Origin of the sequence: Serratia rhizosphaerae, assembly GCF_009817885.1 — a bacterium.
In the GTDB taxonomy this organism is placed as follows: Bacteria; Pseudomonadota; Gammaproteobacteria; order Enterobacterales; family Enterobacteriaceae; genus Serratia_B; species Serratia_B rhizosphaerae.
On record NZ_CP041764.1, the window covers coordinates 1,259,168 to 1,316,838 of the forward strand.

48 protein-coding genes and 1 pseudogene (2 of these 49 running past the window's edge) are annotated in these 57,671 nt (G+C 60.2%); 14 read left to right on the forward strand and 35 right to left on the reverse strand.

Annotated elements, in window-relative coordinates:
* The 4 genes from pyrG to rlmD form a co-directional block, all read right to left on the reverse strand.
* Positions 1-993, reverse strand: partial view of a glutamine hydrolyzing CTP synthase gene (gene pyrG / locus FO014_RS06025; protein ID WP_160028313.1) — the 5' portion only. The gene continues 645 nt to the left of window position 1, outside the view; the window shows 993 of its 1,638 coding nt (coding positions 1-993); its start codon is at positions 991-993; its stop codon lies beyond the left edge, outside the window.
* 380 nt (positions 994-1,373) lie between these two features.
* Positions 1,374-2,168, reverse strand: coding sequence for a nucleoside triphosphate pyrophosphohydrolase (gene mazG, locus FO014_RS06030; protein WP_160028315.1), 795 nt, complete (start codon positions 2,166-2,168; stop codon positions 1,374-1,376).
* Positions 2,169-2,348: 180 nt separating this feature from the next.
* Positions 2,349-4,580, reverse strand: a complete 2,232-nt coding sequence (relA, locus tag FO014_RS06035; RefSeq protein WP_160028317.1) for a GTP diphosphokinase — start codon at positions 4,578-4,580, stop codon at positions 2,349-2,351.
* 36 nt (positions 4,581-4,616) lie between these two features.
* Complete coding sequence (rlmD, locus tag FO014_RS06040; protein ID WP_160028319.1) at positions 4,617-5,945, reverse strand: 23S rRNA (uracil(1939)-C(5))-methyltransferase RlmD; 1,329 nt, start codon at positions 5,943-5,945, stop codon at positions 4,617-4,619.
* Between the two features lie 62 nt (positions 5,946-6,007).
* Between rlmD and barA the strand changes: the two genes are divergently transcribed.
* Positions 6,008-8,737, forward strand: coding sequence for a two-component sensor histidine kinase BarA (gene barA, locus FO014_RS06045; RefSeq protein WP_160028321.1), 2,730 nt, complete (start codon positions 6,008-6,010; stop codon positions 8,735-8,737).
* A gap of 42 nt (positions 8,738-8,779) precedes the next feature.
* On the opposite strand, the gene FO014_RS06050 is transcribed toward barA, so the two are convergent.
* From FO014_RS06050 to FO014_RS06075, 6 genes are read right to left on the reverse strand one after another with little or no spacing between them, the layout of a single operon-like run.
* Positions 8,780-9,919, reverse strand: a complete 1,140-nt coding sequence (locus FO014_RS06050; RefSeq protein WP_160028323.1) for a glycerate kinase — start codon at positions 9,917-9,919, stop codon at positions 8,780-8,782.
* An 18-nt stretch (positions 9,920-9,937) separates the two neighbouring features.
* Positions 9,938-10,822 (reverse strand): 2-hydroxy-3-oxopropionate reductase, encoded by an 885-nt coding sequence (gene garR / locus FO014_RS06055; protein ID WP_160028325.1) that lies wholly within the window; start codon positions 10,820-10,822, stop codon positions 9,938-9,940.
* 10 nt (positions 10,823-10,832) lie between these two features.
* Complete coding sequence (gene garL, locus FO014_RS06060; RefSeq protein WP_111737718.1) at positions 10,833-11,606, reverse strand: 2-dehydro-3-deoxyglucarate aldolase; 774 nt, start codon at positions 11,604-11,606, stop codon at positions 10,833-10,835.
* A gap of 44 nt (positions 11,607-11,650) precedes the next feature.
* Entirely contained in the window at positions 11,651-12,991 is a 1,341-nt protein-coding gene (gene gudD / locus FO014_RS06065) for a glucarate dehydratase (protein WP_160028327.1), read from the reverse strand.
* A 24-nt stretch (positions 12,992-13,015) separates the two neighbouring features.
* Complete coding sequence (locus FO014_RS06070) at positions 13,016-14,353, reverse strand: enolase C-terminal domain-like protein (RefSeq protein WP_160031367.1); 1,338 nt, start codon at positions 14,351-14,353, stop codon at positions 13,016-13,018.
* Positions 14,353-15,705 carry an MFS transporter gene (locus tag FO014_RS06075; protein WP_160028329.1) on the reverse strand — a complete coding sequence of 451 codons (1,353 nt, stop codon included), beginning with the start codon at positions 15,703-15,705 and terminating at the stop codon, positions 14,353-14,355. Before FO014_RS06075 ends, FO014_RS06070 begins: the two co-directional genes overlap by 1 nt.
* A 450-nt stretch (positions 15,706-16,155) precedes the next feature.
* On the opposite strand from FO014_RS06075, the gene garD reads away from it, so the two are divergent.
* Complete coding sequence (garD, locus tag FO014_RS06080) at positions 16,156-17,721, forward strand: galactarate dehydratase (protein WP_160028331.1); 1,566 nt, start codon at positions 16,156-16,158, stop codon at positions 17,719-17,721.
* A gap of 1 nt (position 17,722) precedes the next feature.
* Here garD and FO014_RS06085 read toward each other — a convergent pair whose 3' ends face one another.
* The 3 genes from FO014_RS06085 to dgt form a co-directional block, all read right to left on the reverse strand.
* Complete coding sequence (locus tag FO014_RS06085) at positions 17,723-18,874, reverse strand: CdaR family transcriptional regulator (protein WP_054305125.1); 1,152 nt, start codon at positions 18,872-18,874, stop codon at positions 17,723-17,725.
* Positions 18,875-19,053: 179 nt separating this feature from the next.
* Positions 19,054-20,481, reverse strand: a complete 1,428-nt coding sequence (degP, locus tag FO014_RS06090) for a serine endoprotease DegP (RefSeq protein WP_160028333.1) — start codon at positions 20,479-20,481, stop codon at positions 19,054-19,056.
* Between the two features lie 222 nt (positions 20,482-20,703).
* Positions 20,704-22,221, reverse strand: coding sequence for a dGTPase (gene dgt, locus FO014_RS06095; RefSeq protein ID WP_160028335.1), 1,518 nt, complete (start codon positions 22,219-22,221; stop codon positions 20,704-20,706).
* Positions 22,222-22,359: 138 nt separating this feature from the next.
* On the opposite strand from dgt, the gene mtnN reads away from it, so the two are divergent.
* Genes mtnN through FO014_RS06110 form a run of 3 tightly spaced genes read left to right on the forward strand, consistent with a single transcriptional unit; the run spans position 22,360 to position 24,483 of the window.
* The gene (gene mtnN / locus FO014_RS06100; RefSeq protein WP_160028337.1) at positions 22,360-23,061 is read left to right on the forward strand and encodes a 5'-methylthioadenosine/S-adenosylhomocysteine nucleosidase; all 702 of its coding nucleotides are present in this window, start codon (positions 22,360-22,362) and stop codon (positions 23,059-23,061) included.
* 1 nt (position 23,062) lies between these two features.
* Positions 23,063-23,869, forward strand: coding sequence for a vitamin B12 ABC transporter substrate-binding protein BtuF (gene btuF, locus FO014_RS06105; protein WP_160028339.1), 807 nt, complete (start codon positions 23,063-23,065; stop codon positions 23,867-23,869).
* Positions 23,869-24,483 (forward strand): TRIC cation channel family protein, encoded by a 615-nt coding sequence (locus FO014_RS06110; protein WP_105229790.1) that lies wholly within the window; start codon positions 23,869-23,871, stop codon positions 24,481-24,483. The genes btuF and FO014_RS06110 overlap by 1 nt, the downstream gene beginning before the upstream one ends.
* 43 nt (positions 24,484-24,526) lie before the next feature.
* On the opposite strand, the gene erpA is transcribed toward FO014_RS06110, so the two are convergent.
* Complete coding sequence (gene erpA, locus FO014_RS06115) at positions 24,527-24,871, reverse strand: iron-sulfur cluster insertion protein ErpA (protein ID WP_015670939.1); 345 nt, start codon at positions 24,869-24,871, stop codon at positions 24,527-24,529.
* A gap of 103 nt (positions 24,872-24,974) precedes the next feature.
* Positions 24,975-26,125 (reverse strand): annotated as a pseudogene (clcA, locus tag FO014_RS06120) (H(+)/Cl(-) exchange transporter ClcA).
* Between the two features lie 480 nt (positions 26,126-26,605).
* On the opposite strand from clcA, the gene hemL reads away from it, so the two are divergent.
* Complete coding sequence (hemL, locus tag FO014_RS06125) at positions 26,606-27,895, forward strand: glutamate-1-semialdehyde 2,1-aminomutase (RefSeq protein WP_160028341.1); 1,290 nt, start codon at positions 26,606-26,608, stop codon at positions 27,893-27,895.
* A 69-nt stretch (positions 27,896-27,964) separates the two neighbouring features.
* Here the strand turns inward: hemL and ampE are convergent, their stop codons facing one another.
* The gene (ampE, locus tag FO014_RS06130; RefSeq protein WP_105229787.1) at positions 27,965-28,819 is read right to left on the reverse strand and encodes a beta-lactamase regulator AmpE; all 855 of its coding nucleotides are present in this window, start codon (positions 28,817-28,819) and stop codon (positions 27,965-27,967) included.
* Between the two features lie 215 nt (positions 28,820-29,034).
* Between ampE and nadC the strand changes: the two genes are divergently transcribed.
* The 4 genes from nadC to hofC all read left to right on the forward strand — a co-directional run bounded on the left by nadC (position 29,035) and on the right by hofC (position 33,197).
* Complete coding sequence (gene nadC, locus FO014_RS06135; RefSeq protein WP_160028343.1) at positions 29,035-29,925, forward strand: carboxylating nicotinate-nucleotide diphosphorylase; 891 nt, start codon at positions 29,035-29,037, stop codon at positions 29,923-29,925.
* Between the two features lie 199 nt (positions 29,926-30,124).
* Positions 30,125-30,571, forward strand: a complete 447-nt coding sequence (ppdD, locus tag FO014_RS06140) for a prepilin peptidase-dependent pilin (RefSeq protein ID WP_160028345.1) — start codon at positions 30,125-30,127, stop codon at positions 30,569-30,571.
* Positions 30,571-32,001: a type II secretion system protein GspE gene (gene gspE / locus FO014_RS06145; RefSeq protein ID WP_160028347.1), complete on the forward strand. Its 1,431-nt coding sequence runs from the start codon at positions 30,571-30,573 to the stop codon at positions 31,999-32,001. The genes ppdD and gspE overlap by 1 nt, the downstream gene beginning before the upstream one ends.
* Positions 31,998-33,197 carry a protein transport protein HofC gene (hofC, locus tag FO014_RS06150; protein ID WP_160028349.1) on the forward strand — a complete coding sequence of 400 codons (1,200 nt, stop codon included), beginning with the start codon at positions 31,998-32,000 and terminating at the stop codon, positions 33,195-33,197. Before gspE ends, hofC begins: the two co-directional genes overlap by 4 nt.
* Before the next feature lie 44 nt (positions 33,198-33,241).
* On the opposite strand, the gene FO014_RS06155 is transcribed toward hofC, so the two are convergent.
* The gene (locus tag FO014_RS06155; RefSeq protein ID WP_160028351.1) at positions 33,242-34,285 is read right to left on the reverse strand and encodes a GMP reductase; all 1,044 of its coding nucleotides are present in this window, start codon (positions 34,283-34,285) and stop codon (positions 33,242-33,244) included.
* Positions 34,286-34,625: 340 nt separating this feature from the next.
* Between FO014_RS06155 and coaE the strand changes: the two genes are divergently transcribed.
* From coaE to yacG, 3 genes are read left to right on the forward strand one after another with little or no spacing between them, the layout of a single operon-like run.
* Complete coding sequence (gene coaE, locus FO014_RS06160) at positions 34,626-35,240, forward strand: dephospho-CoA kinase (RefSeq protein WP_160028353.1); 615 nt, start codon at positions 34,626-34,628, stop codon at positions 35,238-35,240.
* Between the two features lie 5 nt (positions 35,241-35,245).
* The gene (gene zapD / locus FO014_RS06165; protein ID WP_160028355.1) at positions 35,246-35,998 is read left to right on the forward strand and encodes a cell division protein ZapD; all 753 of its coding nucleotides are present in this window, start codon (positions 35,246-35,248) and stop codon (positions 35,996-35,998) included.
* 43 nt (positions 35,999-36,041) lie between these two features.
* Entirely contained in the window at positions 36,042-36,233 is a 192-nt protein-coding gene (yacG, locus tag FO014_RS06170; protein ID WP_105229779.1) for a DNA gyrase inhibitor YacG, read from the forward strand.
* Between the two features lie 45 nt (positions 36,234-36,278).
* On the opposite strand, the gene mutT is transcribed toward yacG, so the two are convergent.
* The 3 genes from mutT to secM all read right to left on the reverse strand — a co-directional run bounded on the left by mutT (position 36,279) and on the right by secM (position 40,128).
* Positions 36,279-36,683 (reverse strand): 8-oxo-dGTP diphosphatase MutT, encoded by a 405-nt coding sequence (gene mutT / locus FO014_RS06175; RefSeq protein WP_160028357.1) that lies wholly within the window; start codon positions 36,681-36,683, stop codon positions 36,279-36,281.
* Positions 36,684-36,799: 116 nt separating this feature from the next.
* Positions 36,800-39,511 (reverse strand): preprotein translocase subunit SecA, encoded by a 2,712-nt coding sequence (gene secA / locus FO014_RS06180; protein ID WP_160028359.1) that lies wholly within the window; start codon positions 39,509-39,511, stop codon positions 36,800-36,802.
* Between the two features lie 83 nt (positions 39,512-39,594).
* On the reverse strand, positions 39,595-40,128 hold the full coding sequence (gene secM / locus FO014_RS06185) for a secA translation cis-regulator SecM (RefSeq protein WP_160028361.1): 534 nt from the start codon (positions 40,126-40,128) through the stop codon (positions 39,595-39,597).
* A 26-nt stretch (positions 40,129-40,154) separates the two neighbouring features.
* On the opposite strand from secM, the gene FO014_RS06190 reads away from it, so the two are divergent.
* Complete coding sequence (locus FO014_RS06190) at positions 40,155-40,679, forward strand: DUF721 domain-containing protein (protein ID WP_105229775.1); 525 nt, start codon at positions 40,155-40,157, stop codon at positions 40,677-40,679.
* A gap of 21 nt (positions 40,680-40,700) precedes the next feature.
* On the opposite strand, the gene lpxC is transcribed toward FO014_RS06190, so the two are convergent.
* The 15 genes from lpxC to rsmH form a co-directional block, all read right to left on the reverse strand.
* The gene (gene lpxC, locus FO014_RS06195) at positions 40,701-41,618 is read right to left on the reverse strand and encodes a UDP-3-O-acyl-N-acetylglucosamine deacetylase (protein WP_105229774.1); all 918 of its coding nucleotides are present in this window, start codon (positions 41,616-41,618) and stop codon (positions 40,701-40,703) included.
* 103 nt (positions 41,619-41,721) lie between these two features.
* Positions 41,722-42,882: a cell division protein FtsZ gene (gene ftsZ, locus FO014_RS06200; RefSeq protein WP_015670922.1), complete on the reverse strand. Its 1,161-nt coding sequence runs from the start codon at positions 42,880-42,882 to the stop codon at positions 41,722-41,724.
* Between the two features lie 74 nt (positions 42,883-42,956).
* Entirely contained in the window at positions 42,957-44,213 is a 1,257-nt protein-coding gene (gene ftsA / locus FO014_RS06205) for a cell division protein FtsA (RefSeq protein ID WP_015670921.1), read from the reverse strand.
* Positions 44,210-45,064 carry a cell division protein FtsQ gene (gene ftsQ, locus FO014_RS06210; RefSeq protein WP_160028363.1) on the reverse strand — a complete coding sequence of 285 codons (855 nt, stop codon included), beginning with the start codon at positions 45,062-45,064 and terminating at the stop codon, positions 44,210-44,212. Before ftsQ ends, ftsA begins: the two co-directional genes overlap by 4 nt.
* Before the next feature lies 1 nt (position 45,065).
* Positions 45,066-45,986: a D-alanine--D-alanine ligase gene (locus tag FO014_RS06215; protein ID WP_160028365.1), complete on the reverse strand. Its 921-nt coding sequence runs from the start codon at positions 45,984-45,986 to the stop codon at positions 45,066-45,068.
* The gene (gene murC / locus FO014_RS06220) at positions 45,979-47,454 is read right to left on the reverse strand and encodes a UDP-N-acetylmuramate--L-alanine ligase (RefSeq protein ID WP_160028367.1); all 1,476 of its coding nucleotides are present in this window, start codon (positions 47,452-47,454) and stop codon (positions 45,979-45,981) included. The genes FO014_RS06215 and murC overlap by 8 nt, the downstream gene beginning before the upstream one ends.
* An 85-nt stretch (positions 47,455-47,539) precedes the next feature.
* On the reverse strand, positions 47,540-48,604 hold the full coding sequence (murG, locus tag FO014_RS06225) for an undecaprenyldiphospho-muramoylpentapeptide beta-N-acetylglucosaminyltransferase (protein WP_105229770.1): 1,065 nt from the start codon (positions 48,602-48,604) through the stop codon (positions 47,540-47,542).
* A 3-nt stretch (positions 48,605-48,607) separates the two neighbouring features.
* The gene (ftsW, locus tag FO014_RS06230; protein WP_105229769.1) at positions 48,608-49,810 is read right to left on the reverse strand and encodes a cell division protein FtsW; all 1,203 of its coding nucleotides are present in this window, start codon (positions 49,808-49,810) and stop codon (positions 48,608-48,610) included.
* Positions 49,807-51,126, reverse strand: coding sequence for a UDP-N-acetylmuramoyl-L-alanine--D-glutamate ligase (gene murD / locus FO014_RS06235; RefSeq protein ID WP_160028369.1), 1,320 nt, complete (start codon positions 51,124-51,126; stop codon positions 49,807-49,809). The genes ftsW and murD overlap by 4 nt, the downstream gene beginning before the upstream one ends.
* Before the next feature lie 2 nt (positions 51,127-51,128).
* Positions 51,129-52,211: a phospho-N-acetylmuramoyl-pentapeptide-transferase gene (mraY, locus tag FO014_RS06240; RefSeq protein ID WP_160028371.1), complete on the reverse strand. Its 1,083-nt coding sequence runs from the start codon at positions 52,209-52,211 to the stop codon at positions 51,129-51,131.
* Positions 52,205-53,566 carry a UDP-N-acetylmuramoyl-tripeptide--D-alanyl-D-alanine ligase gene (gene murF, locus FO014_RS06245; protein WP_160028373.1) on the reverse strand — a complete coding sequence of 454 codons (1,362 nt, stop codon included), beginning with the start codon at positions 53,564-53,566 and terminating at the stop codon, positions 52,205-52,207. Before murF ends, mraY begins: the two co-directional genes overlap by 7 nt.
* Positions 53,563-55,050: a UDP-N-acetylmuramoyl-L-alanyl-D-glutamate--2,6-diaminopimelate ligase gene (gene murE, locus FO014_RS06250; RefSeq protein WP_160028375.1), complete on the reverse strand. Its 1,488-nt coding sequence runs from the start codon at positions 55,048-55,050 to the stop codon at positions 53,563-53,565. The genes murF and murE overlap by 4 nt, the downstream gene beginning before the upstream one ends.
* Positions 55,037-56,800, reverse strand: a complete 1,764-nt coding sequence (locus tag FO014_RS06255; protein WP_160028377.1) for a peptidoglycan glycosyltransferase FtsI — start codon at positions 56,798-56,800, stop codon at positions 55,037-55,039. The genes murE and FO014_RS06255 overlap by 14 nt, the downstream gene beginning before the upstream one ends.
* 42 nt (positions 56,801-56,842) lie before the next feature.
* A complete protein-coding gene (gene ftsL, locus FO014_RS06260; RefSeq protein ID WP_015670910.1) occupies positions 56,843-57,163 on the reverse strand; it encodes a cell division protein FtsL in 321 nt (106 codons plus the stop codon).
* Positions 57,160-57,671: the 3' portion of a 16S rRNA (cytosine(1402)-N(4))-methyltransferase RsmH gene (rsmH, locus tag FO014_RS06265; RefSeq protein ID WP_160028379.1), read on the reverse strand. 430 nt of this gene lie beyond the right edge of the window; 512 of the gene's 942 nt are visible here — the last part of the coding sequence; its start codon lies off the right edge, out of view — the gene reads right to left on this strand; its stop codon occupies positions 57,160-57,162. The genes ftsL and rsmH overlap by 4 nt, the downstream gene beginning before the upstream one ends.

Below are 57,671 nucleotides of genomic sequence, written 5' to 3' on the forward strand. Positions count from 1 at the left end.
CTGCGAATCAATCAGCTTGATATTCACGGTTACGCGGTTTTTCAGGCCGCCGTGCTTGAGCGCCTCAATCACGGATTTATAGGCGTCCGGCAGTTCGACATACTTGCCGACCATACCGATGGTCACTTCGCCGCCCGGATTGGCTTCTTCGTAAATAACCTGCTCCCACTCGGCCAGGTTGGCTTCCGGCGCGTTGAGGCTGAATCGTTTACAAATATAATCATCAAGCCCCTGAGATTTCAATAGGCCTGGGATTTTATAAATAGAATCAACGTCTTTCAGGGAGATAACCGCTTTTTCCGGCACGTTGCAGAACAGCGCAATTTTTGCCCGCTCATTGGCCGGAACGGCGCGATCGGAACGGCAAATCAGCACGTCCGGCTGAATACCGATGGAAAGCAGCTCTTTAACGGAATGCTGAGTAGGTTTGGTTTTCACTTCACCGGCTGCGGCCATGTACGGCACCAGCGTCAGGTGCATGTACAGCGTGTGCTCACGGCCCACTTCCACCGCCATCTGGCGGATAGCTTCGAGGAACGGCAGCGATTCGATATCGCCGACGGTGCCGCCGATTTCCACCAGCACCACGTCGTGGCCTTCGCCGCCTTCGATGATGCGTTCTTTGATCGCGTTGGTGATGTGCGGAATAACCTGTACGGTCGCGCCCAGATAGTCGCCGCGGCGTTCTTTACGCAGCACGTCGGAATAGATGCGGCCGGTGGTGAAGTTGTTGCGGCGCGTCATTTTGGTACGGATGAAGCGCTCGTAGTGACCCAAGTCCAGATCGGTTTCTGCGCCGTCTTCGGTGACGAAAACTTCCCCATGCTGAATCGGGCTCATGGTGCCCGGATCCACGTTGATGTACGGGTCCAGTTTCATGATGGTAACGTTGAGGCCACGGGCTTCAAGAATAGCCGCCAGAGAGGCTGCGGCAATGCCTTTACCCAGAGAGGATACGACCCCGCCGGTCACAAAAATATAATTAGTTGTCATGCTGAACCTGAGAGTTTAGGTTTAAAGACGATGGAAGAACCAAGACGGGAAAGTAGTATACCCGAACCTGTCTTGACCTACAAACGATCGTTTTACTCTCCATCATCTCTGTCATCCCCGCGAGTTCCTCAGGTTTTTGCCGTTTACCGCCATCCGGGTAGGCTTTTAAAACAAAGGGTTAGCGATAAAAACCGTCGATTAACGCACGTCAGAGCCACTAAAACGCCTTACATTTCAGTTTGTTGGCTTTTTTAGCAGGCGCCGCTGCGCCGTATCCGCAACTGACGATAAGCTTAACCGTTTCAGCCCGAGCGAACATTGTGATCGATCAAACAAGCCGCCGGATGCCGTTACGCTAAATCAGACAGCGCAAAACGCATTTAGTTTTCCTGCTGCTTAACCTGCTGCCAGGCGTCTTCCATCTGTTCCAGCGTCGCCTCCGCCATCGCCAGCCCCTGCTGCGCGATAATGCCTTCTACCTGACGGAAGCGCCGCTCGAACTTGCGGTTGGCAACCTGCAGTGCGTTTTCCGCCTTGTGGCCCAGATGGCGCGACAGATTCACCGTGGCGAACAGCAGGTCGCCGATTTCCTCTTCCAGCTTTTGTTGGTCCACCACCGCCTGCTGCGCTTCGTGCATCACTTCGTCAATCTCTTCATGCACCTTGTCGAGCACCGGGCCGAGCGTATGCCAGTCAAAGCCTACCGCGGCGCAGCGCTTCTGAATTTTATGCGCCTTCATCAACGCCGGCAGTGCAGTGGGGATATCGTCCAACGCCGAGTGCAGCGCTTTCTCTGCCCGCTCGCCGGCCTTCAACTGCTCCCAGCGCGCCGCAATCGTCGCGTTGTCCGCAGCGTCAGCGTCGCCGAAGATGTGCGGGTGGCGGCGCTCCAGTTTGTCGCTGATGGCGGTGCACACCTCGTCAAAATCAAACAGCCCCTCCTCCTGCCCCATCTGGGCGTAGAACACCACCTGAAACAGCAGATCGCCCAGCTCATCGCGCAGGTCGGCGTAGTCCTGGCGCTCAATGGCATCCAGCACCTCATACGTTTCTTCCAGCGTATACGGCGCGATAGTAGCGAAGGTTTGCTTGCGGTCCCACGGGCAGCCCGCCTGCGGGTCGCGCAGCGTTTTCATGATATTGAGCAGACGCTGCAGCGGAGTAGATGGGGTCATGGCAAAATCTCTGAAAAAGAACGGACGCTCATTATGGCGTCCGTCTCCTTGATGGCTCAATAGGTTTCGCGTTGTATTTCAACAGCTGCGCCGCACCCAGACGCCAGGCACCTGAATCCCCAATGGGTTTCGCACCGCATTTAGGCGGCAACAACGAGGCGGTGTGAAAGACGCCGGGATTCAGCTGCCGTGCAGACGCTTGGCATCTATCACATCCGGCAGCTGGTTCAGCTTCGCCAGCACCCGGCCCAGCACCTGCTGGTTGTAGATTTCGATATCCATATCGATGGTGGCCATCTGCTTTTTGGTATCGCTCCGGCTGGCGACGCCCAGTACGTTCACCTTTTCGTTGGCGAGGATGGTGGTGATATCACGCAGCAGGCCGCTGCGATCGTTGGCCATCACCCTCACCACCAGCGAATAACCGCTGGAATAGCTTTCCCCCCACACGGCGTCGACGATGCGCTCCGGCGCGTGGGATTGCAGTTCGGTCAGCTGGTCGCAATCGGCGCGGTGGATGGAGATACCGCGCCCCTGAGTGATAAAGCCGACGATATCGTCGCCCGGAATCGGCTGGCAGCAGCGGGCGATGTGGTGCATCAGATTGCCGACGCCCTCCACCACCACCCGGCCATCGTCTTTCTTGCGGGTCGCCGGCGGCGCCTTATGCTGCACCAGCTGGCGCAGCGCTTCGCGATCCTGCTCTTCGGCGCTCGGCTTATTGAACTTGCTCTGCAGGAAGTTCACCATCTGATTGAGGCGAATATCCCCGCCGCCAATCGCCGCCAGCACTTCGTCCAGCGAGTTCATGTTGTAGCGCGGGATCAGCAGTTTTTCCGCCTCTTTCAGGCTGATGCCAAGGTGTTCCAGTTCGTTGTCCAGCATCTGGCGGCCGGCCAGGATGTTTTTATCGCGATCCTGCTTACGGAACCAGTTATGAATCTTCGAACGTCCGCGGCTGGTGGTGACGTAGCCAAGGTTCGGATTCAGCCAGTCGCGGCTCGGGTTCGGCTGCTTCTGAGTGATAATTTCAATCTGGTCGCCCATCTGCAGCTGATAGGTGAACGGCACGATGCGCCCGCCGATCTTGGCGCCGATGCAGCGGTGGCCGACGTCGCTGTGGATATGGTAGGCAAAGTCCAGCGGCGTTGAGCCGGCCGGCAGGTCGACCACGTCGCCCTTCGGCGTAAACACGTACACCCGGTCGTCGAACACCTGGCTGCGCACTTCGTCGAGCATTTCGCCGGAGTCGGCCATCTCTTCCTGCCAGGCGATCAGCTTACGCAGCCAGGCGATGCGCTCTTCGTAACCGGAACGCACCGTAACACCGGCGCCCTCTTTGTATTTCCAGTGCGCGGCGACGCCCAGCTCGGCGTCCTCGTGCATCTGGCGGGTACGGATCTGGATCTCGACCGTTTTGCCGCGCGGGCCGAGCACCACGGTGTGGATCGACTGATAGCCGTTGGGTTTCGGGTTGGCGACATAGTCGTCGAACTCGTCCGGCAGATGACGGAAATGGGTATGCACAATGCCAAGCGCCGCATAGCAGTCCTGCAGCCGTTCGGCCACGATGCGCACCGCACGCACGTCGAACAGCTCGTCGAACGCCAGCGCCTTTTTCTGCATTTTGCGCCAGATGCTGTAGATATGCTTGGGACGGCCGTAGATTTCCACCCGGATATCTTCGTCCGCCATCGCCTTGCGCAGCGAAGCAACAAAATCATCAATAAACTGTTCGCGGTCGATACGGCGTTCATGCAACAGCTTGGCGATGCGCTTGTATTCTTCCGGATGCAGGTAGCGGAAGCAGAAATCCTCCAGCTCCCACTTCAGCTGGCCGATACCCAGGCGGTTGGCCAGCGGCGCATAGATATTGGAGCACTCCTTGGCCGCCAGCACCCGTTCATCTTCCGGCGCGTCTTTCACTTCACGCAGGTGGGCAATACGTTCCGCCAGTTTGATCACCACGCAGCGGAAATCTTCCACCATCGCCAACAGCATGCGGCGCACGTTATCGACCTGCTCGGAGCCCATCGAGTCGTTGTGGGTCGCCTTCAGCTGGCGAATCGCATCCATATCGCGCACGCCGTGTACCAGCGCGACGATATTGTTGCCGAACGCCTCGTTCAGGGTCTCTTCCTGCACCAGACCGGCGTCGGCCAGCGGGAACAGCAGCGCGGCGCGCATGCTGTCGTTGTCCATGCTGAGGGTCGAGAGAATTTCCACCATCTCCAGACCGCGACCCAGCAGTTTCGGCGCGTCCGGATGGTCTTTGGTCTGTTGCTCGCAATAGCGCCAGGTATCGGCCAGCCGTTCAACGGACTGCGGGTTGGGTAGCCCAAGACCGGCAAGCCACTCATCGAGAGCGAATTCACCTGCCGTGTTCAAATGTGCACTTCTTACCGCAACCATACCTTCTCCCTACTTTGCAGCGACCACAGGCAACCGCTATTCCTGACGAATAAACAGCGCCATTGATTCAAGATGCCCCGTGTGCGGGAACATATCCAGCATACGCACACGCGCAAGACGATAACCGGCGGACAGCAACGTTTTGCTGTCGCGCGCCAGCGTGGTGGGGTTACAGGAAACGTACACCACCCGCGTCGGCGCCAGTTTTACAATATGTGACATCACTCCAGCCGCGCCCGCCCGGGCAGGATCCAACATAACCTTATCAAATCCCTGTTGAGCCCAAGGCTGCCGCTCCACGTCCTCTTCCAGATTCTGATGAAAAAACGACGCATTACTCAGCAAATTCTTATGTGCATTATATTGCCCATTCGCTACCAGCGTGGCAACACCTTCGATGCCGACCACCGATTTCGCCCGCCGCGCCAGCGGCAGGGTGAAATTGCCCATGCCGCAGAACAGATCCAACACCCGATCGTCGGGCTGAATCTCCAGCCACTCCAGCGCCTGCGCCACCATCTGCTGGTTTACCGCATCGTTCACCTGAATAAAGTCGCGCGGACTGAAGTCTAAGCGTAGCCCGTCAACCTGATAATACGGCGTATCACCGCACAGTTTCTCCAGTTGTTCGCTGTCCGACGCCAAATAAATCGTTACGGCATTTTGCCGGGCGAAGGTCAGCAGCGCCTCGCGGTCGGCCGGCCTCAGCGCGTCCAGGTGCCGCAACACCAGCAGCGGCCCGTTGTCCGCCAGCACCAGTTCGGCATGCCCCAGACGCTTCACCGCCTGCAGCCCGCTCAGGCAGGCGCGCAGCGGCGTCAGCAGCCGCTCCAGTTCCGGCGCCAGCACCGGGCACTGAGTCACCGACACCAGCTCGCTGGAGCCAGCCTGACGAAAGCCCATCTGCAGGGTTTGCCGCTTCGGCTGCCACATCAGCCCCAGACGCGCGCGCCGGCGATAGCCGTATTGCGGCCCGGCGATTACCGCCTCCTGCGGCACGCTGACGCCGGTTTCGCGGGCGATCATCCGTCCCAGCGCCGCCGCCTTGCTCTGCTGCTGTAGGCTTTCATCCGCATGCTGCTGTTGGCAGCCGCCGCAGACGCCGAAGTGCGGACAGCGCGGCTCCACCCGCTGCGGGCTGCGGCTCAGCAGGCGTTTCAGCTTGCCTTTGGCGAACTGACGCTTGTCTTCCGTCAGCTGAATTTCCGCCTGTTCGCCCGGCAGTACGCCCGGGATAAACACCGCTTTACCGTTGTGGCGCGCCACGCCCTGACCGAAGGGATCGAGGTCGCTCACCGTCACGGTGAAGATTTGTGTGTGCTGCCGGGTCGTCACGCGGCGTTTGGGAGAGTAGAATTGCGCCATAAAATTGTCGGTTGCTGGTTCATTAAGCTAGGATTAGCGCAATTCTCCCACATTGGAATCCCATGACCAAATACAGCCTGCGCGCGCGCATGATGATATTGATTCTGGCCCCTACATTATTGATCGGCCTGTTGCTCAGTACCTTCTTCGTCGTGCATCGTTATAATGAGCTGCAGGAGCAGCTGGTGGACGCCGGCGCCAGCATTATCGAACCGCTCGCCGTCGCCAGCGAATACGGCATGACCTTCCGCAGCCGTGAGTCGGTGCGCCAGCTGGTCAGCCTGCTGCACCGCCGCCACTCCGATATCGTGCGCTCCATCACCGTGTTCGACGCGCAGAACAACCTGTTTGTCACTTCCAATTATCACCATAATTTCGCCCAGTTGCAGATCCCGAAAGGTGTGCCATTGCCCACCGATCTGATGCTGACGCGCCGCGGCGACTCGCTGATCCTGCGTACGCCGATCCTGTCGGAGAACCAATACCCCGACGAGGCCGCCGAAAGCGGCGCGCACGGCGACAATAACCTCGGCTATGTGGCCATCGAGCTGGATCTGCAGTCGGTGCGCCTGCAGCAGTACAAAGAGGTGTTTGTCTCCACGCTGCTGTTGCTGCTGTGCATGTGTATCGCCATCCTGTTCGCCTACCGGCTGATGCGCGACGTCACCGGGCCGATCCGCAATATGGTCAACACCGTCGACCGTATCCGCCGCGGCCAGCTCGACAGCCGGGTGGAAGGCTTTATGCTCGGCGAACTGCATATGCTGAAAAACGGCATCAACTCCATGGCGATGTCGCTAACCGCCTATCACGAAGAGATGCAGCAGAATATCGATCAGGCGACGTTTGACCTGCGTGAAACGCTGGAGCAGATGGAGATCCAGAATGTCGAGCTGGATCTGGCTAAAAAGCGCGCGCAGGAAGCCGCGCGCATCAAATCCGAGTTCCTGGCCAATATGTCGCACGAGCTGCGCACCCCGCTGAACGGCGTGATCGGCTTTACCCGCCAGATGCTGAAAACCGAACTGAGCGCCACCCAGAACGACTACCTGCAAACCATCGAGCGCTCGGCAAACAACCTGCTGACCATCATCAACGACGTGCTGGATTTCTCCAAGCTGGAAGCCGGCAAGCTGGTGCTGGAGCATATTCCATTCGCGCTGCGCGAAACGCTGGACGAAGTGATCGTGCTGCTGGCGCCTTCCGCCCATGAAAAAGGGCTGGAGCTGACGCTCGATGTCCATAACGACGTGCCGGAACAGGTGATCGGCGACTCGCTGCGCCTGCAGCAGGTGATCACCAACCTGCTGGGCAACGCGGTCAAATTTACTGAAACCGGCAATATCGATATCCGGGTGGAATTGCGCAACCAGCTGGAGCGTCAGGTCGAGCTGGAGGTACAGATCCACGACACCGGCATCGGCATCTCCGAACGCCAGCAGTCGCAGCTGTTCCAGGCATTCCGGCAGGCGGACGCCAGCATCTCGCGCCGCCACGGCGGCACCGGCCTCGGTCTGGTGATCACCCAGAAGCTGGTGAAAGAGATGAACGGCGATATCTGTTTCCACAGCCAGCTTAACCGCGGATCCACCTTCTGGTTCCATATTACCCTGGATCTGAATGAAGACATGATGACGCGCCAGCCCTGCCTGCCGGAACTGAGCGGCAAGACGCTGGCCTATATCGAATCCAACCCGACGGCGGCGCAGGCGACGCTGAACATGCTCAACGCCACGCCGCTGGTCGTCACTCATTCGCCGACCCTCGGCCAACTGCCCGACGGCGATTACGACTTTATGCTGGTGGGCGTGCCGATCCCGTTCCGCGACAACATGGCGCAGCATCAGGACAAACTGCTGAAGGCGCTTAATTACGCCGGACGGGTGATTCTGGCCCTGCCGTACCAGTCGCAGATCGACGCCGAAATGCTGAAAGAACAGGGCGCGGTGGGCTGTCTGGTCAAACCGGTCACCAGCACCCGCCTGTTCCCGCTGCTGCGCATGGAAACGCCGCGTCAGGAGCTGGCCGCACCGGCGCGTAAACGCCTGCCGCTGACCGTGATGGCGGTGGACGACAATCCGGCCAACCTGAAGCTGATCGGCACCCTGCTGGCGGAGCAGGTGGAAAAAACGCTGCTGTGCGAAAGCGGCGAAGAAGCCATTGCGCTGGCGCGCGACAACGTGCTGGATCTGATTCTGATGGATATCCAGATGCCGAATATCGACGGCATCCGCACCAGCGAGCTGATCCGCCAAATGCCGCACCATAACTCCACGCCTATCGTCGCGGTCACCGCCCACGCGGTCAGCGGCGAACGGGAGCATCTGCTGCAGGCCGGCATGGATGATTACCTGGCGAAGCCGATCGACGAAGCGATGCTGACGCACGTCCTGTCGCGCTACCACAGCGGCGCGCAGGAGACGGAGACAACGCCGCCGCCGAACGCGGAGCCGACGGCGTCGCTGGATTGGTCGCTGGCGCTGCGTCAGGCGGCCAATAAACAGGATCTGGCGCGCGATCTGCTGCAAATGCTGCTCGACTTCCTGCCGCAGGTGAAAGAACGGGTACAGGCGGTGCTGGACGGCGCGCAGGACGACACGCTGCTGGATCTGATCCACAAACTGCACGGCAGCTGCAGCTACAGCGGCGTGCCGCGGCTGAAGCAGACCTGCTTCTATATTGAACAACAGCTGCGTCAGGGCGTCGCCATCGAGGATCTGGAGCCGGAGTGGCTGGAGCTGCTCGATGAAATCGAGCTGGTCAGCCAGGCGGCCAGAAAACACCTGGGTTAACCGTCAGAATACGGCCTCTTCCCCGTCAGGAAGAGGCCGCCGTTACTGCCCCTGCGCCACCTTCAGCGTCGCCGCAATATTGCGCGCCGTCGCCCGCACGTTTTCGGCAGCGTCGTGCAACGCCTCTTCCAGCGTACAGACGCGATACAGCACGCTGAACACCGCATCCACTCCGTGCTGATGCACCACGCCGACGTCGTCGCTCAGGCTGCCGGCAATGCCGATCACCGGTTTGCCGTAACGTTTGGCGACCCGCGCCACGCCAATCGGCACCTTGCCTTTGATGCTCTGGCTATCGATGCGTCCTTCGCCGGTGATCACCAGCGTCGCGTCACGCACCAACGCGTCCAGCCCCAACGCCTCGGTGACGATCTCAATCCCCTGGCGCAGCTCCGCCCGGCAAAACGCCAACAGTCCGGCGCCCATGCCGCCGGCCGCGCCGGCGCCGGGCACCTGCTCGACATCCACGCCCAGCGTACGCTTGATCACCTGCGCATAGTGGCCCAGCGCGCCGTCCAGTTCCGCCACCATCTGCGGCGTCGCCCCCTTCTGAGGGCCGAAAATGGCGGAGGCGCCCTCCGGGCCGGTCAGCGGGTTGGTCACATCGCAGGCCACCTCAAACCGGCACTGGTCGATACGCGCGTCCAACCGGCTGAGATCTATCTGCGCCAGCGTCGCCAGCGCGGCGCCGCCAAAACCGATCTCCTCGCCGCGCTCGTCCAGCAGCCGCGCGCCCAGCGCCTGCACCATGCCTGCGCCGCCGTCATTGGTCGCACTACCGCCAATGCCGATAATGCAGTGCCTGACGCCATGCTCCAGCGCGCAGCGGATCAGCTCACCGGTGCCGTAGGAGGTGGTTTTCAGCGGGTTGCGCCGCCCGGCGGGCAGCCGCTCCAACCCGCTGGCCGCCGCCATCTCGATAAACGCGCTGCGTCCGTCGCCGGACAGGCCGAAAAACGCCGGCGTCGTCTCGCCTAGCGGCCCGGTGACCTCCACCGTGATAATCCGCCCGCCGGTCGCCGCCACCATGGCTTCCACCGTTCCTTCTCCGCCGTCGGCCAGCGGCAGTTTGACGAATTCCGCCGCGGGAAACACCTCGCGGAACCCGTCCTCAATGCAGGTGGCCACCGCCAGCGCGGATAAACTCTCTTTATATGAATCCGGCGCGATCACTATTTTCATAAGCTGCCTGCACAATCCCTAACTCGTGACTTGGACTTTGGCCAACTTCTCGTAATAACAGGCCAAAGCGCTGTGGTCCGCACCGCCCAGATCGTCGACCCGCAGCGCCTGCATCATCTCCATCACCGCCGAGGTCAGCGGCAGCTGCGCGCCGATGCCGTGCGAAGTGTCCAGCGCGTTAGCCAGATCCTTGATGTGCAATTCGATGCGGAACCCCGGTTTGAAATTACGCGCCAGCACCATCGGCGCTTTGGCGTCCAGCACCGTGCTGCCCGCCAGCCCGCCGCGAATCGCCTGATATACCCGTTCAGGATCGACGCCGGCCTTGGTGGCCAGCACCAGCGCTTCCGACATCGCGGCGATATTCAGCGCGACGATCACCTGGTTCGCCAGTTTCGTCACGTTGCCGGCGCCGATCTCGCCGGTATGCACCACCGAGCCGGCCATCGCCTTCATCACTTCATAGCAGCGGTCGAACACCGCCTTCTCGCCGCCGACCATCACCGACAGCGTGCCGTCAATCGCCTTAGGTTCGCCGCCGCTGACCGGCGCATCCAGCATGGCAACCTGCTTTTCCGCCAGTCTGGCGCTGATTTCCCGGCTGGCCAGCGGCGCGATCGAACTCATATCAATCACCACCGAGCCCGGTTTCGCCCCCTCGATAACGCCGTTCTCCCCCAGCACTACCTCCTGCACCTGCGGCGAGTTGGGCAGCATGGTGATCACGATGTCGCACTGCGCAGCCACCGCTTTAGGCGTATCGGCGCTCTCCGCACCCAGCTCGCTCAGCTCGGCGGTGGTTTCCGCCCGATGATTCAGCACCACCAGCGCATAGCCGGCTTTCAACAGGTTTTTGCTCATCGGTTTGCCCATAATGCCCAGGCCGATAAATCCAATTTTCATCTTCTGCTCCTTATTTCACACCAGGTTTAAAACGGTCGCGCAGCGCCTGCGTCGCACCGCGCAGCACGCCTAAATCACTGCCGACGGCGACAAATTTCGCCCCCCACTCCAGATAGCGGCGCGCATCGGCTTCGGCCGGTGCCAGAATGCCGCTCGGTTTCCCCGCCGCCGCCGCACGCTCAAAGATGTGCCGAATAGCCGCCTGCACCTGCGGATGATTCGGCTGGCCGAGATACCCCAGCGCGGCGGACAGATCCCCGGGGCCGACGAAGATACCGTCAACGCCCTCCACCGCGGCAATGGCATCCAGATGGTCGATGCCCGCCTGCGTTTCGATCTGCACCAGCACGCTGATATTGTCGTTAACGCTGCTGAAGTAATCGCTGACCGTGCCGTAGCCGTTGCTGCGGTGGGAGACCGACACGCCGCGAATGCCGGCCGGCGGATAGCGCGTGGCCGCCACCGCCTGCAACGCCTGCTCTTCACTCTCCACAAACGGGATCAGGAAGTTAAAAAAACCGATATCCAGCAGGCGTTTGATAATCACCGGCTCGTTACAGGGCGGCCTCACCACCGCCGCACTGCTGCTGCCCTTCAGCGCCATCAGCTGCGGCACAAAGGTGGTGATATCATTCGGCGCATGCTCGCCGTCCAGCACCAGCCAGTCGAAACCGGCCAGCCCCAGCACTTCGGTCGAGATCGGATTGCCCAGCGCCGACCAACAGCCGATAAGGGTTTCCCCCTGCTGCAGAGACTGACGAAAGCGGTTGTGACAACTGTTCATGGCGTATCCTTTACGTTGAAGGGTGAAAAGACGAACAAAGCGGATTAGCGCACCAGGCAAGGGCGTTTATTATCGAAGGCCCAATCCGGCACCAGGAACTGCATACCCATCGCGTCATCGCGCGCGCCGAGGCCGTGGGTTTTATACAGCTCATGCGCCTTCATCAGGCGATCGCGATCCAGCTCGATCCCCAGCCCCGGCTTCTGCGGCACCGCCACGCGGCCGCCGGCGATGGTCAGCGGTTCGCGCGTCAGGCGCTGGTTGCCTTCCTGCCAGATCCAGTGGGTATCAATGGCGGCGATGTTGCCCGGCGCGGCGGCGGCCACGTGGGTGAACATCGCCAGCGAGATATCGAAATGGTTATTGGAGTGCGATCCCCAGGTCAGACCGAATTCGTGGCACAGCTGGGCCACCCGCACCGATCCCTGCATGGTCCAGAAGTGCGGATCCGCCAGCGGGATATCCACCGACTGCAGCTGCAGCGTATGGTGCATCTGGCGCCAGTCGGTAGCGATCATATTGGTGGCGGTCGGCAAGCCGGTGGCGCGGCGGAACTCCGCCATCACTTCGCGACCGGAGAAGCCCTGCTCGGCGCCGCACGGATCCTCGGCGTAAGCCAGCACGTTGCGCAGCCGCCTGCCCAGACGGATCGCTTCCTCCAGCGACCAGGCGCCGTTCGGATCGAGCGTGATGCGCGCCTGCGGGAAACGCTCCGCCAGCGCGGTGACTGCATCAGCTTCTTCTTCGCCGGCCAGCACCCCGCCTTTCAGCTTGAAGTCGTTAAAACCGTATTTCTCATAGGCGGCTTCCGCCAGGCGCACCACCGCCTGCGGCGTCAGCGCCTCCTCATGGCGCAGCCGGTACCAGTCGCAGGCGTCGTCCGGCTGGCTCTGATACGGCAGCGGGGTTTTATTGCGGTCGCCGATATAGAACAGATAGCCGAGCATCTCCACCGACTCGCGCTGCTGCCCGTCCCCCAGCAGCGCCGCCACCGGCACCTCCAGGAACTGCCCCAGCAGATCGAGCATCGCCGCTTCAATGCCGGTTACCACGTGGATGGTGGTGCGCAGATCGAACGTCTGCTGGCCGCGCCCCGCCGCATCGCGATCGGCGAAGCGCTGGCGCACCGCCGTCATCACGTTTTTATATTCGCCGAGCGTTTTCCCCACCACCTGCGGCTGTGCATCCTCCAGCGTCTGGCGGATCTTTTCGCCGCCCGGCACCTCTCCGACACCGGTATTGCCGGCGTTATCCTGCAGAATCACGATATTGCGGGTGAAAAACGGCGCGTGGGCGCCGCTCAGGTTCAGCAGCATGCTGTCATGGCCGGCGACCGGCACCACCTGCATGGCGATAATTTTTGGAGCACTGTGAAACGTGGTCATAAGTCTGTCCTTTTCAGAGTGAAATCAACGGCCGAACGCCGGGCGCCGGCGGTCAAAACGCCAACCGGGCACCAGATACTGCATCGCCTGGGCATCGTTGCGCGCCCCGCTCGGCAGCGTCTGATGCAGCCGGTGCGCCTGTTCCAGCGCCTGCCAGTCCAGCTCAATGCCGAGACCCGGCGCGTCGGGCAGCGCAATTTTTCCGTCGACGATTTGCAATGGGTTTTTCGTCAGATGCTGGCCTTCCTGCCAGATCCAGTGGGTATCGATGGCGGTCGGTTTCCCCGGCGCCGCCGCGCCGACGTGGGTAAACATCGCCAGAGAAATATCGAAGTGGTTATTGGAGTGGCAGCCCCAGGTCAGCCCCCACATGTCGCACAGCTGCGCAACCCGCACCGCGCCGGACATCGTCCAGAAGTGCGGATCCGCCAGCGGAATATCCACCGCCTGCAGCTGTGTGGCGTGGCGCATTTCCCGCCAGTTGGTGGCAATCATATTGGTCGCCACCGGCAAGCCGGTTGCCCGGCGGAACTCGGCCATCACTTCACGGCCGGAAAAGCCCTGCTCTGCGCCGCAGGGGTCTTCCGCATAGGTCAGGATGCCGTTCATGCCGCGGCACAGCGCGATAGCCTCATCCAGCCGCCAGGCGCCGTTGGGATCGACGGTGATGCGCGCCTGCGGGAAGCGCTGCGCCAGGGCGCACACCGCCTCGATCTCCTGCTCGCCCGGCAGTACGCCGCCCTTGAGTTTAAAATCCTTAAAGCCGTAGCGATCCTGCGCCGCCGCCGCCAGCTCGACGATGGCTGCCGTATCCATCGCTTCCTGATGGCGCAGGTGATACCACGGGTGGCCGCCCTGCTCACCGGCCTGATACGGCAAATCGGTGTGCCGGCGGTCGCCGATGTAAAACAGATAGCCCAACACCGTCACCGCATCGCGCTGTTTGCCGGGGCCAAGCAGCTCCGCCACCGGTACGCCAAGACACTGCCCCAGCAGATCCAGCAGCGCGGCCTCCAGCGCCGCCACCGCGTTGACCCGCAGTTCAAACGTCCAGGCGCCGCTGGCGAAGGCGTCGAAATCTGCCGGCTGGCTGCCGCCGTGCAGCGCGTGCACCAGACTGTTCATCCGCGCAACCTGCTGCCCCACCACCTGCGGCATCGCCGCCGTCAGCGTCTGGTAAATCACCTCGCCGCCCGGCGCTTCGCCCACGCCGGTATGGCCGGCGCTATCGGTCAGCACCACGATATTGCGGGTGAAACAGGCGCCGTGGGCGCCGCCGATATTCAGCAGCATGCTGTCGTAGCCGGCGACCGGGATCACGCGCATGGCGGTGATGGTTGGCGTGCTCTGCGTATCGCTCATCATGCCCCCCGTGCGACAGGTTTCAGTTCGATGCGTTTGATTTCACCGACGATAAACAGATAGCTGACCACCGCCAGCAGCGCATGGATGCCGACGTACAGCAGCGCGCCGTTGAATGAGCCGGTGGTGCCGATGATGTAGCCGATGGCGATCGGCGTCACGATGCCGGAGATATTGCCGAACATATTGAACAGCCCGCCGCTCAGGCCGCTGATCTCTTTCGGCGCGGTATCGGCCATCACCGCCCAGCCCAACGCCCCCAGCCCCTTGCCGAAGAACGCCATCGCCATAATGCCGACCACCATCCACTCGGTGTCTACGTAGTTACAGAAGATCATCGACATCGACAGCAGCATACCGATCACGATCGGCGCCTTGCGCGAGAAGGTCAGCGAGTTGGTGCGGCGCATCAGATAATCAGAGATCACCCCGCCCAGCACGCCGCCGACGAAGCCGCAGATGGCCGGCACCGAGGCGACAAAGCCGGCTTTCAGAATCGACATGCCGCGCGCCTGCACCAGATAGACCGGAAACCAGGTAATAAAGAAGTAGGTCAGCGCGTTGATGCAGTACTGGCCGATATAAACGCCGACCATCATGCGCGACTGCAGCAGCTGTTTGATCTGCCGCCATTTCTCGCCTTTCACCGGCTGCGCCTGCGGCTGCTTCTGATCCATATTGGTCAGCGCGCCGCCGGCTTCGATATAGTCCATTTCGGCCTGGTTGATGCGCGGGTGATCTTTCGGGTTATGCACCACCTTCAGCCAGATAAAGCTCAGCACAATCCCCAGCCCGCCCATAAAGAAGAACACATGCGACCAGCCGACGGCGTGCGTCAGCCAGCCCATGATCGGCGCGAAGATCACCGTGGCGAAATACTGCGCCGAGTTGAAAATCGACACCGCCGTGCCGCGCTCATGAGCGGGGAACCAGGCGGCGACGATGCGGCTGTTGCCCGGGAACGACGGCGCTTCCGCCAGTCCGACCAGAAAACGCAGGGCAAACAGCGCCGCGACAATGCCGAAGCCGCTGAAGATATCGACAAACCCCTGCAGCAGAGTGAACAGCGACCAGATAAAGATGCTCCAGAAATAGACGCGCTTCGATCCAAAACGATCCAGCAGCCAGCCGCCGGGGATCTGGCCGATGACGTACGCCCAGGAAAAGGCGGAGAAGATGTAGCCCATCCCGACCGGATCCAGCCCGATATCCTGAGCCATTGCCGAGCCGGCGATCGACAGCGTGGCGCGGTCGCCGTAGTTGAATGACGTGACGATAAACAGCATCACCACAATCCAGTAGCGCGTATTGGTTCTTTTTATTGCGCCGGTTGCGGAACTGATTGTTGACATGGTGTTCTCCTGAATCTAGCCATTGCTATCTTCATCCTGAACTGCATGAATATCTCAGAACGAAATGGGTTGAATTAAATAAACCTCACCTGTGAGCAGTGCGATTAATTCCGTTGCGGTTAATATCAAAGCCCAATAATTTTTCTCTGCGAAAAGTATATGTAGCCCGCAAACGATCCTCATCGGGCAATATTCCAAGGATCGGCCCAATATAAGCGTTAGTTTGAGGCATCTGCCCAAGATAACGCCGGACGGCTCACGAAACCCCGTCAGGCCGTGATCGGCCTCACGCACCATTGGCGCAATGCCAAAGAATTTACCGCCGCCGCCGCGTAATACCGGTCATCTGCATAATGTCGCCCCTGACAGGTAAACCTATACTTAATCAGGTGAGCATATCTGCCGATTAATCTCTCAGCGAAAATAATAATTAAGGCAAGTGAGGTTGTAATGTCTGAAATAAATACCCGCCACGATGCGCCGCTATATATTAAGGTGCACGCCGATGATAATGTCGCTATCGTGGTCAATAAGCAGGGATTGGCTAAAGGCACGCTATTTCCCTGCGGTTTGCAGTTAATTGAACATGTGCCGCAGGGGCATAAGGTGGCGTTGAATCATATCGCCGCCGGCGCGGCGATTATTCGCTACGGGGAAACCATCGGCTATGCGCAGCGCGATATCTTACGCGGCGGATGGATTGACGAGTCGCTGGTGACGCTGCCGGAAGCGCCGGCGCTGGATAGTCTGCCGCTGGCCGACCGCGTGCCATCGCCGTTGCCGCCGCTGGAGGGCTATACCTTCGAGGGCTACCGCAACGCCGACGGCAGCGTCGGCACCAAAAACCTGCTGGGGATTACCACCAGCGTGCACTGCGTCGCCGGCGTGGTCGACTTCGTGGTGAAAATCATCGAACGCGATCTGCTGCCGAACTACCCCAACGTAGACGGCGTGGTGGCGTTGAACCATCTCTACGGCTGCGGCGTCGCCATCAACGCGCCGGCCGCCGTGGTGCCGATCCGCACTATTCATAATCTGGCGCTTAACCCCAATTTTGGCGGCGAAGTGATGGTGGTCGGCCTTGGCTGCGAGAAACTGCAGCCGGAACGGCTGCTGCAGGGCACCCCCGATGTGCAGCCGATCTCGCTGGACGCCGGGCAGATCGTACGTCTGCAGGATGAGAAGCACATCGGGTTTAAATCGATGGTGGACGATATTCTGGCGCTGGCGGAACGGCATCTGCGCAAACTCAATCAACGCCGGCGCGAACCCTGCCCGGCGTCAGAGTTGGTGGTCGGCATGCAGTGCGGCGGCAGCGACGCTTTCTCCGGCGTGACCGCCAATCCGGCGGTGGGCTATGCCTCCGACCTGCTGGTGCGCTGCGGCGCTACGGTGATGTTCTCGGAAGTGACGGAAGTGCGCGACGCCATTCATCTGCTGACGCCGCGCGTCGCCGACCAAGAAGTAGGCCGGCGCCTGCTGGAGGAGATGCGCTGGTACGACGATTATCTCAGTCAGGGGCAGACCGACCGCAGCGCCAACCCGTCGCCCGGCAATAAAAAAGGCGGGCTGGCCAACGTGGTGGAAAAGGCGTTGGGATCGATCGCCAAGTCCGGCACCAGCGCGATTGTCGAAGTGCTCTCCCCCGGCCAGCGCCCGAGTAAACGCGGCCTGATCTTCGCCGCCACGCCCGCCAGCGACTTCGTCTGCGGCACCCAGCAGCTGGCTTCCGGCATTACCCTGCAGGTGTTCACCACCGGACGCGGCACGCCTTACGGCCTGACCGCCGTTCCGGTGATCAAAATGGCAACGCACAGCGCGCTGGCCGAACGCTGGCACGATCTGATGGATATCGACGCCGGCAGCATCGCCAGCGGCGAAACCACCATTGAGCAGGTGGGCTGGCAACTGTTTGAACTGATTTTGGCCATCGCCAGCGGGCGCAAGAAAACCTGGTCGGATCAATGGGGACTGCACAATGCGCTGGCGGTGTTCAACCCGGCGCCGGTCACCTGAGCTATTCGTCCAGCTGCAGGCCGATATACAGCAGTAAACGTGCGTCGAAGCTGGACAGGTTCAGACCGGTCAGTTCGGAGATACGGTTCAGGCGGTATTCCAGGGTGTTGCGATGAATATACAGCGCCTTGGCGGTGGCGCTCGGCTGCACATTATTCAAAAACCAGGCGCTGAGGGTACGGCGCAGCAGGCCGTTGCCGTCCATCGCTTTCAGACGCGCCAGCGGCCTGACCAGTTCGTCCGCCTGCCAGCCGCCGCGCAGGCTGTCCAGCAGCACCGGCAGCATCAGGTCCTGGTAGTAGTAGGCGCGCTGCTCGAACATCCGCTGCTTGCCCACCGCCATGGTGGTGCGCGCGGTGCGGTAAGAGCGGGCGATGCTGCCCGGCCCGGTAAAATAATTGCCCAGCGCCACCCGCACCCGCAGGCGGCTGCTCTCTTTCATGCGCGACAGCAGGTTTTCCACCCGGCGCCGATGATCTTCGGCATCCCAGCGGCCGTGGCCGTTGAGCGCCGGCTTCAGCACCACCATTTCGCTGAGCGAGACGATGGCGATCAGGTTGTCGCGCTCCGGCAGCGTCAGCAGCGCCTGCAGCTGCTGCAGCTCCGCCATCGCGCTGTCGACGCCGAGCTGTCCGCTGTCCACCTCGACCACCGCCGCCACGCGCGGCTCTTCTGGGTCGATACCCAGCCGCTGCGCCCACTCCATCAGCGCCGGCGACAGCGCCTCCGCGCGGATCAGGTTCAGCACCAGTTCTTCGCGAAAACGGCTGTCCTGCGCCAGCAGGTGCATCAGCCGCGCCTGTTCCAGCATCATTTCAGCCGCCATGCACACCAGTTCGCCATATTGACGCAGCTGCGCCGGGTTGCCGGTCAGGCCGATCACCCCGACGATGCTGCCGTCGATGCGCAGCGGCAGATTGATGCCCGGCCGCACGCCGTGCAGATGGCGGGCGACGGCTTCATCAATATCCACCACGCGGGCCTGCGACAGCACCAGCAGCGCCCCTTCGTGCAGTTCGCCGACCCGCTCGCGGTCGCCGCTGCCGATGATCCTGCCGCGCGCGTCCATCACATTGACATTGCCGTCAATAATTTGCATGGTGCGCGCCACGATTTCCTGCGCCAGCTTGCCGTCAAGATGGTATTCCGCCATTCAATTCGCCCCAACCCGATTTTAGATAATCGCCCAGCATACCGACGCGCTGAGAGCGGCACATTGTGCAGATGCCCAAAGCGTTTCGGCAGCGCCGGGAGTTGTGGCAGGCTTCACAATTTAGCAACATGAAAAAGGCACGCCGTAGCGTGCCTGTCGGATGAAAGAGCGCAAGCAGATTACTGCATCAGCAGGTACAGCGTGCTGTCGCCGCGCAGGATGTTCAGCGCCAGTACCGGCGGCTTGCTGTCGAGAATTTTGCGCAGCTCGCTCAGGTTCTGCACCGGCTGCTGGTTGACCCCCAGGATCACGTCGCCTTTCTTCAGGCCGATGCTGGCGGCGGCGCTGCCGGCCTTCACGCTGTCGACCCTGACCCCTTTATGGTTGCCGGCCTGCGCGTTGCTCAGTTCGGCCCCCTCGATGCCGGCATTGATATTGCCGGAATCAACCTGCGTCTGCTTGCTTTGCTCCAGCGTCACATCCACGGTGACCGGTTTGCCCTCGCGGATAATCCCCAGCGACATTTTGCTGCCGGCCGGCAGCGTGCCGATCTGCGCGCGGAACGAGGCGAAGCTGGAAATGGCTTTGCCGTTCATGGTGACGATCACATCGCCCGCCTTGATGCCCGCTTTGGCGGCGGAGGATTTCGGCATCACCTGGCTGACAAAGGCACCGCGCTGGGCGTCGACCTTCATCGCCTGCGCCAGCTCGGAATTCAGCTCGGTGCCCATAATGCCCAGCTCACCGCGTTTGACCTGGCCATATTGCACCATCTGCGCCGTCAGGCTTTTCACCATATTGCTCGGAATGGCGAAGCCGATACCGATATTGCCGCCGTCCGGCGCCAGGATCGCGGTGTTGATACCGATCAGCTCGCCGTTCAGATTAACCAGCGCGCCGCCGGAGTTGCCGCGGTTGATCGCCGCATCGGTCTGGATAAAGTTTTCGTAGTTTTCCAGGTTCAGGCCGCTGCGCCCCAGCGCCGAAACAATACCGGAGGTGGCGGTTTCACCCAGGCCATAAGGGTTGCCGATCGCCACCGTGTAGTCACCGACCCGCAGCCGATCGGAATCCGCCATTTTGATCGCGGTGAGGTTCTTGAAGTTTTTCAGCTGGATCAGCGCAATATCAGAGCGCGGATCCTTGCCGATGATCTTGGCGTCAAAGCGGCGGCCGTCGCTCAACTGCACCTGGATCTTGCTGGCGTTATCCACCACGTGATTGTTGGTCACCACGTAGCCCTTCGCCGCATCGATCACCACCCCGGCGCCCAGCGCCTTAAAGCTCTCTTTGGCGCCCTGGCCACCCGGCCCGCCCTGACACATCGGCGAGCCCTGGAACGGCGAACCGTCCTGACAGAACGGCGAGTCCTCGCCGAAAAATTGCTGGAACTGCTGCGGCATACGCGGCGTATTGACGGCGGCGCTGCCTTCAACGTTGATGCTGACCACCGACGGCATCACCTTTTCCAGCATCGGCGCCAGGCTCGGCAACTGTGACGACGGCGTGCTGGCGGAAACCGTTTCTGCGGCGGCGGCGCTTGCCGGGCCAAGGGCCATACCCATGCTGAAAGCCAGGGCGCTCAGAACTAATGCGGTTTTTTTCATCTGTGTGTCTCTATAAAGTCAGTCAATGCAGGGACATACCCCGTTCAGCGGGCGCCGCAGGGTATTGCGCTTGTTGTACTCAATGAGAACCTATTAATAACCTGAAGTTCAGCCGCGGAGTATTGAGAAGCGTAAAAAAATATTCTCCGTCTTTACACTTCTCTAAATAATAAACCGCGCCGTGAATGGCGCACGGGGATAAGAGATGTTTACGCGTCGGGATTATTCCGCCGCCATTAAACGCCGGTATTCGTCATAGGCGTAAAGATCGGTCATACCGCTGATATAATCCTGTAACAGCCGCGCGCGGAAATAATATTCGCGAATTTCCCGCTGCTCCAACGATAAATACTGTATCCCCTCGACGGCTTCGATATAAGCCAGCCGATGCTTGGTGGATAATTTATGAAACAGCCGCGTCTCAATCGGGAAACCACGGTGGCTGTCTTCCTGCACCAGTTGGCTGAAATCCGCCAGCGACATCGCCAGCAGCGGGCTGTAAATATCCAGCAGACCGCTGATGACCCGGTAGCCCTGCAGCTCCAGCTGTTCCACTTCCGGATGGTTGAACACGTATTTAAACGCCACCTTCTTGAAGACTTTCAGCAGCCGGTACGCCGGGCTGGAATCCTCCAGCAGCGCCTGATTAAAGCTGCCCTGATAAATCCCGTCCAGATTATCAATAAAACGCCCGGCGGCGTGCGGCACCAGTTTAGCAACGGTAAATACCCGCAGGTACATAAAGAACTGATCTTCCGAACTGCGTCGCGCGCCGCCCTGCGCTATTTTGCCAAACGCGCCGGCCACCGTTTTATCAAACAGATCGCCCGGCGTCACCGCGCCCCATTCCTGGCTCAAATAGTGATAAAGCTGATCGACGGTGAAAATGTTTTTTTCCACCGCGTCTTCCAAATCGGCAATGCAATAAGAAATATCATCGGCAGCTTCCATGATATAGGTCAGCGGGAAACGGTCGAATTCCCCCATCTGCAATTCACGCCGCAGGCGGTCAACAAACGCTTCCTCCGCCAGATAGAAACCCGGCTTTTTCATCAAATAGCTGTGACTGTCAGGGATCGCCTGCGCCCAATACGCCGGGCGGGTATATTTCAGGATGCAGCCCACCTGCGCATAGGTCAGGTTCAGTTTCAGCAGCGTATACACCAGCCGGATCGCCTGTGCGTTGCCTTCAAACTGGCTCAGATCGTGGCGGATGCGGCTGCGCAGTCGGTTCAGATCGCCATCCCCTTCACGCAGGCGCAGCACCTCGACCTGGCAGCCGTCCTGGCTGTTCGGCTCGCTGCCGCAGCTGGCCGGATCGAGCCGCTGGCTGAACCAGTCGTTAATCGCCGACTCGCCGAAGTGGCCAAACGGCGGATTGCCGATATCATGCATCAGGCAGGCCATTTCAACGATGCTTTCAAACGGATCCAGCAGATTGGTCAGGCCGAGTTCATCAATACGCTGCTCTTGCTTAAAGCGGTTGAGGATCTCTTTGGCAATGTGCCGCCCCACCTGCTGTACTTCCATCGAGTGGGTTAACCGGCTGCGCACCGCCGCGTTGCGCTCCAGCGGGAAGACCTGGGTTTTCTGCTGCAGCCGGCGAATCGCCGCCGAGTTGACGATCCGCCCGCGGTCGCTTTCAAACTGGCGGACAATGTCATATTCCTGCTCCGCCGCGATCGGATTGCTGAACGGGCGCTGAAAGCTGATTTTCTGTTTAAAGTCGATCCCGGACATCTGCGGCTCCCCTGTTTTGGCCCTGGCGCGTCTGCCTCCGTGATAACAATTCCACACGACGGATGCAACGGATTATCTCTGTTTAACAGCCATGATAGACTATGCCGCACTTCTTCCCTCTATCAGCGAGTATTATTTATGAAAGTAGGCATTATCGGCGCCATGGAGCAGGAAGTTACCCTGCTGCGCGATCAAATCGAAAACCGTCAGACCATCCAGCGCGCAGGCTGTGAAATTTACACCGGCCAGATCAACGGAGTAGAGATTGCGCTGCTGAAATCCGGCATCGGTAAAGTCTCGGCGGCGATGGGCACCACCCTGCTGCTGGAGCACTGCCAGCCGGATATGGTGATCAACACCGGTTCCGCCGGCGGTCTGGCCGCCACGCTGAAAGTCGGGGATATCGTGGTGTCCGAAGAAGTCCGCTACCACGATGCCGACGTCACCGCATTCGGCTATGAGCCGGGCCAGATGGCAGGCTGCCCGGCGGCGTTCGTCGCCAACGACGCGCTGATCGCCCTGGCGGAACACTGCATCCGCCAGTTGGATCTTAACGCGGTACGCGGCCTGATCTGCAGCGGTGACGCCTTTATCAACGGCGCAGAACCGCTGGCGCGCATTCGCGCCACCTTCCCGAGCGTCGCGGCGGTGGAAATGGAAGCGGCGGCGATCGCCCACGTCTGCCACCAGTTCAGTACGCCGTTTGTGGTGGTGCGCGCCATCTCCGACGTGGCCGACAGCGAGTCGCATATGAGCTTTGACGAGTTCCTGACCGTAGCTGCCAAACAGTCCTCGCTGATGGTCAACGCAATGCTGCAGATGTTGGCAAAGCGCGACTAAGGTGAAACGACGCTTTTGCTGCCTGTTGTGGCTGCTGGCGCTGGCGGTCTCCCTGCCCGCCGCAGCCGCACAGCGGGTGATCAGCCTGGCGCCCAATACCACCGAACTGGCCTACGCCGCCGGCATGGGGGATACCCTGCTGGCGGCCAGCGCCTTTTCCGATTACCCGCCGCAGGCCAAGAAGCTCGAACAGGTGGCGTCGTGGCAAGGAGTTAATCTGGAGCGGATCCTGGCGTTAAAGCCGGATCTGATCCTGGCCTGGCGCGGCGGCAACCCACAGCGGGTCCTGGATCAGCTCGCCGCATTCGGCATTCCGATCTTTTACGCCGACGCCAAAACGCCGGAAGAGATCGCCCGTTTGCTGGACGATCTGGCCGCTTACAGTCCGCACCCGGAGCAGGCGCATCAGTCAGCGGCGCAGGTACGACAGCAGCTCGCCCGTCTGAAGGCCCGCTATGCCGATAACCCACAGCGCCGCGTGCTGCTGCAGTTCGGCACCCAGCCGCTGTTCACCAGCTCCGCCGCGACGCTGCAAAGCCGGCTGCTGAGCCTGTGCGGCGGCGAAAACATTTTTGCCGACAGCCGCGTGCCCTGGCCGCAAATCAGCCGCGAGCAGGTGCTGGCGCGGCAGCCGCAGGCGATCGTCATCAGCGGCGGCGCCAAAGAGGTTGCCAACGTCAAGGCATTCTGGTCGCCGCAGCTGCAGGTGCCGGTCATCGCGCTGAATGAAGATTGGTTCAACCGCGCAGGGCCGCGCATTATGCTGGCGGCGCAGCAGCTGTGCAGCCAACTGGCGGAGATTCGCTGATGCTGGTGTTCTGGCTGGATATCCTCGGCACGGCGGTGTTCGCCATCTCCGGCGTATTGCTGGCCGGCAAGCTGCGGATGGATCCTTTCGGCGTGCTGGTGCTCGGGGTGGTGACCGCCGTGGGCGGCGGCACCATCCGCGACATGGCGCTGGCCAACGGCCCGGTGTTCTGGGTGCAGGATCCCACCGATTTGGTGGTGGCGATGATCACCTGCGTGCTGACGCTGATGCTGGTGCGCCAACCGCGCCGTCTGCCGAAATGGGTGTTGCCGGTGCTGGATGCCGTCGGGCTGGCGGTGTTCGTCGGTATCGGCGTCAACAAGGCCTTTGCCGCCGGCAGCGGCGCGCTGGTGGCGGTGTGTATGGGCGTGATTACCGGCGTCGGCGGCGGCATTATCCGCGACGTGCTGGCACGCGAAATCCCGATGATCCTGCGCACGGAAATCTACGCCACCGCCTGTATTATCGGCGGCATCGTGCACGCCACGGCGTATTCCAGCTTCGGCATGCCGCTGCAGCAGGCGATGATGCTCGGCATGACCATTACGCTGCTGATCCGGCTGGCGGCCATTCGCTGGCACCTGAAGCTGCCGGCGTTTATTCTCGAACAATAAAAAACCCGCCTTACGGCGGGTTTTCTTAAGATCGGACGTCAGATTAGATGCTGAACGACGAGCCGCAGCCGCAGGTGGTTTTGGCATTCGGGTTGGTCACCACAAAGCGCGACCCTTCCAGACCTTCGGTATAATCCACCGAACCGCCCACCAGATATTGCAGGCTCATCGGATCGACCACCAGAGCCACGCCCTGTTTTTCGATGGTCATATCGCCTTCGTTGACCTTATCGTCAAAAGTGAAGCCGTATTGGAATCCGCTGCAGCCGCCGCCGGTGATGTAAACCCGCAACTTCAGGTTCGGATTTTCTTCATCAGCAATCAGGAATTTCACCTTGTTCGCTGCTGCCTCGGTAAATTGCAGGGGCAGTGCTGTTTCTTCACTCATACTCTTAACTCCCAACATGATTCAGCATCAGGCTCCCTTATACGTCGGGCGGGTGCCGGCAACCTGATTAATACTGTGATTATCCAATACCTGAGTGTTGCGTTCAAGTATTCACCGCATTTGTTGCATTTTCTTTGCTTGTTTTCTCCGCCGCCCGCTGCTTCTCCAGCGTGCGCGCCAGCAGCGACGAATACAGCGGCTGACCGCCGAGGAACTGGGCCACCAGCGTCGCGCCAAGGCACGTAATGATCATCGGCAAAATCAGCTGATAATTGTCCGTCATTTCCAACACCAGCACGATGCCGGTCAGCGGCGCGCGCACCGTCGCGGCAAACAGCGCCCCCATGCCGGCAATGGCGAACGTCCCCGGCTCGATGCCATACTGCGGGAAAAGGTGGCTGCTCGCCAGACCAAATGCGGTGCCGAACAGCGTACCCAATGCCAGCATCGGCGCAAAGATCCCGCCCGGTGCGCCGGAGCCAAAGCACAGCAGCGTGGTGACAATCCGGGCGATAAAGATAAACATCAGCATGCCGACGGTATAGTTGCCCGCCGCCGCAATCGGAATCAGGCCGAAACCGCCGCCGGCGGCCTCCGGCTGAATCAGCGCCAGTACGCCGCACAGGCCGCCCAGCCCGCCGCCCATCAGCACAATTTTGCGCATTTCGCCGCCGTGCAGGCGGGCAAACATATCCTGGGTACGGAAGATCAGCCGGTTAAACATCACGCCGACGCCGCCGAACACCGCGCCCAGCACCAGATACAGCCACAGAGTGTTGGTCGGTGCCGATGAGAGTTTACCCACCTCGATCACCGCATGCTGACCATTGCACAGCTGGTAGACCACGGTCGACATAATCACGCCGATAAATACCGCTTTAATCGAGATCAGGTTGTAGCGAAACTGCGGGCGCATCTCTTCGATAATAAACAGAATCCCCGCCAGCGGCGCGTTAAACGCAGCGGACAGCCCCGCCGCCGCCCCGGTCGCCAGCAGCGAGTGGCGCGCCTCGGCGCCGCGGATACGGAAGATATCCAGCACCATGCGCCCGACGTTCCCCCCATCTGCACCGTCGGACCTTCGCGCCCCAGCACCATGCCGGCGCCCAGCGTGCCCATGCCGCCGACAAATTTTACCGGCAGAACCCGCCACCAGCGCACCGGACGCAGCTCTTCCAACGCGCCTTCTATCTCCGGAATGCCCGACCCGCCGGCCTCCGGCGCAAAACGCCGCACCAGATAATAGCCCAGCATCGCCAACCCGGCGGACAACAGAAAAGCCAGAGGCCACACCAGATACCAGGCATCGGCGACGTACGACAGCGCGGAGAAACGCTGTTGCTGCACCCAGTCCACCGACTTTTCAAACGCCACGCCCAACAGCCCGGCCAGCGCGCCCACCAGGGCCGCCATCAACAAGATCGCCACCGGCGTTTTATCACGGCGAATAAACTGACGCACACTGTCAACGCGCTTCACACGCGGAGTAAGTACTAACGAGGGTTGTGGTTGCTGCTCACTCATAAGGGGTTGGTTACCGCCGGTAAGAATAAGTCATATAAATCGCAGAGCCGTCCATTCTATACCCAAAAAAGCGTACGGCACACCTCTCTTGGCAAACAGCGAAACTCACCGTTTACCCGTATCACGCTGCGGCGATCGTTTCATAACGGCGCGCACTCCACTAGAATAGCCCGGTAAAACACATTCAATATACATTCCTGGAGCCGATTTATGAGCTTACACAGCAAGTCCGAAAGTCTGTACGCCGAAGCGCAGCAGCTGATCCCCGGCGGGGTGAACTCCCCGGTGCGGGCATTTACCGGCGTCGGCGGGGTGCCGCTGTTTATCGAACGTGCCGACGGCGCCTACCTTTTTGACGCCGACGGCAAAGCCTATATCGATTACGTCGGCTCCTGGGGCCCGATGGTGCTGGGCCATAACCATCCTGCCATTCGCAACGCCGTCATTGCCGCCGCCGAACGCGGCCTGAGCTTTGGCGCACCGACCGAAATGGAAGTAAAAATGGCCGCGCTGGTGACCGAACTGGTGCCGACGATGGATATGGTGCGCATGGTGAACTCCGGCACCGAAGCCACCATGAGCGCCATCCGTCTGGCGCGCGGCTACACCCAGCGCGATAAAATCATCAAGTTTGAAGGCTGTTACCACGGCCACGCCGACTGCCTGCTGGTCAAAGCCGGTTCCGGCGCGCTGACCCTCGGCCAACCGAACTCACCGGGCGTACCGGCGGACTTCGCCAAACATACCCTGACCTGCACCTATAACGATCTGGACTCGGTACGCAGCGCCTTTGAACAATACCCGTCAGAGATTGCCTGTATCATCGTCGAGCCGGTGGCGGGCAATATGAACTGCGTACCGCCGCAGCCGGACTTCCTGCCGGGGCTGCGCGCACTGTGTGATCAGTACGGCGCGCTGTTGATTATTGACGAGGTAATGACCGGTTTCCGCGTGGCGCTGGCCGGCGCACAGGCGCACTACGGCGTTGAGCCGGACCTGACCTGCCTGGGTAAAATCATCGGCGGCGGTATGCCGGTGGGAGCATTCGGCGGCCGTCGCGACGTGATGGAAGCGCTGGCGCCGACCGGCCCGGTGTATCAGGCCGGGACGCTGTCCGGCAACCCGATCGCCATGGCGGCGGGCTTTGCCTGCCTGAGCGAGGTGGCGCAGCCGGGCGTTCACCAGACGCTGGGCGAACTGACCGAAATGCTGGCGGACGGCCTGCGCCATGCCGCACTGGCGGAGAACATCCCGCTGGTGATCAACAACGTCGGCGGCATGTTCGGCCTGTTCTTTACCGATGCCGACGCAGTCACCTGCTATCAGGACGTGATGCAGTGCGACGCCGAACGCTTTAAGCGCTTCTTCCACCTGATGCTGGACGAAGGCGTATATCTGGCGCCGTCCGCCTTTGAAGCAGGCTTTATGTCCGTCGCCCACAGCAAAGAAGACATTCAGCGCACCATCGACGCCGCGCGTCGCTGCTTCGCTAAGCTGTAACAGCGGACGTTACCGCAAACAACAAGGGCTGAACCTGCGTTCAGCCCTTTTTTATCGCACGATGGCGGATTACAGCAAGGTGCCGTAAATCGTCAGCACCGCCACCACCACCACCAGAATCATCGTCACCTTACGCGCCAACACCACCGCGGCACGCGGCGTTTGTACCGGATCGTCATGCGGGTCCCGCGCCAGCGCAAACTGCGCCAGACGCGTCAGCACCTGGTACTGTGAAGTACGGCGATCGCCCAGCGAGGCGAACCAGGCCGGCAGCGCCCTTTCTCCGTGGCCGATCAGCGCATAGGCCACGCCCGCCAGCCGCACCGGGATCCAATCCAGCCAGTGCAGCAATGCATCAATCCCCGACTGCGAACGCTCCAGCGGCGTATTGTGCCGCGCCAGCCAGGTTTGGTAAGCACGCAGGAAAGCATAGCCGGCCAACGCGATCGGCCCATAAGGACCGCACGCCACAAACCAGAACAGCGGCGCCAGATAATAGCGGTAGTTAATCCACAGCAGCGCATTTTGCAGTTCGCGCAGACGCTCTTCTTCGCTGCAGTCCACCGGCAGGCCGTGGATCAGCGCCAGCTCTTCCGCCATGGCATCAACCGCATGGCTGTCGCCCTGACGCGCCGCCTTCAGGTAGGCGCGGTAATGCTTGCGCTTAATGCCCGCCCCGACGCACAGCAGCGCCACGACAATCCACAACAGCAGCGTCAGCAGACCGAAAAATAGCCCCTGCGCCAGCCATAAAATGCCCCAGACCACCACCATCCAGCCGCAGGCCAGCGCCAGCGTCTGCAGCAGCGAAAAACGGCGCAGACGCCGGAAAACCACTTCAAGCCGGTGATCCAGCTGCCAATGCTCGCCCAGCTTGAATAAACGTTCCCATGCCAGAACCAGTAACAGCGAAAACAGCGTCATTTGTTATGCCTCTCCCTTGTCATTGCGCCCGAGCGCTCGCCGGGGCCAACCACGTTGTTCCACAGATGCCAGATATTGCTCGCCACCGGTATCGGATAATACCTGATTCCTTGTTTAGCGACAGCGCATGCCGGCTATCACTGCCAGTGGTACTTGCCTGCACAACAGAGTAGCATGTTTCCTCCACATTCTTAGTTCCCTTTTCGGAGCCTTCTATGCCGACACGCCGCTACAGCGCCGACAGCCGTCGTGCTGAACTTCTTGAACGAATTGAACATGATATCCCTTTTGCCGTCGCCCAGGCGTTACGGGAAGATCTGGGTGGTGAAGTCAATCCTGAACGGGATATTACCGCCCAGCTGCTGCCGGCGGACAAACAGGCCGAAGCCACGATCATCACCCGTGAAGCCGGCGTGTTTTGCGGCCAGCGCTGGTTAAATGAAGTCTTTATTCAGCTGGGTAATCAGGTGCGCGTGGAATGGCTGGCGGCCGACGGCGAAACGGTGACGCCGAACCAGCCGCTGTGCCGTCTGAGCGGCCCGGCGCGCATTATGCTGACCGGCGAGCGCACCGCGCTCAACTTTGTACAGACCCTGTCGGGCGTGGCGACCGCCGTCAGCCGCTATGTCGCACTGCTGGAAGGCACGCAGACGCGGCTGCTGGACACGCGTAAAACGCTGCCGGGGCTGCGCACCGCACTGAAGTACGCCGTGCTGTGCGGCGGCGGCAATAACCACCGGCTGGGGCTGTCCGACGCCTTCCTGATCAAGGAAAATCATATTATCGCCTCCGGCTCGATCAAGAACGCGGTGGAGAAAGCCTTCTGGCTGCACGCCGACGTGCCGGTCGAAGTGGAAGTGGAATCGCTGGACGAACTGCAGCAGGCGCTGGACGCCGGCGCGGATATCATCATGCTGGATAACTTCAGCGTGCCGATGATGAAGCAGGCGGTGGAACTGACCCAGCATCGCGCACTGCTGGAGGTCTCCGGTAATGTCACCAGCGACACCTTGCGCCAATACGCTGAAACCGGCGTGGACTATATTTCGGTCGGCGCGCTCACCAAGCACATCACCGCCCTCGATTTATCCATGCGCTTTAAATAATCCCCCCTTTTTTGCGCTCGCATCGCCAGCCCGGCGACGCGAGCCGCTTTACACTGCGATCCGCGCCGCATTACGCACTGCGAAAAATGGCAACCATCCAGATAGTGCTGGAAGCCATACGCAGTCCTGTCAGCATGCACTCGCACGCCCGGCCTCCTGACGCTACCGTTGCCACTCCACAACCAGGAGGAAGCAACGCATGGAAACACAACGTGGATTTACCCTGATCGAACTGATGGTGGTGATCGCCATCATCGCCACCCTGAGCGCCATCGGCGTGCCCGCCTACCAGCGCTATATTCAGAAAGCGGCAATGACCGATATGTTGCAGACGATGGCCCCCTATAAAATGGCGGTAGAGCTGTGCGTGCTGGACAGCGGCGTGGCCGACGAATGCAACGCCGGCAGCAAAGGCATCCCGACTGGCGCCGCCTCGCGCTATGTCAGCGCCGTCAGCGTCAGCCGGGGGGTTATTACGCTCACTGGCGCCCAGACGCTGCAGGGATTAACGGTCACGATGACGCCGACGCCGGACAGCAACGGCCTGATGCGTTGGGCGCGCAGTTGCAGCGCGGCGGAAAGCAGCGCGCTGCAGGATACCTGCCAGGAAGTATTCCGCTTTGACGATGCGCCGGAACCATCCTGATGAACCAGGCCATCAACGCGGAAATACACACCCTGTGCCGGCGCTATCAGGCGCTGGCGCTGAGCGAAGACGAGCAATGCCTGACCATCGCTCTGCACGGCGAACCGTCGGCGCCGCTGCTCAATGCGCTGCGCTTCGCCAGCGGGAAACGCATTGCACTGGAGCAGTGGCCGCTGGCGCGGCTGGAACAGGCGCTGTTCCAGTCGCCGGCGCTTCAGCCGGCTCAAGAAGAGGATGCCGGGGCGCACAGCCCCACGCTGGATGACGATGCCGATGCGCCCGCGGTCAACTTTATCAACCAAACGCTGCGCAGCGCGATCCAACGGCGCGCCTCCGACATTCACTTTGAACCTTACCAACAACAGCTCAGCATCCGCCTACGCATCGATGGCGTACTGCAGACGGTCTCTCCGCCGCCGCTGGCCCTGGGCCAGCGCATTATCGCCCGGCTGAAGATCATGGCTCAGTTGGACATTGCCGAACGGCGTCTGCCGCAGGACGGCCAGCTCGGCGTTCAGCTGGATCGCAGCCGCTACTCGATGCGCATCTCCACCCTGCCGACGCTGTACGGCGAAAAGGTGGTGCTGCGGATCCTGCAAACCGACCGGCAGGATCTGCCGCTGGAGCAACTGGGCATGACGGAGGCGGATCGCACGCAGTTTGCCGCCGCCCTCGCCGGCCCGCAGGGGATGATTCTGGTCACCGGCCCCACCGGCAGCGGAAAAACCGTCACGCTGTACAGCGGCCTGCACCAGTTGAACGATCGGCAGCGCAATCTGTGCAGCGTCGAGGATCCCGTCGAGATCCCGCTGTTTGGCATCAACCAGACGCAGGTCAACGGCAAAATCGACCTGAGTTTCTCCCGCGTACTGCGGGCGCTGCTGCGCCAGGATCCGGACGTGATCATGATCGGCGAGATCCGCGACGGAGAAACCGCCGAGATCGCAGTGAAAGCCGCCCAGACCGGCCATCTGGTGCTGTCGACCTTGCATACCAACTCCACCAGCGAAACCCTGACCCGTCTGACCAATATGGGCATCCCCGGCTACCTGCTGGCGGCCAGCCTCAAGCTGGTGATCGCCCAGCGGCTGGTGCGGCGGCTGTGCCTGCACTGCCGCCGCCCGCAAACGGAAACGCTGCACTTCCCCGCCGCGCTGTGGCCCCGCCCGTTGACGCCATGGCGCGCCGAAGGCTGTGAACACTGTTTCGGCGGCTATTACGGCCGCATCGGCATCTATGAATTACTGCACATCACCAGTGAGATCCAACACGGGTTACTTCACCAGCTAACGGCGGAGCAGTTGAACGAGATCGCACAGCGGCAGGGGCAAACATCGCTGCTGCAGGCCGGGCTGGCGCTGGTTGCGGAAGGTATTACGTCGCTGCAGGAAGTTTATCGCGTGATAGGCCACACGGAGCTACAGCCATGACGTCGCGGCGGCTTTTTCTCTGGCAGGCCATTAATAGTCAAGGTGAATTGGTTCCGGGAGAGTCGCTGGCTGAACGCAAAGAGCAGGTTTATCAGCTGCTGATTGAGCAGAACCTGCAGCCCTATCAGGTCGCACGCGGCAAGCCGGTTGGCCGGCGACAATGGCGTGGCGAAGCATTGACCCTATTCACCCGCCAGCTGGCTACGCTGCTGCAGGCCGGGCTGCCGCTGATGAACGCACTGCAGCTGCTGGCGCAGCAGCATCAGTCCGCTCCATGGCGCTGTCTGCTGCAGGAGATCGGTGAACACGTGGCTCAGGGTCAGCCGCTGTCCGAAGTGACGGCCGGCTACCACGACGTGTTTCCGCCTATTTATCGCCAGCTAATCACCTTGGGCGAACTGACCGGCAACCTCGACCGCTGTTGCCAGCAGCTGGCGCAACAGCAGGAAGAGCAGCAGAAGCTGCGCAAAAAAGTGCTGAAGGCCATCCGCTATCCGCTGTTTATCTGCGCGGTGACCATACTGGTCAGCCTGCTGATGCTGCTGATGGTGCTGCCCGAATTCGCCAGCGTGTATCAGTCGTTCGACGCGCCGCTGCCCTGGTTTACCCAGGGACTCATGAATCTGTCAGCGTTATTGGTCAGCGCCGGCCCCTATGTATTACTGGCCGGCGCCCTGCTGGCGGGCGGCTACTGGCGCTGTTGCCATCCGCACTCCCGCTGGCGACGGCGGGAACAGCGGCTCTGCCTGCGTCTGCCGCTGATTGCGCAGCTGATTAAAGGCGCCAGCCTGAGCCAGATCTTCCGCACGCTGCATATGACCCAACAGGCGGGTCTAACATTGCTCGAAGGGCTGGATGCGGCGCTGCTGTCGATGGAGAATCTGTTTTTCCGTCAGGCGCTGGAGAATATTCGGCAACGGCTGAACCAGGGGCTGCCGCTGTATCAGGCGCTGGCGGAACAGCCGCTGTTTCCGCCGTTGTGCCAGCAGCTGGCGCGCGTCGGGGAAGAGTCCGGCACTCTGGACACCCTGCTGGGCAAACTGGCGTCATGGCATGAACAGCAGACGCATGAGCTGGCGGACGCTTTGGCTCAAACGCTGGAACCGCTGCTGATGCTGACCATCGGCATCATCGTCGGCGGCCTGGTGATCGCCATGTATTTGCCGATTTTTCAATTGGGAACGGTGTTGGGGTAAAACAGGCGGGTGAAACGCCCCCACGGTGCGGGGGCGACAGGAGATTACTTGCTGCCGAATACGCGGTTTTCCTGTTCCGCAACGCGGATAAAGGTGGTGCGTTTGGTCAGCTCTTTCAGACGCTCTGCCCCCACGTAGGTGCAGGCCGAACGCAGGCCGCCGAGGATATCGCGTACGGTGAATTCCACTTCGCCGCGCAGCGGCAGCTTCACGGTTTTACCTTCTGCCGCGCGGTACTCCGCGACGCCGCCCACGTGGCGCTTCATCGCGGATTCGGAACTCATGCCGTAGAACAGCATAAATTTCTCGCCGTTCTCTTCCACCACCGTGCCTTCACACTCGTCGTGGCCGGCCAGCATGCCGCCCAGCATGACAAAGTCGGCGCCGCCGCCGAAGGCTTTCGCCACATCGCCCGGCACCGAGCAGCCGCCGTCGCTGACAATCTGCCCGCCCAGCCCGTGCGCCGCGTCCGCGCATTCAATCACCGCGGACAGCTGCGGGTAGCCAACGCCGGTTTTCACCCGCGTGGTGCACACTGAACCCGGGCCAATGCCGACCTTAACGATATCGGCCCCGGACAGAATCAGTTCCTCAACCATTTCGCCGGTGACCACATTGCCGGCGCAGATAACGTGTTGCGGACAGGCTTCGCGCGCTTTCTGCAGGAAGGCGACAAAGTGCTCCGAGTAGCCGTTGGCCACATCGATGCAGATAAACTTCAGCGCCGGCGACAGCGCCAGAATTTGCTTCATCTTTACGAAGTCGGCATCGGAGGTGCCGGTGGAAACCATCACGTGACGCAGCGTCTCTGCCGGTACGCGCTGAACGAATTCGGCCCATTGCTCAACCGAATAGTGTTTGTGTACCGCGGTAAGCACATCGAAAGACGCCAGAGCCTCTGCCATGCGGAAGGTGCCGACCGTATCCATATTGGCGGCAATAAGAGGTACGCCGGACCAGTTCCATCCCGAATGCTTGAAGGTAAACTGGCGCTCCAGTTCCACTTCAGAGCGGCTTTTCAGCGTGGAGCGCTTCGGGCGGATCAGCACATCTTTAAAACCTAACTTCAAATCTTCTTCAATACGCATGACAACGGATTTCCTGGTTTATGGCGACGGATCGCAAGGGTGATCGAATCTTCTATCCCGCGGGTTTCAGCTAATGCCGCCACCTGCGCAGAACAGCTTGATGCCAGTTCCAGTGACGTTATCATACGCCGGAATAATCACGCGGCAAGACTGCGATTTCGTCTTTATTTACGCTACAATCCCAGAAATTTACCTACGCCATTCCGATGTGATATTGCGCCCATTTTTGCCATTCTGGCGACAGAAACGCCAGCCTGACGGCGTCGACTTGCACTTCTGCACGATCGCTTTATGATTCGTTTATTGTTTCTGGATAAATCTTAGGGTGTCCCTTCACGCCATGACTTACATTGTTGCGTTGACCGGCGGCATCGGCAGCGGTAAATCAACCGTCGCCAATGCTTTTGCGCGTCATGGCATCGTGATCGTCGATGCCGACATCATCGCCCGTCAGGTTGTAGAACCCGGCACGCCGTCATTGGCGGCCATCACCGCGCATTTTGGCCATGGGATACTCCAGCCGGATGGCGCTTTGGATCGCGCCGCGCTGCGTCAGCGTATCTTCAGCCAGCCAGATGAAAAACGCTGGCTGAATCAACTGCTACACCCGGTGATACAGCAGGAAACACAGCGCCAGCTGGCGCTGGCCGACAGCCCCTATGCGCTCTGGGTGGTACCGTTACTGGTAGAAAACCAGCTCCAGTCACGCGCCGATCGGGTCGTGGTGGTCGATGTCGACAGCGATACCCAGTTGCTCAGAACTATCGCCCGCGACGGCGTCAGCCGTCAGCAGGCACTCAATATTTTATCTGCCCAAGCGACGCGCGAGCAGCGCCTGGCAGCGGCGGACGACGTGATCGACAACAGCGGCGCCGCACAAGAGATAGAATCACACGTAGCCGCCTTGCATCGCCGCTATCTGGACCTTGCGGCATCAGCAAAACGACAGGATTAAACCGAATGAGTGACGCTTCTCCAACCGTTCTCTTTGAACACCCGTTGAATGAAAAAATGCGTACCTGGCTGCGAATCGAATTTTTGCTGCAACAGTTACATGGCCACCGGGCATTGAGCGATACCGCCATCGCCCTGACCTTTTTCCGTACCGTTTCCGATCTGCTGGACGTGCTGGAGCGCGGCGAAGTCCGCACCGAGCTGGCGAAAGAACTGGAACGCCAACAGCAAAAACTGCTGCAGTGGGCCGACGTGCCCGGCGTTGATATGTCGCTGATCGAACAGTTACGCACCCAGTTAAAAGCGCTTTCTTCACGCCTTATCGCCGCGCCGCGCATGGGCCAGCCGCTACGTGAGGATAAGCTCATCAGTCTGGTGCGCCAACGTTTAGGCATTCCCGGCGGCTGCTGCAGTTTCGATCTGCCAACGCTGCATATGTGGATGCACGTACCCCAGTCAGAGCGCGATGCCGACGTCGCCCAGTGGCTGGAAACCCTGGATCCGTTGCATCAGGCGCTGACGATGATCCTGAGCCTGATCCGCCAGTCCGGGCCGTTCCGCAATCAAATCAGTCTGAACGGGTTTTATCAGGATAATGCGGAAGATGCCGATCTGCTGCGCCTGCGTATCGACCTGTCGCATCAGCTGTATCCGCAAATTTCCGGCCACAAGACGCGTTACGCCATTCGCTTCTTGTCGCTGGACGGCGACCATACTCAGGTGCCGGAACGCCTGACGTTCGATCTGGCCTGCTGTTAGTAATCAATAAAATGGCCGTTGAAAAACCGGCTAAGGAAGAGTGATGACTACCGTAGTAAATTGCCCGACCTGTGGCAAAGACGTTGTTTGGGGGGAAGTCAGCCCGTATCGTCCGTTCTGCAGCAAGCGCTGCCAGATGATCGATCTGGGTGAATGGGCGGCCGAAGAAAAGCGCATCCCAAGCAATGGCGACTTATCCGACAGCGACGAGTGGAGTGAAAAGGAAGACTACTAGCGCTCGGTACGGCCTGGGCAAACCAGGCCGTTCGTCAACGGAGACTTACTGCGCCGCGCCGGCCTGCGCAACCAGCTGCCGGACAATCGCGGCGTTGGCCGGCGGGAATTCATCTTCACGCAGCTCCGCCTGTTTTACCCAGCGCATCGGCTGGCCTTCACGGCCAAACGGTTCGCCCTGCCAGTGCTCCACCAGATAAAAGTTCAGCGTCACGATACGGTCGCTAAAGCGGTGTTCCAGCACCTCCAACAGTGCGGCCTGCCCGGCCTCAATGCCGGTTTCTTCCTGCAGCTCGCGGTACAGCGCCTGTTCCGCCGTTTCACCCGCTTCAATCTTGCCGCCGGGAAACTCCCAAAAACCTGCCATATGGGAATCCGCACCGCGACGGGTAAGAAAGATCTCCTGCCGGGAATTACGAATAATGCCCACGGCGATGTTCAGATGTTTCATCGCTAACTCCTAAATCATTCTTGAACTGTGCGCCACCGCCCGCGGGTAACGCCAGATATAGCTGGGGCCGGACATGTCCGGCCCCACAAGGCATTGAGCGCCTGTTTAACGGCTACTTACTTTTGCAGACGGCCGTGGCACTGCTTGTATTTCTTACCGGAGCCACAAGGGCACGGATCGTTGCGGCCCACTTTACGCTCGGCCACCGCCGGCGCGTTAGGATCGCTCGTTGCCAGCGCATTTTCATCCTGGTGGCTCAACTGCTGCTGCTGCGCCAGACGTTCCGCTTCTTCACGGCGTTGCTGCTCCAGCGCTTCCACCTCTTCCGGCATCCGCACCTGAACCTTGCTCAGCACGCTGATCACTTCATATTTCAGCGACTCCAGCATCGCGGCAAACATGGCGAAGGATTCACGCTTGTACTCCTGCTTCGGATCCTTCTGCGCATAGCCACGCAGGTGGATACCCTGACGCAGGTAATCCATTGCCGCCAGGTGCTCTTTCCACAGCGAATCCAGCGTCTGCAGCATCACGCCCTTCTCGAAGTTGCGCATCATTTCGCTGCCGACCACGTCTTCTTTCTGCAGATACTCTTCTTTGGCCTTTTCCAGAATGCGCTCGCGCAGCGTTTCTTCGTGCAGTTCCGGCTCTTTGTCCAGCCACTCGGCGATCGGCATCTCCAGATCGAAGTCGTTTTTCAAGCGCTCTTCCAGCCCCTGCACGTCCCACATTTCTTCCAGCGACTGTGGCGGAATGTAGTTGTCGATAGTGGCTTTGAACACGTCTTCACGAATGCTGGCGATGGTTTCGCTGATATCGGAAACGTCCAGCAGTTCGTTACGCTGAGTGTAAATGGCACGCCGCTGATCGTTCGCCACATCATCATATTCCAGCAGTTGCTTACGAATATCGAAGTTACGGCTTTCCACTTTACGCTGTGCGTTGGCGATCGCCTTGGTGACCCACGGGTGCTCAATCGCCTCGCCCTCTTTCATCCCCAGCTTACGCATCATGTTGGAGACGCGGTCGGAAGCGAAGATACGCATCAGCGCATCTTCCATCGACAGGTAGAAGCGGGAAGAACCGGCATCCCCCTGGCGACCGGAACGGCCGCGCAGCTGGTTGTCGATACGGCGGGATTCATGGCGCTCGGTGCCGATAATATGCAGACCGCCAGCGGCCAGCACGGCGTCGTGCCGCACTTTCCAGGCGTCTTTAATCGCGGCGATTTGCTCTTCGGTTGGTTCTTCCAGCTGTGCGACTTCCGTCTGCCAGCTGCCGCCCAGCACGATGTCGGTACCACGACCGGCCATGTTGGTGGCGATAGTCACCGCGCCTGCCTGCCCGGCCTGGGCAACGATATCCGCTTCCATGGCGTGGAATTTGGCGTTCAGTACCTTGTGCTCAACGCCGGCCTTGGTCAGCTCGCGGGATACCACTTCCGATTTCTCAATCGAGATGGTCCCCACCAGCACCGGCTGGCCGCTGGCGGTACGTTCGCGAATATCTTCGATGATCGCCGCAATCTTCTCTTGTTCGGTCATGTAAACCAGATCCGGCATATCCTTACGGATCATCGGACGGTTGGTCGGCACCACAATGGTGTCCAACTTGTAGATGGAGCTGAATTCAAACGCTTCGGTATCGGCGGTACCGGTCATCCCCGCCAGCTTCTCGTACAGACGGAAGTAGTTCTGGAAGGTGATCGACGCCAGCGTCTGGTTTTCGTTCTGGATTTCCACGCCTTCTTTGGCTTCCACCGCCTGGTGCAGACCATCAGACCAGCGGCGCCCCTGCATGGTACGGCCGGTGTGCTCATCGACGATGATCACTTCACCGTCTTTCACGATGTAGTCAACGTCGCGGGTAAACAGCACGTGCGCACGCAGCGCGGCGGTGACGTGGTGCATCAGCATGATGTTGGTCGGTGAATAGAGCGATTCACCCTCCTCCATAATGCCCGCTTCCACCAGCATCTCTTCGATCAGGATCAGGCCGCGCTCGGTCAGGTGCACCTGACGCGCCTTCTCATCCACCGAGAAGTGACCTTCACCCTGGAAGGTGTCGGAGTCTTCTTTTTCCTGGCGGATCAGTTTAGGGATCAGCTTGTCGACCTTGATATACATCTCGGAGCTGTCTTCAGCCGGGCCGGAGATAATCAGCGGGGTACGCGCTTCATCGATCAGGATGGAGTCAACCTCATCCACCAGCGCATAGTGCAGTTTACGCTGCACGCGCTCTTCAGGGCTGAACGCCATGTTGTCGCGCAGGTAGTCGAAGCCGTATTCGTTGTTGGTGCCGTAAGTGATGTCGGCGGCATAGGCTTCACGTTTGGCCGGTGCCGGCATGCCCGGCAGGTTGATGCCGACGCTGAGGCCCAGGAATTCAAACAGCGGGCGGTTGTTCTCGGCATCGCGCTGCGCCAGATAATCGTTGACGGTCACCACGTGCACGCCGCGGCCGCTCAGGGCATTCAGGTACGCCGGCAGGGTCGCCGTCAGGGTTTTACCTTCACCGGTGCGCATCTCGGCGATGCAGCGGTCGTTCAGCACCATGCCGCCCAGCAGCTGCACGTCAAAGTGACGCATGCCGAATACGCGCTTACTGGCTTCCCGCACCACCGCAAAGGCTTCCGGGATCAGGCTCTCTACCGTCTCGCTTTTTTTCAGGCGTTCGCGGAATTCGTTGGTTTTGGCTTTCAGCTCATCATCGGACAGTTTTTCCATGTCCGGTTCCATGCGGTTGATCTGCTCAACCACTTTGCGCATGCGGCGCAGCGTACGATCGTTACGGCTACCAAAGACTTTGGTCAATAATTTAACTAACATGTGTTTAATATCTCGTTCATGACCGCCAAAACAGGCCGTCATCTTGCTGTTATTTGTTGGTTATCGTTGCCAAGAGGGCTAAATCAGACCGCAGCAGCGGGGCCGGCGCGAATGCCCTGCACCTGCGCCAGCCACAGTCCGACCTGATGCTGAGCCAGCGGCGGGTGAACGGAATGGAGCGTGTCGCGGATGATGGTCGGCGGCTTCGGCTCATGGGTCAACAGCGTATTGAGCGTAAACAGCAGCGCCAGCTGCGCCGCTTTTAGCGGCGGCTCGACCGGTTCAGCGTCGCTTTCCTGCACGCGCGCATAAACAACCTGCGGCGCCAGGGCGAAAGAGAGATGACGGATGACGGTGCGCAGCGCATGCTGCTGCCAATAGTCGACGCTGAAGTTCGGCCGGCGGTGAACCTCTTGCAGCAAAGCCAGGCCGCTGAAGGCATGGCTGATGGAATTTTGCCGATTAAGGCTGGACGAGGTACTCGGCAACGCGGCTTGATCGGGGCCGCCCGTCAGATTTTGCGGTACGCCAAGCGTAGCCGCTACCATCCCCAGCAGGAGATGCGGCCAGAAATAACGTCTGCCAAATTGTCGCCAACGATTTAGAATACCGATCACGAGTTTGTTAATCCGCCGGAGCCATTATGCGCGATAGCCGTCCACAATTATTAGATGTCCTGTTTTCTGAGTCGTCATCCGCAGACAAAGGGCCGTTGCACAACGTTCAGCAACGCGCTGCCGCCCTGCTGAAACTCAACCGCGCAGTCAAGGGCCTATTGCCGGCTCAACTGCATCCCTGGTGCCGTGTCGCAAACTTCAGACAGGGTGTATTAGTGCTGGAAACGGCCAATGCCAGCTGGATGATGCGCCTGCGCTACGAACAGCCGAGCTTATTATCCGCACTACGAGCGCAAATTCTACCATCATTGTCATCGATCGACATCAGGATTAATCCGGCGTTGATGGCAAAAGGCGGCAATCAGCAGCAGAATTCGCTGCAAAAAACAACAGATGAACCCGCCGCGGCGCCGATGCGTCGTCTGAGCGAGGAAAGTGCGGAACAATTACGGGGAATAGCCAGCCGCAGTCCGGAAAAACTGCGCAAGACATTAGAACGACTGGCAGCCCTGGCCGGAGAGGGTGCCAACACTACCAGTCGTGAGAAATAACCAGCGAATTCAGGCCTATGCTTATGCCAATACGGTGGACGGCGCTTTGAATGCCAACGGCATTTCAGCTTCGTCCTGGAACGTGACGAATTCCCACGCTTCCTGTTTTGCCAGTACCGCCTGCAGCAACTTGTTGTTCAGTGCATGGCCGGACTTATAGGCAGTAAATGCGCCAATGATATTATGGCCGCACATAAACAGGTCGCCGATGGCGTCCAGCATTTTGTGACGAACGAATTCATCTTCAAAACGCAGGCCGTCTTCGTTCAGGACGCGGTAGTCGTCCACCACGATGGCACAATCGAAGCTGCCGCCCAGGGCCAGGCCGCGGGATTGCAGGTATTCGATATCGCGCATAAACCCGAAGGTACGCGCACGGCTGATTTGACGCACGAACGAGTCGGCAGAAAAATCTAAGCGGTAGCGCTGCGCGCTGGCGTCAATCGCCGGGTGGTTGAAGTCAATGGTAAAGTCCAGGCGGAACCCGTTATGCGGGGACAGCTCGGCCCATTTATCACCATCTTCAACGCGAACGGTGTCTTTCAGACGCAGGAATTTCTTCGCTGAGTTCAGTTCCTCAATGCCGGCGTCCAGCAGCAGGAACACAAACGGACTGGCGCTACCGTCCATGATTGGGATCTCGGCCGCGTCAACTTCAATAATGATGTTGTCGATGCCAAGGCCAGCCAGTGCGGCATTTAGATGCTCAACGGTAGAAATACGCACGTCATGCTCATTCACCAGGCAAGTACAGAGCATGGTATCACGCACGGATTTTGCATCAGCCGGAAAATCAACCGGTGGATTCAAGTCAGTGCGACGATAGATGACCCCGGTATTGGCCGGCGCTGGGCGCATCGTCAGCGTGACTTTCTTGCCGGTATGCAAACCGACGCCAGTCGCCTGAACGATACGTTTTAATGTCCTTTGTTTGATCATCGTTTTATCTCGCAATGTTATCCATCCTACCGGCCAAGCATACAGCATGGCCGGCGGGACAGTTTAGCACAAAGAGCGGAGATGCCAAATTCTCAGGAAATTCTTAGTCAGCTTGCTTACGCAAGAAGGCTGGAATATCCAGATAGTCAGGCTCTTTGTTTGGTTGCGCGTTCTGATCGTTCACTACCTTGGCGGCAGGCTTAACTTCCTGCGGCAGCGGCGACATACCGTGCTGCTGGTAACGATGATCCATCACCGGCTGGCTGACCTGCTGCTGCTTGTTGGTCACCAGAGTGATTTCCGGACGCTTGTCCATACCGATACCGGTCGCAACCACGGTCACGCGCAGTTCGTCGTTCATCTCCGGATCCAGAGAGGTACCGATCACCACGGTGGCGTTGTCGGATGCAAACGCGCGGATGGTGTTACCCACGGTTTCAAACTCGTCCAGACGCAGGTCAAAGCCGGCGGTGATGTTAACCAGTACGCCGCGCGCGCCGGACAGGTCGATATCTTCCAGCAGCGGGCTGGAGATCGCCATTTCGGCCGCTTCTTCCGCACGGTCTTCACCACAGGCGATGCCGGAGCCCATCATCGCGTAGCCCATTTCGGACATCACGGTGCGCACGTCGGCGAAGTCGACGTTCATCAGGCCCGGACGGGTGATCAGCTCGGCAATGCCCTGCACCGCGCCTTTCAGCACGTCGTTAGCCGCGCCGAACGCGTCCAGCAGAGAAATACCGCGTCCCAGAACTTTCAGAAGTTTGTCGTTCGGGATGGTGATCAAGGAGTCCACATGCTTGGACAGCTCTGCAATACCCTGCTCAGCGAACGCCATGCGCTTCTTGCCTTCGAAATTGAAAGGCTTGGTAACCACGGCCACTGTCAGAATACCCAGATCTTTTGCTACTTCAGCCACCACGGGCGCGGCGCCGGTACCGGTGCCCCCGCCCATGCCGGCCGCGATGAAGACCATATCCGCGCCTTCCAGCGCAGTACGCAGGGCTTCACGGTCTTCTTCCGCTGAATTACGACCCACTTCCGGGTTCGCGCCCGCACCCAGACCTTTGGTAATGCAATTACCAATCTGGATGGTTTGGCCAACTGCCGTTTTACGGAGCGCCTGGGCGTCGGTATTTACGGCGAAGAATTCAACACCTTCGATGCGCTCGCGCACCATGTGTTCAACGGCGTTGCCACCGCCACCGCCGACGCCGATGACTTTAATCACCGCGTCATTGGTTAGTTCCATTGGTTCAAACATAGTTTCTCTCCGTTTTGTGCCTGTCGCTGCGAGACCATAAAAAAATACCGATGCATGGTCTCTTTGTTAAAACATTAAAACTCTTTTCTCAGCCAGCTGTTGATACGTTTAAACCAACTGCCCACTGAGGCGCCTTTTTCTACTTCTGCCTCACCACTCAGGTGAGACTCTTTTCCATAGTGCAGCAGACCTACCGCCGTCGAGTAGTAAGGCTCCTGCGCATAATCCGTCAGACCCGTGATGTTCAAGGGTTGGCCGATGCGTACCTGGGTGTGGAACACCCGTTGCGCACAGGCTGCCAGGCCATCAATCTGGGCGGCGCCACCGGTCAGCACGATACCCGCTGCCAGATGATGCTTCACCCCTTGCTGACGCAGTTGCTCCTGTAATTGCAAAATCTCATCGTTAACCAGATTCAGCAGTTCGGTGTAGCGTGGCTCAATAACTTCAGCCAGCGTCTGTCTTTGCAGACTGCGCGGAGGACGTCCCCCGACGCTAGGCACCTCTACACTCTCATCCTTGCTAACAATCGATCCAAGCGCACAACCGTGTCGAACTTTAATCGCTTCCGCATCCGTCGGCGGCGTGCCGAAGGCGTAAGCAATATCGCTGGTGACCACGTTACCGGCATACGGGATAACCTTGGTGTGACGCAGCGCGCCACCGGTATACACCGCCATATCCATGGTACCGCCGCCGATATCCACCACACAGACGCCGAGCTCGCGCTCATCTTCGGTTAACACCGCATAGCTGGCAGCAAGACCGGCGAAAATAAGTTGGTCAACTTTCAGACCACAACGTTCAACCGCTTTAACAATGTTTTTTGCCATATCGTTATGGCAGGTGATCAGGTGCACCTTGGCCTGCATACGCACGCCGGACAACCCTACCGGGTTTTTGATGCCTTCCTGATAGTCGATGGCGTATTCCTGAGGAATCACATGCAGCACGCGGTGTTCATCACGCACACGCACCGATTTGGCGGTATGCACAACGTTTTCCACATCCTCCATGGTCACTTCCTCTTCGGAAATAGGAACCATCCCGATTTCATTCTGGCAACTGATGTGTTTGCCCGATAATGAGAGGTAGACCGAAGAAATCTGGCAATCCGCCATCAGTTCCGCCTGATCGATGGCGCGCTGCACGCACTTCACCACCGATTCCAGGTCATTAACGCCGCCCTTATCCATGCCCCGGGACGGGCAGCTGCCCACCCCGATAATGTTGACCATGCCATCGGGCAGAACTTCCCCTACCAGTGCGGCGACTTTCGCCGTACCGATCTCCAGTCCAACTACCAGTTTTCTGTCCGTCGACTTGATCATCGTTGTTTTGCCTGTGCCTGATTCTGTTGCTGATTACTGTTTTGCTGTTCACGTGCCGCCTGCGGGTCGATTAACACCGGGCTCCATCCCACCGAGGCGCCGGAGTCATAGCGCAGGTCGACGTAGCTGACACGTTTGTTTTCCGCCTGGCCCTGTTGCTCCAGCACCGGATACAGCTCGATAAAGCGTTGCAGGCGTCCCATGCGATCGTCACGCCCCAGTTCCAACCGAACATCGTTGTCCAAAGCCAGTTGCCAGGAGTGGCGCGCCGTCATCGCCGCCATCTTCAAGGTAAACTTGCCGGCGGCCAGCGTGCTGCTCATGGTGCGATAGCCGTCCAGCACGTCCTGCTCGCTTCCTTCCGGACCATAAAGCAGCGGCAATTTCTGCTTGCCGACGCGCTCCGCCGGAACGCTGAATGATTTGCCTTCGGCATCGACCATATGCAAATCATTCCAGCGCGCCACCGGGACATACTCCACCAGATGGATTTTCAGCTCATCCGGCCATTGCTTGCGTACGCTGGCCTGCTTAATCCACGGCAAGCGTTCAATCTGCTGCTGGATGACATTCACATCCTGCGTCATAAACGTGCCCGGCGATCCCAGCGCCAGGATAGCCTGGCGAATATCATCGTTGGTGGTGTAATGGCGTTCGCCGGTCACCACCAGGCGGGAGAGCGGCAGACGGCTGGCGTCTTTCATCCAGCCAATCACCGCCCAACCACTCCATAACACGGTCCCCAGCACCATCAGCAGGAAAAGCATTCCCGCCAGTTGGGTTCCATTGCTGCGCCGCGGGCTGTTGTTCTCCGCCTCGCGGTCGCGTGCATTCAGGGCAGCTTGCGACATATCAGTCGGCCAATTCCAAAATTCTCGCCACCAGTTGCGAGAAGCTTAATCCAAACTGGCGTGCTGCCATCGGCACCAGGCTATGACTGGTCATGCCCGGCGAGGTGTTCACCTCGAGCAGATAGAAGCTGCCATCGTTATCCTGCATTACATCAACGCGACCCCAGCCGCTGCAGTCCAGCGCACGGTAGGCGCGCACCGCCAGCGCGGCCAGTTCAGCCTCCTGCTCGGCCGACAAACCGCTCGGGCAGAAATACTGCGTATCGTCCGCAATGTATTTCGCCTGGTAGTCGTAAAACACGCCGGCCGGCTGAATGCGAATCGACGGCATCACGCTGTCGCCAATAAACGCCACGGTGTACTCCGGGCCGCTCAGCCATTTCTCCACCAGCACGTCGTCATCGTGGCGGAAGGCCTCTTCCAGCGCCGCTTCAAGCGCGCCGAATGACTCAACCTTGCTCATGCCGACGCTGGAGCCTTCGCGGCTTGGCTTGACGATCAGCGGCAGCCCCAGAGCTTCGATGTTCGCCAGCGCCTGATGCTTGTCATCGCCGCTAAAATCCGCACGATGCAGCGCCACGTAAGGGGCGATCGGCAGGCCCAGCGACTGCCACACCAGCTTGGTGCGCCATTTGTCCATGGTCAACGCCGAGGCCATCACGCCGCTGCCGGTATACGGCAGTTCCAGGAACTCCAGCATCCCCTGCAGGGTGCCGTCCTCGCCGCCGCGCCCGTGCAGCGCGATAAAGACTTTGCTAAAGCCCTGCGCCTTGAGCTGCGACACCGGGAAGTCGCGGGTATCGACGCCGTGAGCGTCAATGCCGGCTTCGCGCAGACCGGCCAGCACCGCCGCGCCGGACTGCAGGGAAACATCACGTTCAGCAGAGGTGCCACCCAGCAGGACGGCGACTTTCTCAGTCATGCGGCTGCTCCTCTTTGTTCTGCGGCTGCAGCTGCAGCTCCGCCAGATTACGGGCAATTTTGCCGACGTTGCCCGCCCCCTGCACCAGCACCAGGTCGTCCGCCTGCAGCAGCTGGGCCAGCGTTTCCGGCACGGTATCCGCGTCGGACACTAAAATCGGGTCCAGCTTGCCGCGGTTACGGATGGTGCGGCACAGCGAACGGCTGTCCGCGCCCGGAATCGGCGCTTCACCCGCCGGATAGACCTCCAGCATCAGCAGTACGTCCACCTGCGACAGCACGTTGGCAAAGTCATCGTACAGGTCGCGGGTGCGGGTGTATCGATGCGGCTGGAACACCATCACCAGGCGTTTATCCGGCCAGCCGGCGCGTGCCGCTTTGATCGTGGCGTCCACCTCAGTCGGATGGTGGCCGTAATCGTCCACCAGCATCGCGCTGCCTGCGCCGCCGTTCACCGCATCCAGCGCGAACTCGCCCAGGAAGTCGAAACGGCGTCCGGTCCCCTGGAAGCCAGCCAGCGCACGCAAAATATCCTCGTCGTCAATGCCCTCTTCGGTAGCCACGGCCACCGCCGCCGCCGCGTTCAGCGCATTGTGGCGTCCCGGTGCGTTCAGGGTGACCGTCATCAGCGGCTTATCCTGACGGCTCAGGGTAAAGTGCCCCTGCGGGCCAATCTGGCTGTAGCTTTCAATACGCACGTCGGCATCTTCGCTAAAACCGTACGTTGTAATATGGCGCCCGACGCGCGGCAACAGTTCACGCACCACCGGGTCATCAATGCACATCACCGCACGGCCGTAGAACGGCAGGTTGTGCAGGAAGTTGATAAACGTCTGCTTCAGGTTTTCAAAGTCGCCATGGTAAGTGTCCATGTGGTCGGCTTCGATATTGGTGACAATCGCCACCATCGGCTGCAGGTGCAGGAACGACGCGTCGCTTTCGTCAGCCTCCGCAATCAGATAACGGCTGCAGCCGAGGCGCGCATGCGTGCCCGCCGCCTTCACCAGACCGCCGTTGACAAAGGTCGGATCCAGACCGGCTTCCGCATAAATACTGGACACCATCGCGGTGGTGGTGGTTTTGCCGTGCGTACCGGCCACGGCGATGCCGTGACGGAAGCGCATCAGCTCGGCCAGCATTTCTGCACGGCGAATCACCGGAATGCGTGCTTCACGCGCCGCGACGATCTCAGGGTTGTCAGAAGCAATGGCGGTGGAGACCACCACTACGCTCGCATCCAGCACGTTCTCCGGACGATGGTTGAAATAGATCGTCGCCCCCAGCGCGCTCAGCTGCTGGGTCACCGGATTCGGCGCCAGATCCGAGCCGCTGATTTGATACCCTTCATTAGCCAACACTTCGGCGATACCACCCATGCCGGCACCACCGATGCCGACAAAGTGAATGTGCCGGACGCGACGCATCTCGGGCACGATTGTACGTAGTTTCGCCAGTTGTTGTGTATTCATACTCTCTCTAATCCAGGGCCCGCGTAGCGCCCACCACATGATATTTCTTTATTTACAGGCCCGGCGAACCGAACCCCTGCAATCTCTATTTCGCGACGCGGATCAGTTCCGCCGCCACCCGTTCGGTGGCATCGGTGATCGCCACCGAACGCGCTTTCTCCGCCATGGCCAGCAGGGTCGGACGATCCCAGCTCGCCAGCAGTTCGGCCACCGTATCGGCGTTGAACTGCGGCTGTTCAATAATCTTCGCCGCGCCGGCTTCTTCCAGCGGGCGGGCGTTCCAGTACTGCTGACGGTCCTTATGCTGGAACGGCACAAAAATCGCCGGCAGTCCCGCCGCGGCAATCTCGCTGACGGTCAGCGCGCCGGAACGGCACACCACCACGTCAGCCCAGGCATAGGCGGCCGCCATATCATCGATAAACTCGGCGACCTTATGCTGCGTCTGCCCGACGCGGGCATATTCGCGCTGAACCGTGTCCAACGCGCCTTTGCCTACCTGATGCCAGAGCGTAATTTTATCGCCCAAACGCGCCGCGACTTCAGGAACAGTCTGATTCAGCACGCGCGCGCCCTGACTGCCGCCAACCACCAGCACGCGGACAGGGCCTTCACGCCCGGCCAGGCGTTCCGCCGGCAACGGCAGCGCCAGCACGTCGGTACGTACCGGGTTGCCCACCACCGCCGCTTTCGGGAAGGCGCCGGGGAAAGCCTGCAGCACCGTGGTGGCGATGCGCGCCAGCCAGCGGTTGGTCAGGCCGGCGATGCCGTTCTGTTCGTGCAGCACGACCGGAACGCCGCACTGCCAGGCCGCCAGGCCGCCCGGGCCGGAAACGTAACCGCCCATGCCCAGCACCACGTCCGGCTGGTAGCTGCGCATAATCGCCTTCGCCTGACGCACCGCGCGCCAGATGCGCAGCGGCGCGCTCAGCTGTGCCATCACGCCTTTGCCGCGCAGGCCGGAAATACGAATAAAATCAATTTCGATCCCGTGCTTTGGCACCAGATCGGCTTCCATTCTGTCTGCGGTTCCGAGCCAGCGCACCTGCCAGCCCTGCGCCATCAGATGATGAGCGACCGCCAGCCCGGGGAACACATGCCCGCCGGTCCCGCCTGCCATCACCATTAAACGCTTCGCTTTCCCGCTCATCCCTTACCTCTTAACAAACGCCTGGGCTTTCGCCAGACGCGTTTCATAATCAATACGCAATAACAGCACGATCGCCGTCGACATAATCAGCAGGCTCGAACCGCCATAACTGATCAGCGGCAGGGTCAGGCCTTTGGTTGGCAGCATGCCCGCCGCCGCGCCGACGTTAACCAGCGCCTGGAAGCTGAACCACACGCCGACCGAGCAGGCGAGAAAACCGGAAAAACGCTGATCGATTTCCAGCGCCCTGCGGCCGATCGACATCGCGCGAAAAGCGACGAAGAATACCATTAACAGCGCGAAAACCACACCGATATAGCCGAGTTCTTCACCTAAAATCGAGAAGATAAAGTCGGTGTGCGCCTCCGGCAAATATTCCAGTTTCTGCACCGAGTTGCCGAGCCCCTGCCCCCAGAATTCGCCGCGGCCGAACGCCATCAGCGATTGGGTCAGCTGGTAGCCGCTGCCGAACGGGTCGGCCCACGGGTTCCAGAATGAGGTCACGCGGCGCATACGGTACGGTTCGGCGATAATCAACAGCACCACGGCGAACACGCCGGAGCCGATAATCGCCAGGAACTGCCACATTTTGGCGCCGGCCAGGAACAGCATCGCCAGCGTGGTGATAAACAGCACCACCACGGTGCCCAGATCCGGCTGCGCCAGCAGCAGCACCGCCAGCACCACCATCACGCCCATCGGCTTACAGAAGCCCCAGAAGTTGCTGCGCACCTCGTCAACCTTGCGCACCAGATAGCTCGCCAGGTAGCAGAACAGCGACAGCTTCGACAGCTCCGCCGGCTGGATACGCAGCGGCCCCAGGGCAATCCAGCGCGATGCGCCGTTTACCGAGCTGCCGACCACCAGTACGATGAGCAGCAAGACGATCGACACCAGCAGCATCGCGGTGCTGTAACGCTGCCAGACATCCATCGGGACGCGCAGCGTCACCAGCGACAGGCCGAACGCCAGCCCCAGATACAGCGCGTCACGCTTGGCGAACAGGAACGGATCGTCCGCCAGACGCTGACCGATCGGCATCGACGCCGAGGTCACCATCACAAAGCCGATAATCGCCAGACCGAACGTCAGCCACAGCAGCGTACGGTCATACAGCACCAGCGTGGCGTTCTCGTTTTCACGCGAGCCCATCACCCAGTCTTTCAGTTTTTCCGCTAAGCCGAATGACGGCAGTTGTAGTTTCATCCGCCAAGCTCCTGTGCCAGACGGGCGAACTCATCGCCGCGTACTTCAAAATTACGGAACTGATCCAGGCTGGCGCAGGCGGGTGACAGCAGCACCATATCGCCGGAGCGCACCACGCCGGCTATCGCCTGCATCGCCTGTTCCATGGTTTCAGTCTGCAGCGCCACATCGGGACGCAGCTGCGCCAGTTGGGCACCGTCGCGGCCAAAGCAGTACAGGCGGATATTGTCGCCCTGCAGATAACGCGCCAGCGGTGAGAAGTCGGCCGATTTGCCGTCGCCGCCCAACAGCAGATGCAGCGTGCCGTCGATCTGCAGGCCGTTCAGCGCCGCTTCGGTGCTGCCGACGTTGGTCGCTTTGGAGTCATTAATCCAGCGCACGCCGTTATGCTCCAGCACCAGTTGGAAGCGGTGTGCCAGCCCGGCGTAGGTGGTCAGCGCCTTCAGACTGGAGGAACGCGGAATTTTCACCGCGTCGGCCAGCGCCAGCGCCGCCAGCGCATTGGTCAGGTTGTGCTGGCCGCTCAGTTTCATCTCGCGAGTGTTCAGCACTTTTTCGCCGCTCACCCGCAGCCAGGTCTCGCCCTGCTGACGGTTGAGATGGTAATCCCCCACGTCGACGCCGAAACTGATGCAGCGCTCGTCGGCGCCGCGCACCGGCATGGTCAGCCCATCGTCTGCGTTCACCACGCAGGTCTTGGCCTGTTCGTAAATGCGCAATTTCGCCGCCCGGTACTGCTGCAACCCCAGCGGATAGCGATCCATATGGTCTTCGCTGATATTGAGCACGGTGGCGGCAGCGGCGCGCAGGCTGCTGGTGGTTTCCAACTGGAAACTCGACAGCTCCAGCACGTACAGATCGCACGCCTGGCGCAGCAGGCTCAGCGCCGGTAAACCGATATTGCCGCCAACGCCGACCGCCCAGCCGGCAGCCTTCGCCATCTCACCCACCAGGGTGGTGACGGTGCTTTTGCCGTTGGAGCCGGTAATCGCCACAATCGGCGCCTGCGCCTCACGGCAGAACAGTTCGATGTCGCCGACGATTTCCACGCCGGCTTCCGCCGCGCTGAGGAGGGCCGGCGTAGACAGCGCCACGCCCGGGCTGGCGACGATCAGGTCCGCCGACAGCAGCCAGTCTTCACGCAGATTGCCCAGATGACGTTCCACGCTCTCCGGCAGTTGCTCCAGCCCTGGCGGAGACATGCGGGTATCCATAACGCGCGGCGTCACGCCGTGCGTTATAAAGAAATCAACACAGGACAGGCCGGTCAGGCCCAGTCCGATGATGACCACTTTTTTACCCTGATAATCCGCCATGATTAACGTACCTTCAGCGTTGCCAGGCCAATCAGCACCAGCATCAGCGAAACAATCCAGAAGCGCACAATAACGCGCGGCTCCGGCCAGCCTTTCAATTCATAGTGGTGGTGAATCGGTGCCATGCGGAAAATACGCTGACCGCGCAGCTTGAACGATCCCACCTGCAGGATCACCGACAGCGTTTCAACCACAAACACGCCGCCCATAATCACCAGTAAAAACTCCTGACGCAGCAGCACCGCAATGGTGCCCAGCGCGCCGCCCAGCGCCAGCGAACCGACGTCGCCCATAAACACCTGCGCCGGGTAGGTGTTGAACCACAGGAAACCCAGCCCTGCGCCGACAATCGCGGTGCAGACAATCACCAGCTCGCCGGCATGCCGCAGGTACGGAATATGCAGGTAGTTGGCGAAGTTCATGTTGCCGGTCGCCCAGGCCACCAGCGCAAAACCGGACGCCACCAGCACCGTCGGCATAATCGCCAGGCCGTCCAGGCCGTCGGTCAGGTTGACCGCGTTGCCGGTGCCGACAATCACAAAGTAGGCCAGCAGTACATACAGCAGCCCCAGCTGCGGCATCACGTCTTTAAAGAACGGCACCACCAGTTCGGTGGCGGGCGTATCTTTACCGACTATGTACATGCTGAATGCCACCACCAGTGCAATCACCGACATCCAGAAATACTTCCAGCGGGCAATCAGCCCTTTGGTGTCCTTGCGCACCACCTTGCGGTAATCATCGACGAACCCGACAATGCCGTAGCCCACCAGCACAAACAGCACGCACCAGACGTACGGGTTAGACGGATAGGCCCACATCAGCACCGAAATGGTGATGGAGGTCAGAATCATAATGCCGCCCATGGTCGGCGTGCCGCGCTTGCTGAAGTGCGACTCCGGGCCATCGTTACGCACTACCTGCCCGAAGGACATCTGCTGCAGGCGGCTGATCAGCCGCGGCCCCATCCACAGAGAAATAAACAGCGCGGTCAGCAGGCTGACAATGGCGCGAAACGTCAGATAGGAAAAGACGTTAAAGCCGGAATAATATTTGACCAAATGCTCGGCCAGCCAAACTAACATGCTGCTTTCTCCTGTAACGCGCGTACTACCTGCTCCATCGCGGCACTACGTGACCCTTTGATTAACACGGTAATGACCGCATGTTCCTGCAGTAACTCCGCTACGCGCGCGATTGCTGCCGCTTGATCCTGAAAATGTTCGCCGTTGCCGGCCGCTTCGCTGAGCGCCTGACTCAGAACGCCCACGCTCAGCACTTTATCCACGCCCGCCAGCCGGGCCGCTTCGCCGACCTGACGATGGCACTCTTCCGCGTCGTCACCCAGTTCCGCCATATCGCCCGCCACCATCACCCGATAGCCCGGCATCTCCGCCAGCACCTGCGCGGCGGCGGTCATTGAACCAACGTTGGCGTTATAGCTGTCGTCCAGCAGCAGCTTGCCTTCCGCCAGCGCAATCGGGAACAGACGCCCCGGCACCGCCTGCAGTTGCTGCAGGCCGCAGCGCACCGCTTCCAGCGACGCGCCTACCGACATCGCCAGCGCGGTGGCCGCCAGGGCGTTGGCTACGTTATGGCGCCCAGGCAGCGGCAGTGCGATGTCCGTGCGGCCAAACGGGGTATGCAGGGTAAACTGCGTGCCGTTGCCGTTAACCGTGATATCGCTGGCGAAGAAGTCCACGCCTTCCGCCGCCTGCGGCGAGAAGCGCCAGACGGTTTGATCCGTCAGCAGGTTTTGCCAGCGCGGCCAGTCGTTGTTGTCCGCGTTGATAATGGCGACGCCATCCGCTGGCAAACCTTGAAAAATTTCACCTTTCGCCTGCGCCACCCCTGCCAGCGAACCAAACCCTTCCAGGTGCGCCGCCGCCAGGTTGTTGACCAGCGCGCTTTGCGGGCGCGTCAGCGCGGTGGTGTAGGCGATTTCACCGATATGGTTAGCGCCCAACTCAATCACCGCAAAATCATGCTGCGGCTGCAGACGCAGCAGCGTCAGCGGCACGCCGATATCGTTGTTAAAGTTGCCGGCGGTATACAGCACGTCCCCGCACTCGCGCAGGATCGTGGCGGTCATCTCTTTCACCGAGGTTTTGCCCGATGAGCCGGTCAGCGCCACCACTTTAGCCGGCACCTGCTGACGCACCCAGCCCGCCAGCGCGCCCAGCGCCAGCCGGGTATCCGCCACCACCAGCTGCGGCACCTCCACCGGTAAGCGCTTGCTTACCAGCAAAGCACCTGCGCCGGCGGCAACCGCATCTGCGGCAAAATCATGTGCGTCAAAACGTTCGCCTTTCAGCGCCACAAACAGACAGCCTGTGGTCACCTGGCGAGTATCCGTCGTCACTTCATCAATTTGGCAATCGGCGCCGACCAACTCGGCGCGCAATACATCGGCCAGGGCCTGAAGGGAAACGGGAATCATGCCATCACCCCCAGCAAACGCGCGACGGTGGTGCGGTCGGAATAATCCAGACGGCGATTGCCCACCAGTTGATAATCCTCATGACCTTTACCGGCCACCAGCACCACGTCTTGTTCTTTCGCCTGCATCACCGAGCTGGTTACCGCCTCGGCGCGCCCGTGAATCACCTGCGCCCGGCCGGCGTCCAGCAGCCCGCTCAGGATATCGGCGATAATCGCCTGCGGCTCTTCGGTACGCGGATTGTCATCGGTGATCACCACCCGGTCGGCAAACTGCTCGGCAATCGCGCCCATCAGCGGACGCTTGCCTTTGTCGCGGTCACCGCCGCAGCCAAAGACGCACCACAGCTGCCCACGGCAGTGCAGACGCGCGGCTTCCAGCGCTTTTTCCAGCGCGTCCGGCGTGTGGGCGTAATCGACCACGACCGTCGGCTTGCCCGGCGCATTGAACACTTCCATGCGGCCACAGACCGGCTGCAGTTGCTGCGCGCTGGCCATCAGCGCCGCCAGCGGATAGCCCAGCGACAGCAGCGTCGCCAGCGCCAGCAGCAGGTTGCTGACGTTAAATGCCCCCATCAGACGGCTTTCAATCTCGCCATCACCCCAGCTGGAGCTGAAACGGATAGTGGCGCCGTTATCGTGATAGTCCACCGCGGTGGCCTTCAGCCAGCGGCCGTGGCAGCCCGGCTGCAGGTTATCCTGCATGGTGACAGCCACCGCATCCGGCAGCTGCGCCAGCCAGCGCTGACCGACCTCATCATCGGCATTGATAATCGCCTGACCGATCTGATGCTCGGCGAACAGCGACCATTTCGCCGCTTCATAGCTGGCCATGTCGCCGTGGTAATCCAGGTGGTCGCGGCTCAGGTTGGTGAACACCGCCGCGGCAAACGGCAGCGCCGCAACGCGGCTTTGTACCAGACCATGGGAAGAGACTTCCATCGCCGCCAGCGTCGCGCCGCGATCCGCCAGGTCATTTAATACATGTTGCACATCCACCGCCGAACCGGTGGTATTTTCTGTCGGGCACACCTGGCCCAGTAGGCCGTTGCCGACGGTGCCCATCACCGCGCTGGTTTCGCCCAGCAGCTGCCCCCACTGCGCCAGCAGCTGGGTGGTGGTGGTTTTACCGTTGGTGCCGGTCACGCCGACCAGACGCAGGCGTTCTGCCGGCTGATGGTAAAAACGCCCGGCCAGCGCAGACAGACGCTGATTAAGTTGGCCGAGATAAATCACCGGCACGCCGTGCATCGTACGAATTTCACCGTCTTCGGCGGCGCCTTCAGCTTCTGCGATCACTGCGGCGACGCCCTGGGCGATGGCTTGCGGAATATAGCGGCGACCATCCGTCTGGTGGCCGTTTACGGCGACAAACAGATCCCCGGCAGCCGCAATCCGGCTGTCTAATATCATTTCCCGCAGCGCGCGCTCGGGGGCCGAAGGCACCCACGGAGCGAGTAGGTCGCGCAAATTACGATCTGCCACCTGAACCCTCTTTTTTATTAATCACTAATTCGCTTTTATCACCGGTGGGCAACGCGTCCGGCTCAACGTTCATGGTGCGCAGTACGCCGCCCATGATGGCGCCAAACACCGGCGCGGAAATTGCGCCACCATAGTATTTCCCGCCCTGCGGGTCGTTGATGACCACCACCAGGGCAAAACGGGGCTGACTCGCCGGCGCAACGCCGGCGGTATAAGCGATATAACGGTTGACGTATTTACCGTCCGGCCCCACTTTCTTCGCGGTACCGGTTTTAATGGCGATACGGTAACCCTTGATGGCGGCTTTCACGCCGCCGCCGCCCGGCAGGGCCACGCTTTCCATCATGTGCACCACGGTACGCACCAGCGGTTCAGGGAATATGCGTTTGCCGGCAACCGGCGGGTCAACCTTGGTAATCGACAGCGGGCGATACACGCCCAGGCTGCCGATCGTTGCATAGACTCGCGCCAACTGTAACGGTGTTACCATTAGCCCGTAGCCGAAAGAGAAGGTGGCCCTCTCTATGTCAGACCACCGTTGTTTTTTTGGATATATGCCACTGCTTTCTCCGACCAACCCCAAATTGGTCGCTTTTCCCAGCCCAAAACGTGAGTAAGTATCTACTAACGCTGAGGACGGCATCGCTAACGCCAGCTTGGAAACCCCGACGTTACTCGACTTCTGCAAGATCCCGGTCACCGACAGTTCCGGATAACGCGCCACGTCTTTAATCTCATGGCCGTTAATGCGGTAAGGCACGGTGTTCAGCACGCTGTTTTCTCTCACTACGCCGTGCTGCAGCGCCGTCATCACCACCATCGGTTTTACGGTGGAACCAGGCTCAAAAATATCGGTAATGGCGCGGTTACGCATGGTCTCTTTCGGCGTACCGGCCATATTGTTCGGGTTATAAGACGGGCTGTTGGCCATCGCCAGCACTTCACCGGTGTTGACGTCGATCAGCACCGCGGTGCCGGACTCCGCCTTGTTGAACGCCACCGCGTTGTTCAGCTCGCGGTAAACCAGCGCCTGCAGGCGTTCATCAATACTCAACGCCAGGTTGTGCGCCGCCTGGCTGTCGACGGAGGAGATATCCTCAATCACGCGGCCATAGCGGTCTTTACGCACCGTACGCTTGCCCGGCTGCCCGGTCAGCCAGTGGTCAAAGCTCTTCTCAATACCCTCAATGCCCTGACCGTCGATATTGGTCACGCCAATAATATGCGAGGTGACCTGCCCGGCCGGGTAGTAACGGCGCGATTCCTGCCGTAGGTAAATCCCCGGCAGCTTCAGCTTGTGAATGTATTCACCGATCGCCGGATTAACCTGACGCGCCAGATAAACAAAGCGCCCGCGCGGGTTGGCGTTAACGCGCTTGGACAGCTGATCGAGCGGAATACCCAGCGCGTCCGACAGCGCCTTCCAGCGGTTGTCCAGCGTGATGCCGCCGCGCTCGTTCAGCTCTTTCGGGTCCGCCCAGATGGCGTTCACCGGCACGCTGACCGCCAGCGGCCGTCCGGCGCGATCGCTGATCATGCCGCGCGCCGCCGGCACCTGCTGTACGCGCAGCGAACGCATATCGCCTTCTTTCACCAGCCGGTCCGGGCTAATCACCTGCAGGTACGCCACCCGCAGCATCAGCCCGACCAGCGCCAGCAAAATACAGCCGCACAGCAACGCAAAACGCCAGCTGACAAAGCTGGCTTGATCTTCCTGGCGTTTCAACTTACCGGGGCGTGCTGCTTTCATGCGTTCCCTTTTTGCTCCGTTTCATTACGTCGGTTAAACCACTCATTGTTTAACGATGATATTTTCTTGCGATGGATCGACGTGCTGCATCTGCAGCTTCTCAATCGCCGTGCGCTCCACGCGGCTGTGGTCACCCAATGCATTCTCTTCGAGGATCAGGTTGCGCCATTCGATATCCAGCGCATCACGCTCCAGCACCAGTTGCTCGCGCTCGGCGGTCAGCAGGCGGGTACGGTGCGCGGTAGTCACCACCAAAATGGCGGACACCAGCACGGCTATCAGCAAAATCAGCGGGATCTTGGCGTTACGCAGTAAATCGCCGCCGATAACCCCGACCAACCCATGGCGCTCATTCCCAATCACTCGGATACCCTCTCGGCAATGCGCAACACTGAACTGCGCGCACGTGGATTTTCGGCCACTTCTTCAGGCGGCGGCATCATCTTGCCCAGCGACTTCAGGCTGCGGCCGCCCAGCTCGCGCAACTGCGCTTCGGTCAGCGGCAGCCCCGCCGGCACCTGGGCGCCGCGGCTGTGGTGACGCATAAAGCGTTTTACAATCCGGTCTTCCAGCGAGTGGAAGCTGATAATCGATAAGCGCCCCTGCGGTGCCAGTACGTCCAGTGCGCCTTCCAGCGCGCGCTCGATCTCTTCCAGTTCACTGTTGATGTAAATACGGATGGCCTGGAAGCTGCGGGTCGCCGGGTGTTTATGCTTTTCTTTGAACGGACTGGCGGCGGCAATCAGCTCGGCCAACTCTTTGGTACGCGTCATCGGCTCTGTTTTATTACGCTCGACGATGGCGCGTGCAATACGCTTGGCAAAACGCTCTTCACCAAAGGTTTTCAACACCCAGGCGATATCTTCCGCTT

Excerpts from the sequence above, each read along its gene's own strand:
- mazG (WP_160028315.1), bottom strand. The coding sequence starts at position 2,168 with ATGACCCCATCTACTCCGCTGCAGCGTCTGCTCAATATCATGAAAACG.
- relA (WP_160028317.1), bottom strand. The coding sequence starts at position 4,580 with ATGGTTGCGGTAAGAAGTGCACATTTGAACACGGCAGGTGAATTCGCT.
- rlmD (WP_160028319.1), bottom strand. The coding sequence starts at position 5,945 with ATGGCGCAATTCTACTCTCCCAAACGCCGCGTGACGACCCGGCAGCAC.
- barA (WP_160028321.1), top strand. The coding sequence starts at position 6,008 with ATGACCAAATACAGCCTGCGCGCGCGCATGATGATATTGATTCTGGCC.
- FO014_RS06050 (WP_160028323.1), bottom strand. The coding sequence starts at position 9,919 with ATGAAAATAGTGATCGCGCCGGATTCATATAAAGAGAGTTTATCCGCG.
- garR (WP_160028325.1), bottom strand. The coding sequence starts at position 10,822 with ATGAAAATTGGATTTATCGGCCTGGGCATTATGGGCAAACCGATGAGC.
- garL (WP_111737718.1), bottom strand. The coding sequence starts at position 11,606 with ATGAACAGTTGTCACAACCGCTTTCGTCAGTCTCTGCAGCAGGGGGAA.
- gudD (WP_160028327.1), bottom strand. The coding sequence starts at position 12,991 with ATGACCACGTTTCACAGTGCTCCAAAAATTATCGCCATGCAGGTGGTG.
- FO014_RS06070 (WP_160031367.1), bottom strand. The coding sequence starts at position 14,353 with ATGAGCGATACGCAGAGCACGCCAACCATCACCGCCATGCGCGTGATC.
- FO014_RS06075 (WP_160028329.1), bottom strand. The coding sequence starts at position 15,705 with ATGTCAACAATCAGTTCCGCAACCGGCGCAATAAAAAGAACCAATACG.
- garD (WP_160028331.1), top strand. The coding sequence starts at position 16,156 with ATGTCTGAAATAAATACCCGCCACGATGCGCCGCTATATATTAAGGTG.
- FO014_RS06085 (WP_054305125.1), bottom strand. The coding sequence starts at position 18,874 with ATGGCGGAATACCATCTTGACGGCAAGCTGGCGCAGGAAATCGTGGCG.
- degP (WP_160028333.1), bottom strand. The coding sequence starts at position 20,481 with ATGAAAAAAACCGCATTAGTTCTGAGCGCCCTGGCTTTCAGCATGGGT.
- dgt (WP_160028335.1), bottom strand. The coding sequence starts at position 22,221 with ATGTCCGGGATCGACTTTAAACAGAAAATCAGCTTTCAGCGCCCGTTC.
- mtnN (WP_160028337.1), top strand. The coding sequence starts at position 22,360 with ATGAAAGTAGGCATTATCGGCGCCATGGAGCAGGAAGTTACCCTGCTG.
- FO014_RS06110 (WP_105229790.1), top strand. The coding sequence starts at position 23,869 with ATGCTGGTGTTCTGGCTGGATATCCTCGGCACGGCGGTGTTCGCCATC.
- erpA (WP_015670939.1), bottom strand. The coding sequence starts at position 24,871 with ATGAGTGAAGAAACAGCACTGCCCCTGCAATTTACCGAGGCAGCAGCG.
- hemL (WP_160028341.1), top strand. The coding sequence starts at position 26,606 with ATGAGCTTACACAGCAAGTCCGAAAGTCTGTACGCCGAAGCGCAGCAG.
- ampE (WP_105229787.1), bottom strand. The coding sequence starts at position 28,819 with ATGACGCTGTTTTCGCTGTTACTGGTTCTGGCATGGGAACGTTTATTC.
- nadC (WP_160028343.1), top strand. The coding sequence starts at position 29,035 with ATGCCGACACGCCGCTACAGCGCCGACAGCCGTCGTGCTGAACTTCTT.
- ppdD (WP_160028345.1), top strand. The coding sequence starts at position 30,125 with ATGGAAACACAACGTGGATTTACCCTGATCGAACTGATGGTGGTGATC.
- gspE (WP_160028347.1), top strand. The coding sequence starts at position 30,571 with ATGAACCAGGCCATCAACGCGGAAATACACACCCTGTGCCGGCGCTAT.
- hofC (WP_160028349.1), top strand. The coding sequence starts at position 31,998 with ATGACGTCGCGGCGGCTTTTTCTCTGGCAGGCCATTAATAGTCAAGGT.
- FO014_RS06155 (WP_160028351.1), bottom strand. The coding sequence starts at position 34,285 with ATGCGTATTGAAGAAGATTTGAAGTTAGGTTTTAAAGATGTGCTGATC.
- coaE (WP_160028353.1), top strand. The coding sequence starts at position 34,626 with ATGACTTACATTGTTGCGTTGACCGGCGGCATCGGCAGCGGTAAATCA.
- zapD (WP_160028355.1), top strand. The coding sequence starts at position 35,246 with ATGAGTGACGCTTCTCCAACCGTTCTCTTTGAACACCCGTTGAATGAA.
- yacG (WP_105229779.1), top strand. The coding sequence starts at position 36,042 with ATGACTACCGTAGTAAATTGCCCGACCTGTGGCAAAGACGTTGTTTGG.
- mutT (WP_160028357.1), bottom strand. The coding sequence starts at position 36,683 with ATGAAACATCTGAACATCGCCGTGGGCATTATTCGTAATTCCCGGCAG.
- secA (WP_160028359.1), bottom strand. The coding sequence starts at position 39,511 with ATGTTAGTTAAATTATTGACCAAAGTCTTTGGTAGCCGTAACGATCGT.
- FO014_RS06190 (WP_105229775.1), top strand. The coding sequence starts at position 40,155 with ATGCGCGATAGCCGTCCACAATTATTAGATGTCCTGTTTTCTGAGTCG.
- lpxC (WP_105229774.1), bottom strand. The coding sequence starts at position 41,618 with ATGATCAAACAAAGGACATTAAAACGTATCGTTCAGGCGACTGGCGTC.
- ftsZ (WP_015670922.1), bottom strand. The coding sequence starts at position 42,882 with ATGTTTGAACCAATGGAACTAACCAATGACGCGGTGATTAAAGTCATC.
- ftsA (WP_015670921.1), bottom strand. The coding sequence starts at position 44,213 with ATGATCAAGTCGACGGACAGAAAACTGGTAGTTGGACTGGAGATCGGT.
- ftsQ (WP_160028363.1), bottom strand. The coding sequence starts at position 45,064 with ATGTCGCAAGCTGCCCTGAATGCACGCGACCGCGAGGCGGAGAACAAC.
- FO014_RS06215 (WP_160028365.1), bottom strand. The coding sequence starts at position 45,986 with ATGACTGAGAAAGTCGCCGTCCTGCTGGGTGGCACCTCTGCTGAACGT.
- murC (WP_160028367.1), bottom strand. The coding sequence starts at position 47,454 with ATGAATACACAACAACTGGCGAAACTACGTACAATCGTGCCCGAGATG.
- murG (WP_105229770.1), bottom strand. The coding sequence starts at position 48,604 with ATGAGCGGGAAAGCGAAGCGTTTAATGGTGATGGCAGGCGGGACCGGC.
- ftsW (WP_105229769.1), bottom strand. The coding sequence starts at position 49,810 with ATGAAACTACAACTGCCGTCATTCGGCTTAGCGGAAAAACTGAAAGAC.
- murD (WP_160028369.1), bottom strand. The coding sequence starts at position 51,126 with ATGGCGGATTATCAGGGTAAAAAAGTGGTCATCATCGGACTGGGCCTG.
- mraY (WP_160028371.1), bottom strand. The coding sequence starts at position 52,211 with ATGTTAGTTTGGCTGGCCGAGCATTTGGTCAAATATTATTCCGGCTTT.
- murF (WP_160028373.1), bottom strand. The coding sequence starts at position 53,566 with ATGATTCCCGTTTCCCTTCAGGCCCTGGCCGATGTATTGCGCGCCGAG.
- FO014_RS06255 (WP_160028377.1), bottom strand. The coding sequence starts at position 56,800 with ATGAAAGCAGCACGCCCCGGTAAGTTGAAACGCCAGGAAGATCAAGCC.